The 43,152-nt window shown below is 71.1% G+C and carries 38 protein-coding genes (1 of these 38 running past the window's edge); 17 read left to right on the top strand and 21 right to left on the bottom strand.

Annotation, left to right across the window (positions count from 1 at the left end):
• The 5 genes from polA to AB0L65_RS54350 form a co-directional block, all read left to right on the top strand.
• A protein-coding gene (gene polA / locus AB0L65_RS54330; RefSeq protein WP_364264001.1) for a DNA polymerase I crosses the window boundary here: on the top strand, window positions 1–443 show its 3' end. It extends 2,248 nt beyond the left edge of the window; 443 of the gene's 2,691 nt are visible here — the last part of the coding sequence; its start codon lies off the left edge, out of view; its stop codon occupies window positions 441–443.
• A 56-nt stretch (window positions 444–499) separates the two neighbouring features.
• Window positions 500–1,594, top strand: a complete 1,095-nt coding sequence (locus AB0L65_RS54335; protein ID WP_364264004.1) for a polysaccharide deacetylase family protein — start codon at window positions 500–502, stop codon at window positions 1,592–1,594.
• A 192-nt stretch (window positions 1,595–1,786) separates the two neighbouring features.
• Entirely contained in the window at window positions 1,787–3,277 is a 1,491-nt protein-coding gene (gene rpsA / locus AB0L65_RS54340; RefSeq protein WP_363963826.1) for a 30S ribosomal protein S1, read from the top strand.
• Window positions 3,278–3,824: 547 nt separating this feature from the next.
• Window positions 3,825–5,342, top strand: coding sequence for an alpha/beta fold hydrolase (locus AB0L65_RS54345; protein WP_364264007.1), 1,518 nt, complete (start codon window positions 3,825–3,827; stop codon window positions 5,340–5,342).
• A gap of 27 nt (window positions 5,343–5,369) precedes the next feature.
• Complete coding sequence (locus AB0L65_RS54350) at window positions 5,370–5,840, top strand: GNAT family N-acetyltransferase (protein WP_364264098.1); 471 nt, start codon at window positions 5,370–5,372, stop codon at window positions 5,838–5,840.
• On the opposite strand, the gene AB0L65_RS54355 is transcribed toward AB0L65_RS54350, so the two are convergent.
• The gene (locus AB0L65_RS54355; protein ID WP_364264010.1) at window positions 5,728–6,414 is read right to left on the bottom strand and encodes a Clp protease N-terminal domain-containing protein; all 687 of its coding nucleotides are present in this window, start codon (window positions 6,412–6,414) and stop codon (window positions 5,728–5,730) included. The genes AB0L65_RS54350 and AB0L65_RS54355 overlap by 113 nt on opposite strands.
• A gap of 32 nt (window positions 6,415–6,446) precedes the next feature.
• On the opposite strand from AB0L65_RS54355, the gene coaE reads away from it, so the two are divergent.
• Window positions 6,447–7,049 carry a dephospho-CoA kinase gene (gene coaE, locus AB0L65_RS54360; RefSeq protein WP_364264013.1) on the top strand — a complete coding sequence of 201 codons (603 nt, stop codon included), beginning with the start codon at window positions 6,447–6,449 and terminating at the stop codon, window positions 7,047–7,049.
• Between the two features lie 7 nt (window positions 7,050–7,056).
• Here coaE and AB0L65_RS54365 read toward each other — a convergent pair whose 3' ends face one another.
• Window positions 7,057–12,624, bottom strand: a complete 5,568-nt coding sequence (locus AB0L65_RS54365; RefSeq protein WP_364264016.1) for a TIR domain-containing protein — start codon at window positions 12,622–12,624, stop codon at window positions 7,057–7,059.
• 56 nt (window positions 12,625–12,680) lie between these two features.
• Between AB0L65_RS54365 and AB0L65_RS54370 the strand changes: the two genes are divergently transcribed.
• Window positions 12,681–13,850 carry an SLC13 family permease gene (locus AB0L65_RS54370; RefSeq protein WP_364264019.1) on the top strand — a complete coding sequence of 390 codons (1,170 nt, stop codon included), beginning with the start codon at window positions 12,681–12,683 and terminating at the stop codon, window positions 13,848–13,850.
• On the opposite strand, the gene AB0L65_RS54375 is transcribed toward AB0L65_RS54370, so the two are convergent.
• The 4 genes from AB0L65_RS54375 to AB0L65_RS54390 form a co-directional block, all read right to left on the bottom strand.
• A complete protein-coding gene (locus tag AB0L65_RS54375; RefSeq protein ID WP_350726341.1) occupies window positions 13,851–14,093 on the bottom strand; it encodes a hypothetical protein in 243 nt (80 codons plus the stop codon).
• 96 nt (window positions 14,094–14,189) lie between these two features.
• Window positions 14,190–15,011, bottom strand: a complete 822-nt coding sequence (locus AB0L65_RS54380; protein WP_364264022.1) for an inositol monophosphatase family protein — start codon at window positions 15,009–15,011, stop codon at window positions 14,190–14,192.
• A gap of 10 nt (window positions 15,012–15,021) precedes the next feature.
• Window positions 15,022–15,639, bottom strand: a complete 618-nt coding sequence (locus tag AB0L65_RS54385) for a hypothetical protein (protein WP_364264025.1) — start codon at window positions 15,637–15,639, stop codon at window positions 15,022–15,024.
• Window positions 15,639–16,691, bottom strand: a complete 1,053-nt coding sequence (locus AB0L65_RS54390; protein WP_364264028.1) for a hypothetical protein — start codon at window positions 16,689–16,691, stop codon at window positions 15,639–15,641. Before AB0L65_RS54390 ends, AB0L65_RS54385 begins: the two co-directional genes overlap by 1 nt.
• Window positions 16,692–16,829: 138 nt before the next feature.
• Here AB0L65_RS54390 and AB0L65_RS54395 point away from each other — a divergent pair, with 138 nt between their 5' ends.
• Window positions 16,830–17,615 (top strand): class I SAM-dependent methyltransferase, encoded by a 786-nt coding sequence (locus AB0L65_RS54395; protein ID WP_364264031.1) that lies wholly within the window; start codon window positions 16,830–16,832, stop codon window positions 17,613–17,615.
• Between the two features lie 19 nt (window positions 17,616–17,634).
• On the opposite strand, the gene AB0L65_RS54400 is transcribed toward AB0L65_RS54395, so the two are convergent.
• Genes AB0L65_RS54400 through AB0L65_RS54410 form a run of 3 tightly spaced genes read right to left on the bottom strand, consistent with a single transcriptional unit; the run spans window position 17,635 to window position 19,648 of the window.
• Window positions 17,635–17,868: a helix-turn-helix transcriptional regulator gene (locus tag AB0L65_RS54400; protein ID WP_355191877.1), complete on the bottom strand. Its 234-nt coding sequence runs from the start codon at window positions 17,866–17,868 to the stop codon at window positions 17,635–17,637.
• 14 nt (window positions 17,869–17,882) lie between these two features.
• The gene (locus AB0L65_RS54405; RefSeq protein WP_364264034.1) at window positions 17,883–18,737 is read right to left on the bottom strand and encodes an ABC transporter permease; all 855 of its coding nucleotides are present in this window, start codon (window positions 18,735–18,737) and stop codon (window positions 17,883–17,885) included.
• The gene (locus AB0L65_RS54410) at window positions 18,734–19,648 is read right to left on the bottom strand and encodes an ABC transporter ATP-binding protein (RefSeq protein WP_364264037.1); all 915 of its coding nucleotides are present in this window, start codon (window positions 19,646–19,648) and stop codon (window positions 18,734–18,736) included. The genes AB0L65_RS54405 and AB0L65_RS54410 overlap by 4 nt, the downstream gene beginning before the upstream one ends.
• A 139-nt stretch (window positions 19,649–19,787) precedes the next feature.
• Between AB0L65_RS54410 and AB0L65_RS54415 the strand changes: the two genes are divergently transcribed.
• The 4 genes from AB0L65_RS54415 to uvrB all read left to right on the top strand — a co-directional run bounded on the left by AB0L65_RS54415 (window position 19,788) and on the right by uvrB (window position 25,613).
• Entirely contained in the window at window positions 19,788–21,392 is a 1,605-nt protein-coding gene (locus AB0L65_RS54415; RefSeq protein WP_364264040.1) for an SPFH domain-containing protein, read from the top strand.
• A gap of 1 nt (window position 21,393) precedes the next feature.
• On the top strand, window positions 21,394–22,629 hold the full coding sequence (locus AB0L65_RS54420; RefSeq protein WP_350726356.1) for an SPFH domain-containing protein: 1,236 nt from the start codon (window positions 21,394–21,396) through the stop codon (window positions 22,627–22,629).
• A 9-nt stretch (window positions 22,630–22,638) separates the two neighbouring features.
• Complete coding sequence (locus AB0L65_RS54425; protein WP_364264043.1) at window positions 22,639–23,412, top strand: sporulation protein; 774 nt, start codon at window positions 22,639–22,641, stop codon at window positions 23,410–23,412.
• A gap of 92 nt (window positions 23,413–23,504) precedes the next feature.
• Window positions 23,505–25,613, top strand: a complete 2,109-nt coding sequence (gene uvrB / locus AB0L65_RS54430) for an excinuclease ABC subunit UvrB (protein ID WP_350726360.1) — start codon at window positions 23,505–23,507, stop codon at window positions 25,611–25,613.
• A 131-nt stretch (window positions 25,614–25,744) separates the two neighbouring features.
• Here the strand turns inward: uvrB and AB0L65_RS54435 are convergent, their stop codons facing one another.
• From AB0L65_RS54435 to AB0L65_RS54455, 5 genes are all read right to left on the bottom strand, one after another.
• A complete protein-coding gene (locus tag AB0L65_RS54435) occupies window positions 25,745–26,506 on the bottom strand; it encodes an alpha/beta fold hydrolase (protein ID WP_364264046.1) in 762 nt (253 codons plus the stop codon).
• A 486-nt stretch (window positions 26,507–26,992) separates the two neighbouring features.
• Window positions 26,993–27,868 (bottom strand): RIO1 family regulatory kinase/ATPase, encoded by an 876-nt coding sequence (locus tag AB0L65_RS54440; RefSeq protein ID WP_364264049.1) that lies wholly within the window; start codon window positions 27,866–27,868, stop codon window positions 26,993–26,995.
• A 593-nt stretch (window positions 27,869–28,461) separates the two neighbouring features.
• Window positions 28,462–29,220: an ABC transporter permease gene (locus AB0L65_RS54445; protein WP_364264052.1), complete on the bottom strand. Its 759-nt coding sequence runs from the start codon at window positions 29,218–29,220 to the stop codon at window positions 28,462–28,464.
• Window positions 29,217–30,155 (bottom strand): ATP-binding cassette domain-containing protein, encoded by a 939-nt coding sequence (locus AB0L65_RS54450; protein WP_364264055.1) that lies wholly within the window; start codon window positions 30,153–30,155, stop codon window positions 29,217–29,219. The genes AB0L65_RS54445 and AB0L65_RS54450 overlap by 4 nt, the downstream gene beginning before the upstream one ends.
• A gap of 5 nt (window positions 30,156–30,160) precedes the next feature.
• Window positions 30,161–31,369, bottom strand: coding sequence for a cytochrome P450 (locus AB0L65_RS54455; RefSeq protein ID WP_364264058.1), 1,209 nt, complete (start codon window positions 31,367–31,369; stop codon window positions 30,161–30,163).
• Window positions 31,370–31,514: 145 nt separating this feature from the next.
• Between AB0L65_RS54455 and AB0L65_RS54460 the strand changes: the two genes are divergently transcribed.
• Complete coding sequence (locus tag AB0L65_RS54460) at window positions 31,515–32,189, top strand: helix-turn-helix domain-containing protein (protein ID WP_364264061.1); 675 nt, start codon at window positions 31,515–31,517, stop codon at window positions 32,187–32,189.
• 637 nt (window positions 32,190–32,826) lie between these two features.
• The gene (locus AB0L65_RS54465) at window positions 32,827–33,387 is read left to right on the top strand and encodes a hypothetical protein (RefSeq protein WP_364264064.1); all 561 of its coding nucleotides are present in this window, start codon (window positions 32,827–32,829) and stop codon (window positions 33,385–33,387) included.
• A gap of 159 nt (window positions 33,388–33,546) precedes the next feature.
• Here the strand turns inward: AB0L65_RS54465 and AB0L65_RS54470 are convergent, their stop codons facing one another.
• A complete protein-coding gene (locus tag AB0L65_RS54470) occupies window positions 33,547–34,116 on the bottom strand; it encodes a Uma2 family endonuclease (RefSeq protein ID WP_364264067.1) in 570 nt (189 codons plus the stop codon).
• A gap of 63 nt (window positions 34,117–34,179) precedes the next feature.
• On the bottom strand, window positions 34,180–34,785 hold the full coding sequence (locus AB0L65_RS54475) for a hypothetical protein (protein WP_364264070.1): 606 nt from the start codon (window positions 34,783–34,785) through the stop codon (window positions 34,180–34,182).
• A 134-nt stretch (window positions 34,786–34,919) separates the two neighbouring features.
• Between AB0L65_RS54475 and AB0L65_RS54480 the strand changes: the two genes are divergently transcribed.
• Both AB0L65_RS54480 and AB0L65_RS54485 read left to right on the top strand, forming a co-directional pair.
• Window positions 34,920–35,684 carry a glucose 1-dehydrogenase gene (locus tag AB0L65_RS54480; RefSeq protein ID WP_364264073.1) on the top strand — a complete coding sequence of 255 codons (765 nt, stop codon included), beginning with the start codon at window positions 34,920–34,922 and terminating at the stop codon, window positions 35,682–35,684.
• Window positions 35,685–36,479 (top strand): alpha/beta hydrolase, encoded by a 795-nt coding sequence (locus tag AB0L65_RS54485; RefSeq protein ID WP_364264076.1) that lies wholly within the window; start codon window positions 35,685–35,687, stop codon window positions 36,477–36,479. It abuts the gene before it with no gap.
• Window positions 36,480–36,486: 7 nt separating this feature from the next.
• On the opposite strand, the gene AB0L65_RS54490 is transcribed toward AB0L65_RS54485, so the two are convergent.
• Both AB0L65_RS54490 and AB0L65_RS54495 read right to left on the bottom strand, forming a co-directional pair.
• Entirely contained in the window at window positions 36,487–37,086 is a 600-nt protein-coding gene (locus tag AB0L65_RS54490) for a DUF4126 domain-containing protein (RefSeq protein ID WP_364264079.1), read from the bottom strand.
• A 4-nt stretch (window positions 37,087–37,090) separates the two neighbouring features.
• Window positions 37,091–37,996: a phosphotransferase gene (locus AB0L65_RS54495; protein ID WP_364264082.1), complete on the bottom strand. Its 906-nt coding sequence runs from the start codon at window positions 37,994–37,996 to the stop codon at window positions 37,091–37,093.
• Between the two features lie 70 nt (window positions 37,997–38,066).
• On the opposite strand from AB0L65_RS54495, the gene AB0L65_RS54500 reads away from it, so the two are divergent.
• Window positions 38,067–40,424, top strand: a complete 2,358-nt coding sequence (locus tag AB0L65_RS54500) for an FAD-dependent oxidoreductase (RefSeq protein ID WP_364264085.1) — start codon at window positions 38,067–38,069, stop codon at window positions 40,422–40,424.
• Here the strand turns inward: AB0L65_RS54500 and AB0L65_RS54505 are convergent.
• The 3 genes from AB0L65_RS54505 to AB0L65_RS54515 all read right to left on the bottom strand — a co-directional run bounded on the left by AB0L65_RS54505 (window position 40,402) and on the right by AB0L65_RS54515 (window position 43,015).
• Entirely contained in the window at window positions 40,402–41,160 is a 759-nt protein-coding gene (locus AB0L65_RS54505) for a GntR family transcriptional regulator (RefSeq protein ID WP_364264088.1), read from the bottom strand. The two genes, AB0L65_RS54500 and AB0L65_RS54505, sit on opposite strands and share 23 nt — an antisense overlap.
• 170 nt (window positions 41,161–41,330) lie before the next feature.
• Entirely contained in the window at window positions 41,331–42,095 is a 765-nt protein-coding gene (locus AB0L65_RS54510) for a carbohydrate ABC transporter permease (protein WP_364264101.1), read from the bottom strand.
• Between the two features lie 53 nt (window positions 42,096–42,148).
• A complete protein-coding gene (locus AB0L65_RS54515) occupies window positions 42,149–43,015 on the bottom strand; it encodes a sugar ABC transporter permease (RefSeq protein WP_364264091.1) in 867 nt (288 codons plus the stop codon).
• Between the last annotated feature and the right edge of the window lie 137 nt (window positions 43,016–43,152).

Genomic DNA, 43,152 nt, shown 5'->3' on the forward strand with positions numbered 1-43,152 from the left:
AGGCGCGGGCGCTGAAGGAGGAATACTTCACCGAGTTCGGCGGCGTGCGCGACTTCCTGCAGGCCATCGTCCAGCAGGCGCGCACCGACGGCTACACCGAGACGATCATGGGTCGCCGCCGCTACCTGCCCGACCTCACCAGCGACAACCGCCAGCGCCGCGAGATGGCCGAGCGGATGGCGCTCAACGCCCCCATCCAGGGCTCGGCCGCCGACATCATCAAGGTCGCCATGCTCAACGTCCACCAGGCCGTCCGCGAGGAGAAGCTGGCCTCCAGGATGCTGCTGCAGGTCCACGACGAGCTGGTCTTCGAGGTCGCGCCAGGGGAGCTGGAGCGGCTCGAGCGGCTCGTGCGCGACCAGATGAACGCCGCCTACCACCTGCGCGTCCCGCTGGAGGTCTCCGTGGGCGTCGGGCGTACGTGGGAGGACGCCGGGCACTGACTGATCATCTTTTTCGACTAACCTGGAGGAAATTTCACTAGGCGGCCAGGAGCTCTGTGCGGATTTCAGCGTCCCTCACGCGGGTCATCGGCATCGCCAACGTGGTGGTGGTAACGGTGGCCGTCGTCGGCCTGAGCCTCTTACCGTCCGAGCAGCGCCCGCACGCCGAGCCGAAAGACGTGGCCAAGGTTCAGGGCAGCGTCGCACCGCCGAGCCAGACGCCGGTGGGCGAGCCGCCCGGGGTCGTGGCCACACCCGAGTTCGCCCGGCAGGTGCACGCCAACGAGGCCGGGCTGGTGCCGGTCCTGATGTACCACCGGATCCTCCGCAAGCGGCTGGCCTCGATCGACAGGACGCCCGACCAGCTCAGGAAAGAGCTGGAGAAGCTGGCCAAGCAGGGCTACGTGCCGATCACCGCCAGAGACTTCGTCACCGGCGACATCAAGGTGCCGGCGGGGAAGTTCCCGGTCGTTCTGACGTTCGACGACGGGCACCCGAGCCACTTCGCGCTCGACGCGAACGGCAACCCCAAGGCCGGCACGGCCGTGGCCGTCCTCCAGGAGGTGGCCGGGAAATACCCGGGGTTCCGGCCGGTCGCCACCTTCTGGATCAACAGGGAGCCGTTCGGGCTGACCGACCGGGAGTCCCAGGCGGTCGCCGTCAAGTGGCTGGTCGACCACGGGTACGAGGTGGCCAACCACACCTGGAACCACCCCAACCTGCGCGTGATGCGCAAGAAGAAGGTCCGCGAGCAGATCGTCCGGCTCGAACGCCTGCTCAAGAAGCTCGGCGTGCCGGAGTCGCGGACGATGGCCCTGCCGTTCGGGTCGATGCCCCGGCCGAAGAAGCTCGCCCGTACCGGGTCCTGGGACGGCACCCGGTATGATTTCGCCGGCGTGTTCCTCGCCGGTGCGGAGCCGTCGCTTTCGCCTTACGCGAAAAAATTCGACCGGGGAGCCATCCAGCGCATCCAGAGCAACGGCAAGAAGGGCGAGTGCCGCAAGTGGTGCTCGCAGTACTGGCTGGAATGGCTGAACAAGCACCCCGGCGAGCGCTATGTCTCCGACGGCGACCCGGCCCGCATCTCCATACCGGAGAAACTGCGAGGTAAAATCGACGCCAAGCGCGGACCGCAGGTCAACGCGTATTGATTGCTCCCCGGATTGACCCCGTGGCGATGGTCTCATATGCTGATCGCTGCGCTGTGGGCTCGCGCGCGCCTCAGACGGAGCGGGCTCGCGCTCGGTCACGTCGATGTCGTAATTCCTCGGCTTGATGCGGAAGAGGGCCTGCCGCGCATCCGCCACATCGACATCCTGTCCGCGTTCGGAGCAATTCCACACATGACGTCCAGCACTGAGGCCACCTCGAGCACCCCGCAGGTAGCGGTCAACGACATCGGGTCCGAGGAAGCCTTCCTCGCGGCGATCGACGAGACCATCAAGTACTTCAACGACGGCGACATCGTCGAGGGCACCGTCGTCAAGGTCGATCGAGACGAGGTTCTTCTCGATATCGGCTACAAGACCGAGGGTGTCATCCCCTCGCGCGAGCTTTCCATCAAGCACGATGTCGACCCAGCTGACGTCGTGGAAGTTGGAGAGCACGTCGAAGCCCTGGTCCTCCAGAAGGAGGACAAAGAGGGCCGCCTGATCCTGTCCAAGAAGCGCGCGCAGTACGAGCGCGCCTGGGGCACGATCGAGAAGATCAAGGACGAGGACGGCATCGTCACCGGCACCGTCATCGAGGTCGTCAAGGGTGGTCTCATCCTCGACATCGGCCTGCGGGGCTTCCTGCCGGCGTCCCTCGTGGAGATGCGCCGCGTCCGCGACCTGCAGCCGTACGTCGGCCGCGAGCTCGAGGCCAAGATCATCGAGCTCGACAAGAACCGCAACAACGTGGTTCTGTCGCGCCGCGCCTGGCTCGAGCAGACGCAGTCCGAGGTTCGCCAGACGTTCCTCAACACCCTCCAGAAGGGTCAGGTCCGCAAGGGCGTCGTCTCCTCGATCGTCAACTTCGGCGCCTTCGTCGACCTCGGTGGGGTCGACGGTCTGGTCCACGTGTCCGAGCTGTCCTGGAAGCACATCGACCACCCCTCCGAGGTTGTCGAGGTCGGCCAGGAGGTCACGGTCGAGGTCCTCGACGTCGACATGGAGCGCGAGCGCGTCTCCCTGTCGCTCAAGGCGACCCAGGAAGACCCGTGGCAGCAGTTCGCCCGCACCCACCAGATCGGCCAGGTCGTGCCGGGCCGCGTCACCAAGCTGGTGCCGTTCGGCGCGTTCGTCCGGGTCGAGGAGGGCATCGAGGGCCTGGTCCACATCTCCGAGCTGGCCGAGCGCCACGTGGAGATCCCGGAGCAGGTCGTCCAGGTCGGCGACGAGATCTTTGTCAAGATCATCGACATCGACCTCGACCGTCGTCGCATCAGCCTCTCGCTGAAGCAGGCCAACGAGGGCGTCGGGACCGAGGTCGAGTTCGACCCGACCCTGTACGGCATGGCGGCCACGTACGACGACCAGGGCAACTACATCTACCCCGAGGGCTTCGACCCGGAGACCGGGGAGTGGCTCGAGGGCTTCGACAAGCAGCGTGAGGAGTGGGAGCGGCAGTACGCCGAGGCCCAGACGCGTTTCGAGGCTCACCGGAAGCAGATCGAGGAGGCCCGCAAGGCCGAGGCGGAGGCCGGCGAGGCCGCTCCCTCGTCCTACAGCGGCGAGACGCAGGCTCCGGCCGGCGGCTCCTCCTCCTCGTCGTCGGCTCCGGCCAGCGGCGCGCTCGCCTCGGACGAGGCGCTCGCGGCTCTGCGCGAGAAGCTGGCGGGCGGCCAGAGCTGACCTTCGGGTCCGGCTGAGGCACAGCCTTAACTCCGGAAGGCCCCGTACCGTTCGCGGTGCGGGGCCTTCCGCACGCTCGGCTGCTCTTGCGTCCGCCTTCCGTGTGCCCGGCTGTCCGTGCGCTCGGCCGCCGGGGACCGGGGCGGGAGGCGCTGGGCATCTGGGCACTGGGCGAGAAACGCCGTGGGTGCCACTATGCGCGTCGCGGCACCCGGGGCGGTGGATGACACCGGGGCCACGGCGCTCCGCTCGCACCGTGCCACAGAGGCCCGCACGGAGGCGTCGCAGCCGCGCCGTTGGTGTGCGGCGGCGGAAGGCGGGCGCGTGGTGCGGTGCGGTGCCGTCGGCCCGGCAGCGTCATGGGTGAGGCTCGTGGGGGTGCGGCGGGTGTGGCGTGGGGGGTTCGGGCGAGGCGTTGAGGGGTCGCAGATTTTACCTTGGGTGTTGGCGAGCCCGCCGCCCGCGGCGATCGGCGCTGACAGACTGACCTGCGCTGTTGACACCACGATCGATTCCCAGGGGCGACGCATTGGGCATGGTTCAGCGGGTGATCATCCTTGCCGCAGCCGCGCTGGCGGCCGCGGCCGCCGCTTCGCCGGCGGTGAAGGGCGCGGCCGTTCCCCAGTGGCAGGACTGCGGCGACGGGTTGCAGTGCGCCAAGCTGTCCGTGCCCGTCGACTGGGCCAGGCCGCACGGTCCCCGTACCGAGATCGACCTGGCGAGGATGCCCGCGCAGGACCCGCAGCACAGCCGCGGCTTCCTGGTGGTGAACACCGGATCGGCCTCCACCGTCCAGGCCGTGCGCGCCCGGCCGGAGGGGGTGAGCGAGCTGACCAGGTGGTTCGACGTGGTGCTGGTCGAGCCGCGCGGGCTCGGCGATCGGGGGAGCGCGGCCGCCGTTCAGTGCGCGGTGGCGCAGCCCGACCCGCTGCGCCTCGTCCTCGCCTCGGGACGGGCCGGGTGGCGCGCCTACGCCCGCGACAACGCCGCCTACGACAGGAGCTGCCGCGCCGCCGCCGGACCCGCCTACGACGGGCTCACGTCCTGGCAGGTCGCCCACGACCTCGACGCCCTGCGCGCCGAGCTGGGGGAGCCCCGGCTGCGGTACTTCGGCTCCTCCTACGGGGCCGTGTACGGGCAGGCGTACATGGAGCTGTTCCCGCACCGGACCGGGCGGATGTACCTCGAAGGCGGGCCCGACCACACCGAGCCCGACCTGGCGCAGCGGCTGGCCGACCAGGCACGGGGGGCCGAGCGGCAGCTGTTCTCCTTCCGCGACTGGTGCCGCAGGCACCTGGGGTGCCCGCTCGGCGACGCCGACACCGACGCCGTGGAGGTCTACGACGCCCTGACCCGCCGCACGCCCCTGCACGCGGGCCCCGGGCGTACGGTGAGCTCCCGGCGCCTCGCGGCGGCCGTCCACGCCGGGCTGGCCCCGGGGCGCTGGCCGGAGCTGGCCCGGGCCATGTCCGAGGCCAGGGAGGGCGACGCGACCAGGCTGGCGGCGATGGCCTCCGAGGCGACCAGGCGGGCCTCCGAGGCGACCAAGCAGACCTCTGAGGCGGCCAAGCAGGCGTCCGAGGCGGCCAAGCCGGACAAGGTGAGCGCGCCGGCGGCGCCCGCGACCGTGTCGGGAGCCATGTGGTGCCACGACTTCATGCCCGCCGTGCCCGCCTACCAGCGCTTCCTCGCGATGGAGACGCGCCTGCGCGAGGTGGCGCCGCGCGTGGGATGGGTGAGCGGCCGCTACGAGATCGCGCGATGCCTCGGCATGCCGCGCAAGGGCGCCCCGACCTGGCCCCCGAACGTGCCGGCCCCGCGTCACGGCCCCACGGTCCTGGTCGGGATCGGCCGGCTGGACACCGGCGCCCGGCCCGTGGGGCACATCCCCGGGGCGGTCGTGCTGTCGCACGGCGACGGGCCCGACGCGTACCTGCTCCAGGGGGTCGGCAGGCTCCGCGCCACCTGCCTGCGCACGCACGTGCACGACTACCTCGTCAACGGGACGCTGCCGCAGGAGGACACCGAGTGCCCCGGCGAGCTCACGGCGGGCATGTATCCGTGAGGAGCGGACGGTAGGGTGCTGCGCGTGCTGATCGAACGGGCGACCACGGCGGACGCGGGCGAGATCCTCACCCTGCAGCGGGCGGCCTACGTGAGCGAGGCCCAGCTGTACGGCGACCCGTACATCCCGCCGCTCATCGAGTCGCTGGAGCAGGTCCGCAAGGTCATCGAGGGCGCCGTCGTGCTCAAGGCGCTCGACGCCGGCCGCGTGATCGGGGCGGTGCGCGGGCAGGTGTCCGGCACGACCTGCCTGGTCGGCCGCCTGGTCGTGGCGCCCGACCACCAGGGCCGGGGCATCGGCACGGCGCTGCTGACGGCCCTGCACGAGGCGGTGCCGGAGGCGGAGGCGTTCGACCTGTTCACGGGGCACCTGTCAGGGGCCAACCTCAAGCTCTACCGCCGTCTGGGCTACCGGGAGACAAGCCGGGAGCGGATGGACGATCATCTGACGCTGATCCATCTGCGTATGCGGCCAGATCGATCCCTTCCTCAGCCGTGATCATGACGCGGCCCAGGTCGTCGTCCACCCAGTTCCATCCCCAGCGCCACTCCGAGCCCGCCGGATGGTCGGCGTTGAGCCGGTCGAGCACGCCCTGGAGGGCGGCGGCGGGCACGATGACCTGGTGGCGGCCCCGCCACGGCACGTGCACGGGCGGGTCGACCGGCGGCGTCCCGACCCCGTGCGCGCGCAGCGCCTCGGCCACCGCCGCCGGGTCCACCCCGAACAGGTGCAGCGGCGTCGGCCCCCGGTCCTCCTCGACGTCATAGGCCAGGGCCATGAGCCAGTCCGCCGGCTCCGCCTGCCGGCGGCCCGCGGCCAGCGCCAGGCCGGTCGCGATGCCGTACAGCTTGTAGAAGGCGGGGTTGGCGAAGCCGCCCGCCCCGTGCGCGGGCCTGGCGTGGTGTGGCAGGCATTCGAGCGCGTGCGCGCGGTCCAGCCCCGCCTCGGCCAATACCCGCGCGGCCAGGGACTCGCCGGCCAGCAGGGCGAGCACGACGTGTTGCGGCCCCACCCAGTCGTCCCCGACGGCCGCGGCCTGCTCGTGCGCGGCCCGTACGATCGTCGTCTTCATGTCTACGATGATGACCCCGTAGGCTTTTTCCCGTGTTGAAGACTGGGCTCACAGGCGGTATCGGATCGGGCAAGAGCGAGGTGTCGAAGCGGCTCGCGGCCAAGGGCGCCGTCGTGATCGACGCCGACAGGATCGCCCGCGAGGTGGTCGAGCCGGACACGCCGGGGCTGGCCAGGGTGGTGGCCGCGTTCGGGGAGGGCGTGCTGCGCCCCGACGGCTCGCTCGACAGGGAGAAGCTCGGCTCCATCGTCTTCGCCGACCCCGAGCGGCTCGCCACGCTCAACGCGATCGTCCACCCGCTGGTGGGGGAGCGGGTGGCGGAGCTGCAGAGCCGGGCGGCCGACGACGCGATCACCGTCTACGACGTGCCGCTGCTGGCGGAGAACCACCTGGCTCCCATGTACGACGTGGTCATCGTCGTCGACGCGGCCGACGAGACCCGCATCCGGCGCCTGGCCGAGCATCGGGGCATGCCGGAGGCCGACGCCAAGTCCCGCATCGCCGCCCAGGCCTCCCGCGAGGCCCGGCTGGCGGTGGCCGACATCGTGATCCCCAACGAGGGCTCGCTGGCCGAGCTGGACGCCCGGGTGGACGAGGTCTGGGAGGAGCTGAAGAGGCGCGCCGGCCGCGGCTGACCCGTGCTCAGAAGGGCGAGTCGAGCGGCACCTGCCGCACGCCCGGCAGGTAGGGGTCCAGCTCACCCAGCTCGAACCGGGACATCCCGATCACGTGCCAGAACTGCCCCGCCGGCTCGCCATGGACCTTGTAGCGCCCGTCGGGCGCCAGCGCCGCCCACCCCTCGGCCAGCCCGAGCAGGGTGGCCCGCCGCTCGCCGCCCTCCCAGAGGATCACCACGCCGTCGTCGCCCGCGGTGGCCAGCAGGTCGGCGACCGGGCTGAAGGCCACCGACCACACCCGGCGGGCGTGCCCGGCCAGCGTGTGCCGCGGCCGCCCGGTCGCGGTGTCCCAGACCCGCACCACCAGGTCGTCGCCGCCCGTGGCCAGGCGCTCGCCCGTCGCGTCGAACGCCAGGCTCCACAGCCGCCCCTCGTGCCAGAGCTCGTGCACCAGCCGCGGCTGCCACGGCTGTCCCGGGCGCAGCTCCCACACCATGGCCCGGCCGTCGTTGCCGGCGCTGGCCAGGTGGCGGCCGTCGGGGGAGAAGACCACCGAGTAGACCCGGTCGGTGTGGCCCTTGAGCGTGGCGACCCGGCCGCCGGAGGCCACGTGCCACAGGCGCACGAGCCGGTCGTCGCAGCCCGTGGCCACGTACTCGCCGTCAGGGCTGAACGCGATCGAGCGCACCCGCCCGCGGTGGTCGGCCAGGTGGCCCGCCAGCCGTCCGGTCGGGCGGTACCAGATCTTGACGCTGTCGTCGTCGTTGGCCGTGGCCAGCAGGAGGCCGTCGGGGCTGAACGCCTCGGCCCAGACGTGGTCGGTCTCGGCGCTCAGCTCGCGCTCGTAGTCGCCGGTGACGGCGTTCCAGAAGTGCACGCCGCCGTCGTTGCTGGAGGTGGCCAGCACGGGCCCGGCGGGGGAGAACAGGGCCGAGATGAGCCGGTCGGCCGTGCCGGTGAACTCCCGCAGCCGCCGTCCCGTACGCGGCTCCCACACGCGTACGACGCCGTCGTTGCCGCTGGTCGCCAGCATCGAGCCGTCGGCGCTGAACCTGACGGACGAGATCCGCCGCCCGTGGCCGCGCAGCACCCGCTGGCACTTGCCCGAGCCCGGGTCCCACAGGCGCACGGTGCCGTCGTTGCTGCTGGTGGCGATCTGCTGGCCGTCGGGCCGGAACGCGAACGGCCAGACCGAGCTCCGGTGGCCCGTCAACTCGACCCGCTGGCCGCCGCCGACCGGCTGGAGCCGGAGCACGCCGCCCGAGTCGCCGCTGGCCAGCGCCTGCCCGTCGGGGCTGAAGGTCACCTGGTAGACGGCCGCCGCGTGCGTGGTGTGCACGCCACGGGACTCGCCCGAGGGCTCCCACAGGCGTACGGCGCCGGCCGTGTCGCCGGTGGCCAGCAGCGAGCCGTCCGGCGAGAACGCCACACAGTAGATGCTGCCCGCGTGCCCGCCCAGCACGTGCAGCGGCCGCCACGTGGCGGTGTCCCACAGCCTGACGGTGCCCGCCTCGTCGCCGGTGGCCAGCAGGCGGCGGTCCGGGCTGTGCACGGCGCGGTAGACGCTGCCGCGATGGCCGTCGAGCGTCTCCCTCACCTGCCCGGACGTCAGGTCCCAGACGCGTACGACACCGGCCGCGTCGCCCGTCACCAGCACCGAGTGGCCGAACGACGCCGTGTAGATCGGCGCCTGGTGCCCTTCGAGCGCGTGCGCGAGCCGCCCGGTGGCCGTCTCCCACACGCGTACGATGCCGTCGCCGCCCCCGGCCGCCACCAGGTCGCCGGCCGGGCTGAGGCGTACCGGCCAGACGCCGTCGGCGTGGCCCTTGAGCGCGTGCAGGCACTCGCCGGTGAGGGAGTCCCAGAGCAGGACGGCTCCGTCGCTCGCGCCCGTGGCCAGCAGGTCGCGGGCGCGGGCGAACGTGACCGCGTAGACGCGGCCCCGGTGCCCCTGCAGCGTGCGCACGGGGGCGCCGCCGACGCAGAGCAGCACGCCGCCGTCCTCGTTGCCGATCGCGATCGTGGAGCCGTCGGGGCTGTAGGCGATGGGCTCGGGCAGGCGGCTGGTCTGGAAGTGGTAGCCGTACGGGACGCCGATGCCGGCCGGGGCGAACTCGACCTCCACCGGCTGGCCCGGCACCACCGCCGCGCCGGGCAGGTGGGGCAGCGTGCCGGTCACGTTGATCAGCGAGGCCCGGTGCCAGCGGGCGCCCTCGACCGCCGCGTCGCTCAGGTCCACCCGCGCCAGCCGCGCCCCCGACAGGTCGGCGCCGGTCAGGTCGGCCCCGGTCAGCGTGGCGCCGTCGAGCCGCGCCCCGGTCAGCCTGGCCTCGCGCAGGGTGGCCCGGGACAGGTTGGTGCCCGCCAGGGTGGCCTCGGACAGGTCGGCGCCGGTGAGGTCGACGTCGCTCAGGTCCCTGGCCGACAGGTCCTCGCCCTTGAGGTTCGCGCCGCGCAGGTCGGCCCGGGCCGGGGTGCGCAGCCTGGCCGAGATCTTGACCGCGTTCGCCCGGGACACGTCGTCGCCCGGCGGGTCGGCCGCCCACGCGTGCAGCGCCCGTACGTCGGCCAGGTCGCACAGGAACTCCACGGTCAGCGCCGACAGCGGCCGGCGCGACAGCAGCGCGAAGTTGTCGAGGGCGATGTGGCGGGCGATCAGCCACTCCATCACGGACGCGTGGATGAACCCGAACATCCCGTCCTCGGTCCGCACCAGCAGGCTGCCCGACCCCATCCGGTACGCCGCGTGCGCCGCCGACAGCTGCCCGTCGGACAGATCCGTCAGCGTCTCGCCGATCTCGGTCAGCTCGTCCACGCCCAGCAGCGACTCTCCGGTGTCCCACAGCCGCATCGCCAGCGCCGTCACCGCCTGCCACAGCTCATCGACGGTCAACGCCGTGACCGAGCCGGGGATCCTGGCCCGCCGCTCCTCGAAGGCCAGCCAGGAGCTGAGGATCTCGTCGTACAGCAGCGCGGGGCTGATCGTGTGGCGGGCGCCCGCCACCGTACGCAGCCGGTCGGCGTCGAGGTCGGCGATGAAGGTCAGCATGCGCGGGTTCTGGGCCAGCGCCAGCAGGTCCTTGATCTCGCCCATCAGCGACATGCGCGCGCCGGCCTCGTCGCCGTCGTCGAAGCGGTTGGCCAGGTAGGAGCGGATCTGGTCGTGCGTGAAGTCCTCCACGCTGAGCACTCGCCGCTGCGGCAGCACCCCCACCATCTCGCCGAGCGAGGTCAGCACCTGGCTGTGCGACTTGAAGTGCTGTGTACGGCTGGCGACCACGATCTTGGCCTTGTCCTCGGCCGCCGCCAGCAGCGTGGCCAGGTGATCGGCCGCCCGGTCGAACGTCAGCCGGGTCACCAGCTCGTCGAACCCGTCGAACAGCAGCACGATGCGCCCCTGCCTGAGCAGGTAGCGGAACGCCTTGAGGTCGATGAACTCCTCGCCGTGCCCGGCCAGATGGGCCGCCACCAGCGCGTCCACGGAGTGCGCCTTGTCCAGGGCGCGCAGCTCGATCAGGATCGGCGTCAGGTGCGGCAGCTCGACCGGGATGCGCCGGGCCAGCTCCCGCAGCGCGAACGTCTTGCCGTGGCCGAAGTCGCCGAGCAGCAGCAGGAACCGGCCGTGGTCGGTGGCCAGCAGCCGCATCAGCTCGTCGGTCAGGCCGTGCTTGACCTGGCCGCCCTGGCGGTCGAGCTCGCGGTAGCGCTGCGGCACGTACAGGTCGGGCGGGTAGCGGCGGTCGGCCGTCAGCCTGGCCGTCTGCTCGGCGACGTAGCCGGTCAGGTCGAGCAACCCCTGGAACTCGGTGAAGGTGCGCAGCCGCACCCCCTTGCGCATCAGGTCGTCGCGGACCGCCCGGGAGGCGGGCGGGCCCTGGTAGACCAGTTCGGCGGCCAGACCGGTGGCGTGCGCCTGGCGGACGAAGCCGTCGGCGGTGCTCTCGGTCAGCTCGCCGACGTGCGCGCCGATCATCGTCTGGCGGACGAAACCGTCCTCCGGGTGGGTGACCACGAGGTGCGCGTCGAACCGGCGGATCCTGGCCCGCTCGTGCCTGGCCTCGCAGACCTCGGCGATCCGGTCGAGCAGCAGCTCGACCGGGCTTGGCGCGCGCTCGTCCGGCTTGGGCGCGGGCGGCTCGGGGGCCGGGCTCTCGCCGGTGAAGGTGGCCCGCACGGCCTTCCACCGGTACGGGACCGGCTCCGGCTCGCCCGCGTCGGGCAGCCAGATCCGCAGGCCGTCAGCGGTGATCTCGACCACCTGGTGCCGCCCGGAGCGCGGCGCGGCGATCACTCCCTCGGCCCGGTGGGCGGACCCGCCGTGGAAGAGCAGGTTGAGCCGGTGGGTCAGCAGCCGCTCGAACGTGGGCGCGTCCCGCAGCTCGCCCGGCGGATGCCCGATCGCGCCCAGCCGCAGCCACGCGCCCTCCTCGTACGGCCGCAGCCGCTCGGCGAACCAGGCCGCCTGCGCCTCCCCGAGCTGCGCGTACGCGTCGCGTTCGAGGTGGCTCATCGCCATCGTCGAGTTGAGCCCCGCCACGACCACCTTCAGATCGGGCACCTCGAACAGCGTCCACGGCTGCCCGCCGTCGAACACCCGGTCGTCCAGCCCCTGGTACACCTCGCCGAACAGCCCGGCGAAGTGCCGCCACTTGGGCCAGTAGGGCGGCTGCGGGCTCACGTCGTCGGCCTCGCAGGTCATGAAGTACGCGCTGGCGGCGGCCTTGGTCACGTCACGCGGCCCGGGCAGCAGGATCAGCCGGTGCTGCTCCAGCCCGATCAGCAGCCGCAGGTCGGTCACGAACCGTGTCGCCTGCCCGAACTGCCCCAGGCTGCCCGACTCCGTCAGGTCGCCCGTGACCAGCATGAGGTCGGGACGCGGCATGCCCCGGTCGTACATGGCGGTCAGGTCCGCCCAGATGCGCGCCTGCATGTCCTCGGGAGTGAACGGCTCGCCCGGATCGGGCAATGCCCGGCCGAACCTGGGGCCGCCGATGTGCAGCACGCTGATCGACTCGCGCGCCCGGTCGGCGCTCACCGCCGGGGGGAACTTCGGCGCCGCCACCGGCGTCCGCCGGGCCCTGGCCCGATCGCCCGGCGGCGGCAGCGTCGGGACGGGCACCGGCACCCGGGAGCCGTCGGGGAACGCGGGCGCCGCCGCCGGCTTGGCCCGGCCCGCCATCGCCTCCCGCACCCGGCCCAGCAGCAGCGCCCTGGCCTGCCCGGGGTCGGTGACGCCCAGCAGGTCGACCCAGGTGATCGTGGACAGCAGGCCCTCGAGCTGGACGTCCTCCAGCCTGATCGTGACGAGCTTGTTGGAGGGGTTGTCGGGGTCGGCCCGCAGCGCGGCCTGCCACTCCATCCGGCCGTAGCGGGAGGTCAGGTAGTTGCGCGAGAGCACGGCCACGACCACCTGCGCTTCGCTGACCCCGCGGTCCATGAAGTCGATGAAGTTGGTGCCCGGTACGAAGTCCCACTCCTGGATCATGGTCTTGTAGCCGGCCGCCTCGAGCTCCCAGGCTATCCAGGTGGCCCACGCCGTGTCGGCCGGGGAGTAGCTGACGAAGATCTCGGTCGGCCTGCCGTCACGCGCCATGAGCTCAGTATCCCCTGTGGGGCCGCAGGTTTTCAGCGTGTGGGATCATCTATCGGGTGTGGCGTCTTGGCGTGCTCGACCTGATCAGGATCGGGCTGCTCATACTCGGCGTGGTGTTCGTGGCGACCGGGTTGCTGCCGTGGGAGGACGCGCTCGCCAGCCTGGACGAGATCGGGCCCCTGCTGATCTTCCTGGTCGCGATCATCGTGCTGGCCGAGCTCACCAAGGAAGCCCAGGTCTTCGACGCCATCGCGGCGAGGATGGCGGTGCTCGGACGCGGCAACTACGCCGCCCTTTTCTTTCTTTGCACCGCCTTCGCGTCATTTATCACGATATTTCTGAATCTGGACACGACGGCGGTCCTGCTCACCCCCGTCATGCTCGCCCTCGCCCCCAGGGCCCGCATCGCCGCCCTCCCCCTGGCCATGACCACGATCTGGCTGGCCAACACCGCGAGCCTGCTGCTCCCCGTCTCCAACCTGACCAACCTCCTGGGCATGGAGAAGATCGGCCTGGACGCCCAGGAGTTCGCCGCGCGCATGTGGGCCCCGCAGCTCGCCTCGATCGCGGTGACGATGGCGTTCCTGTGGGTGTTCTACTGGCGCCGCGGCGAGCGGCGCGACCTGCGCTACACCCCGCCGCTGCTGGAGCCGGTGGCCGACCGCGTGCTGTTCGGCGCCGCGTCGGCCGGCTGCCTGCTGTTCATCGCGATGCTGCTGCTCAAGACGCACGTGGCCATCGCCGCCACCGCGGCGGCCGCGATCGTCGTCGTGGCCTTCCTGGTGCGCGCCCGCGACCGCCTGACCTGGAGCCTCGTCCCGTTTCAGCTCGTGATCTTCGTGACGGGGCTGTTCCTGGTGGTGCCCACGCTCAGCAGGCACGGCCTGTCCGACCTGATGACCTGGATGGTCGGAACGGAGGGCGACCCCTACCGCACGGCCGCCGTCGGGGCCGGGCTCTCCAACACCATCAACAACCTGCCCGCCTACAAGGCGGTCGAGACCGTCATCCCGGCCGCCGACCAGGACCAGCTGCTGGCCCTGCTGGCCGGCACCAACGTGGCCCCGGTCATCACGCCGTGGGCGTCGCTGGCCACGCTGCTGTGGTTCGAGTCGTGCCGCCGCCACGAGGTCAAGGTCCCGATGCGCCGCTTCCTGCTGACCGGCACGGGCCTGGCCGTGGCCGGGCTGCTCGCCACCGTGTGGACCCTGGTGCGGTTCAGCTGATCAGGCGGCGGCCAGCGCGTAGGCGCCGGCGACCGCGTCCAGCGCCCAGCGCATCCGCACGACGTACGTCTCGGGGTGGTCGCCGGCCTCCTGCGCCACGTACGCCGCGCACCGGGCCGCGTCGCCGCCGCAGCGGCACAGCCGCTCGTCCACGGCCTCGCGGATCTGGAACGGGGACAGCCGGTCGGACGGCTGCAGAGCGGTCGCGAAGAGCACCTGCGCCAGCTCGGTCGTGGTCATCATGTCGAGCCCCTCTCCCTTGTTCCGTTCTCTCTCAATAGACCTCGAACGGGAGCGGAACTCATCGGCGAAGGACACACATGTTCTGCGGACTTCTCCTCATTCGGGCCGGAGGAGGGCGAGCAGCCCGGGGACGGCCCGGGGATGGGCGGCGACGAAGCTGCGGTCGTCGGCCGTGCCGTCGATGCACTCCTCGAACGGGCCGCCGTCCAGCGCCCTGATCTCGATGCCGGCCTCCCGGGCGAGCAGCGCGCCCGCGGGCAGGTCCACCGCCTCGGCCCGGTAGCCCACGATGCCGTCGATGTCGCCGCGCGCCAGCATCGCCCACGCCAGCAGCGGCGCCCACAGCTGCAGCACCCGCCGCGCGTTGAGCTCCAGCGCCGTGCGCAGCGCGCGTGCGGTCGCGTCGTCCCTGGTCACGCCGTAGCCCTGGGTCCAGGCCAGCAGGGGCCCGTGCGGGCTCGGCGCGTACGGGGGCGCGAGGCGTACCCCGGAGGACGACCCCGCCGGAGCGGACAGCGCCCCCCGCCCGCGGACGGCCGACCACGTCCGGTCGGAGACGGGATCGTGCACCACGCCCAGCACGGGACGCCCGCCCCGGCACAACGCCACGCCCACCACGTAGGCGGGCAGGCCGATCGCCACGTTGTTGGTGCCGTCGAGCGGGTCGACCAGCCACGTCCACTCGCCGCCCGCGGCCCCCACCAGCCCCGACTCCTCGGCGATCACCGTGTGCGACGGGTACGCCGCCAGGATGCGCTCCAGCAGCAGCTTCTCCGAGGCCAGGTCGAGGTCGGTCACCACGTCGCCCGCCTCGCCCTTGGCCCGGACACCGACCACGCCGCTCATGCCTTCCCGGAGCAGCGCCCCCGCGGCCTCGGCGGCTTCGACGGCGACCGTGCGGGCGTGATCCAGGTCCATCGGATGCCTCTCAGGTCAGGTGAGCGGTGATCAGGCGTACGGCCAGCTCGGTCTCGCGGGCGTCCAGCGGCTGCCTGGCCACGTGGTGCGGCCCGCCGCCCAGCGGCCCGAGCGACAGGTCGCGGCTGCCCGGCCGGCCCCGCCCCAGCGCGATCGTGGCCGCCTCGCCGCCCTCCGGCACGACGCTGCTGTGGAAGCGGTCGGCGGCCAGCGTGTACGTGTCGCCGGGGCCGAAGACCTCCACCAGGCCCGTCGCGTGCCGCACGGTGCGACCGGTAGGCGAGATGCGGTCGCCGTCGGCCCCGCTGACCACCTCGAAGACCCGGTGCGTGGCGTCCCGGCCGGCGTCGGTGACCACCGCGTGCACGTTGCGCACCTGGCCGTAGAGGACGTGGCTGACCAGGTCCCAGCTGTGGCAGTGGATCTGCGAGGTGGTGCTCTCGGCGTGCGCGAACGAGTCGGACCACAGGTGGAGGCACACCCCTTCGCCGCCGTCGCGCTCCAGCGGCAGGCACACGAACCCGAGCGGGTGGCGCACCGCCGTCAGGCCGCCGGACGAGAGCGTCTCCAGCGCCCAGGCCCTGGCCTCGCCCCCGATGACCCGCTGGTGGACGCCGTGATGGCTCATCACGCACCAGCTCGATCAAGCGGCTCACCGTAGGGGTCCATCGCCCGCAACGCCTTGCGGGCGATGTCGACGACGTCACGGCCGTTGTACGCCTTGGGCAGCGGGATCCCGACGCGTTCGAACAGCTCCTGAACCTCCTCGATGGTGGGCTCGTCGCTCAACGGGACCTTCTTGTACATCTCCAGCGGCACTCGCCGCGCCTGCTCGAAGCTGAGCCGCAGCTCGGTGTCGCAGTTCTCGTAGTAGAACGTGCCGGCCAGCGCGGTCATCGCCTTGTTGGGGTCCTCGACCGTCATGATCAGGCGGGTGGCCGACACGTCCCAGCGGAACGTGGTCATCGTCGAGGACAGGCCCACCGCGATGTCGAGCAGTCCGTAGCGCTGGCGGTGCCAGAAGGCGGCCAGGATCGTCGCGTACGACTCCTTCCTGGCCCGGTCGGTCGTCCACGTCTCGCCGGTGCCGTCGGGGGCGTCCGACAGCGAGCGGCGGTAGTGGGCGTACGTCTCGCACACCTCCAGGTTGGACGGGTCGATCACCTCGACCCTGACCGTGAGGTGGCGCTTGTCCCTGCGGGCCGCCGCGACGCACTCGGGCAGGGTGACCGCGCGCAGGTAGGTGCCGGTGCCGCCCTTGAAGCTCCACCGGTGGGTGTCCTTGCGCGCCTCCGCGTGCGACTGGGCGATCTCCTGGCTGCTGCCCAGCACCCGTACGAGCTGGAGCGCGTCGAGGGCCTTGCGGGTGCTGCCGACCAGCGACTCGATCTCCTGCAGGCGGGCCAGGCGCGCGGGCAGCTCGGCCAGCGCGCCCGAGGTGATCGTCTCCTCGACCGGGGCCTGGCGCGCGCGGTCGCGCAGCAGCGCGGTGGCCACCAGCGCCATGATGACCAAGGTCGCGGCGTTGACCAGCTGGGACTGCACCTCGTCGGGCACGATCTCGTTGGGCATGACGCCCACGACGCCGATCACGATCGCGAGCACCAGCGCGATGGCCCCGTCGGCGTTCTGCGCAGCCCATGGGGCGACCTGCTTCACCGCCGCCACGAACCGTGTCATCGCTCGCCCCGCCGTTCGACGATCATTCAGTCCCCGAGGTCATGGTAACGACCGCGCCAAGCGACCACCAGTACACCCAGAGCCAGGGAGCTTTATTGCCTCGAACCCGAACGGCTCCCGTGGGTAGCATCGGCTCGCATGATCATGGATCCCGAAGTGCTCGGCTACTACGAGCAGGGCGGCGAGCTGACCAGGCTGCGGCGGGGGCGCGACCGGCTGGAGTACTGGCGCACGCGTGACGTGCTGCGCCGCGTCCTGCCGCCGGCGCCCGCGCGGGTGCTCGACGTGGGAGGGGGCACCGGCGCGCACGCCGAGTGGCTGGCCGCCGACGGTTACGAGGTCGAGCTGATCGACCCGGTGCCGCTGCACGTACGGGAGGCGTCCGCGCTGCCCGGGGTGAGCGCCCGTCTGGGCGACGCCCGCGACCTGCCCGTCCCCTCCGGCCGGGCCGACGCGGCGCTGCTGCTCGGCCCGCTCTACCACCTGCCCGAACGGGCCGACCGCGTCCGCGCCCTGGCCGAGGCCAAGCGCGCCGTGCGCCCGGGCGGGCCGGTCGTGGCGGCCTTCATCAGCCGGTACGCGAGCGTGCACGACGGCGTCTACCGCGGCGGCTTCGTGGACGAGGAGTACCGGACGGCCGACTACCGGGGCCTGGAGACGGGGGTGATGATCTCGCCCAGGCCGGGCGGGTTCCGCGGTTACCTCCACGATCTCGAGGAGATCCTGGACGAGTTCGCCGACGCCGGGCTGCCGCGTCCCGACCGCTACGGCCTGGAGGGCGCCTTCTGGCTCTACGGCGACGTGGACGAGTGGCTGGACGACGACGAGCGGCGCGAGCTGCTGCTCGACGCCGCCCGCAGGCTGGAGTCGGAGCCGTCGCTCCTGGGGGTCAGCGCTCACCTCCTGGCCGTGGCGACTGCCTGACCGCGCGCCCCGGCCGCGGTCAGGCGGTCCGCTCCCCGATCCGGGGGAACGGGCTGGTCGAGAAGACCACCTCCACCGGCACCTCGAAGTATTCGGCGATCCGCAGCGCCAGGAAGAGGCTCGGGCTGTATTCCCCCCGTTCCAGGTAGCCGACGGTCTGGTAGTGGACCCCCAGGGCGTCGGCCAGCTGCCTGCGGGTCACGTTCCGCTCTGCGCGCAGCAGCGCGATGCGGTTGTAGACGGTCTCGCTCATCAGCGCGTATCTTCTCAGGTCAGCCGCTGCATCGCCTGGTGACGGCGGGCCTCCATCAGCGAGCCCGACTCGCGCCTGGCCACCCGGCGCAGGATCGGGGGAGCCGACACCAGCCCCGCCACGGCCCAGGCGAGCAGCACGAGCGTGGTCTCCACCGGCCGCCACGAGCCGCCGATCTCCGCGGCGGCGGCCGAGTCGGGCAGCAGCGCCGAGCGCATGCCCAGGCCGAGCCAGTAGAGCGGGAAGACGTGGGCGAGGCCCTGCAGCCACCCGGCGAGCGCCGTGATGGGGTAGAAGATCCCCGAAATGGCGGTGAGACCGCCGATGGCGATCATGGACAGCGCCCCCGCGCCCTGCGGGCTGCCGACCAGGGAACCGATGATCGCACCGAGCGGGAGCGCGGACAGCAGCCCCAGCAGTGCGAACGAGGCCAGCGCGAGCCATTTGCCCGGCCCGATCCCGAGCAGGCCGGGCACGAAGAACAGCCCGGCGACGAGCATCACCACCAGAGCGGAAAGGGTGGACATGGAGTGCATCGTCACCCGGCCCACGAGGTAGCCCACCATGCCTTGGGGCAGGGCCTTGGCTCTGAGCAGGGTGCCGTCCTCGCGCTCGAGGGCCAGCGAGCCCACCATGCCCAGGAGCCCGTTGAGCGGGACCATCAAGGCCAGCGTGCCCGGCAGGGAGGCCGACGCCAGCGACAGGCCGGTGCCGGGCAACTTCGCGTCGCGCTGGAAGTAGAGCACGACGACGAGGACCGCGGTGCCCGCCAGGATGCCCCCGAGGTTCGGCGGGTTGGTGAGCGAGTGCTTGAACTCGATCCAGCCCCGGGACAGGCCCAGCCGGGCGGCGTGCAGCGTGGGGGTCATGCTTCCTCCTGACGCACGATCGCCATGTAGGTGTCCTCCAGCGTGGCCCGCCGCACCTCCAGGTCGGCGATCTCCGTGCCGTGCTGCGCGAACAGCTCGCGCACGAACCCGGTGGCGTCCTGCGTGGCGTGCACGAACTGCTCGCCGCCCCGGCTCCAGCGCACCTGCGCGTCGCGCGAGACCTCGCGGGACAGACGGTCGGCGCTGCCGTCGGCCACGATCCTGCCGCCGGCCAGGATGAGGATCCGGTCGGCGAGCTTCTCCGCCTCGTCGAGGTCGTGCGTGGTGAGCAGGATGGTGGTCTCGTCGAGGTCCGACAGGCGGTGCGCGAGGTCGTGGAAGTCGCGCCGGGCCTGCGGGTCGAACCCGGCCGTCGGCTCGTCGAGGAAGAGCACCTCGGGCCGCCCGACGATGCCGATGGCGACGTCGAGGCGGCGGCGCTGGCCGCCGGAGAGCCGGTTGATCCGGTGGTCGGCGTGCTCGCCGAGCCCGACGGCCTCGATCAGCTCGCCGATGTCGAACGGCCGCCGGCCCGGGACCGCGTACGGCTCGTAGTAGCGGCTCAGGTGGTGGAGGAGCTGGCGCACCCGCCAGCGGCCGTGGTCGCGCCAGGACTGCAGCACCACGCCCAGCCTGGCCCGCCAGCGCTCGTCGCCGCGGGCCGGCACGGTGCCGAGCACGCGGACGGAGCCGGAGGAGGGCACCCGGAAGCCCTCCAGGATCTCGATCGTCGTCGTCTTGCCCGCGCCGTTCGGCCCGAGCAGGGCGATCACCTCGCCGGGTGCGACCGTGAAGCCGACGCCCCGGAGGACCTCCTTGTGGCCGTACGCCATGTGCAGGCCGTCGACCTCGATGGCGGCGGCGGTCTGGCCCGGGTCGAGACCGCCTGCGAGCTCTCTTACCGCATCCATCAATTCTCCAGATAGTAGGTCTACTACATAGATAGCACACCTACTACGGGACGCAATAGACATATGACATCCATTGCAAGCGAACAGTAAGTCGCACCCGATACGGTCGGATTCGCCTGTAGCGGAAAAGGAAGGTTCGATGTCACGACCCAGAGAGGCACTGATCCAGGCAGGTCAGGGCATAGCCCAAGCGGTTGCCCAAGGGGGTGACATGCGGCAGGCGATGGGGCAGGCCATGGGCCAGGTCGTCGACCAGGCGGGGCAGTTCGCGGGCCAGGCCCGGGGCTTCGCGCTGAACCCCCACGACTTCGCCGCGGCCCGCGACGGCGGCGCGTCGGTCGGCACGGCCATCGAGGCCAGGTCGGCCTCGCTGAACGAGGCCGGCGAGATCGTCAACCGCAGCTTCACCGAGAACGGCATGCACGTCATCTCCCCGGTGGTGATCCCCAAGGGGAGCACCGCGAAGGTGATCGTGCCGCTGGGCATCCTGGTGGTGCTCGGCCTGATCGGCGCGCTCGGCAACGTCATCCCGAACACCGACCTGTTCTTCGGCCCGCACTACTGGGTGGTGCTGGTCCTGGCGGCCGCGTTCCTGTGGTGGCGGCGCAGCGTGGTGATGGTGCCCGAGGGCTGCAAGGCCCTGATCACCCAGTTCGGCAAGCTGGTGCACATCGCGGACCCGGGCCGGGTGACGCTGTTCAACCCGTGGAAGCGGGTCAGCTACATCGTCAACACCACCCGCGAGTACCCGTTCAACGCGCCGATCAGCGAGGCGCCGACGCAGCAGGGCGTCAAGGCCAGCGTGGACCTGTTCCTGCAGTTCAGGATCGAGAACCCGGCGGAGTTCATCTTCGTGCTCGGCTCGGTCAGCGGCTTCCAGTCCAAGCTCCAGAACGCCATCAGCGAGGTCACCCGCTCCCTCATCTACGCCCAGCGGGCCGAGGAGATCTACGACCTGGTGGGCGAGAGCACGCTGGGCATGCTGGAGAGCCTCAACCAGCAGTTCCTGCCCGCCGTACGGCTCACCGACGTGAACATCACGCACGCCGAGCCGTCCAGCCAGGAATACCGGATGGACCTGGCCGCCCCCGAGATGGTCCGGGTCGCCAAGGAGGCCTACACCTACGAGTACGAGCTGCAGCTGCGCAAGGAGCAGAACGAGGGCGACCTCGTCAAGGAGCTGGCCGGGCTGCAGGAGACGCTGAGCGCCATCCAGGCGGAGATCGCCGGCTACCAGGCCCGCATGGACACCGCCCTCGAACGCGCCAGCCACCAGGCCACCGCGCAGGCCAGGCAGCGCCTGGTCGAGGCCGAGTCCACGGCCAACGCCAACGCCGCGCTCCTGGAGGCCCAGGCGCTGGACATCAGGGCGCTGTCGGCCGCGGAGGCGCCCGAGATCCTCGACTACCGCTTCCAGCAGGACCTGCTGAACAAGCTGGAGTCCGTCGCCACCAGGCTGCCGCAGGTCGTGCAGGTGGGCGAGCAGACCGACATCGACTTCCTGGCCCTGGCCCAGCAGTTGGTGGGCGGCAAGGACGCGGCGCTGTTCTCCGCCGAGGACATGGCCGCCATCCGGTCCAGGCTCGACGAGATCGGTTCCCGCGTGCAGGGCCGCGAGGCCGAGATCGCCGCCCTGCTCAAGAAGGCCACCGCCGATGTGACCGAGCCCCAGGCGGCGCCGGAGCCCGACGCGGAACTGGAGCGCACCGTCGAACGCCTGCTGCCCGGGAAGGGGGAGATCTGACATGAGCCGCGAATTCTCGAAGATCAAGGAGTCGCTGGCCTCCTGGGGCGACATCCGCCAGCTCCTGCGGGGCGGCGAGCAGGGCCAGCTCGTCCCCGTCGTGATCCCCAAGGACCGGCGTGGCTTCGCCTGGATGGCGCTGGTGTTCCTGGGGCTGTACTTCGCCGGGATGGCGGCCCTGACCGACCTCACCCTGATCGCCGCGCTGCTGGCGCTGTTCTTCCTGGTCGTGGCCATGGTCACGATGTGGCGCAAGGCGATCATCGAGATCGAGGAGGGCACCACCGGCGTACGCAGCCGCTGGGGCGCCATCACCGGCACCCTCCCGCCGGGCCGCCACTACCTGTGGCTGCCGTGGGACCGGGTGGACGCGGTCGTCGACACCTCCACGGAGATCCCGTACTCGGCGCCGATCGTGGCCTGCCCCACGGCCGAGAACGTGCCGCTGAAGTCGATCGAGTTCTTCCTCAAGTTCCGCATCGTGGACCCCGTCGCGTTCGTCCGCACGATCGGCGCGGGCAACTTCGACCTCGTGCTCTCCAGCGCGGTGCAGGACGCGATCAGGCAGCGCAGCCGCCGCGTCAACACCGAGCGCGCGTACGACCTGCGCGGCTCCGACGTCGGCGACATGCAGGACGCGCTCAACCGCCAGCTCGGCCGGTACGGCGTGCGCATCACGGGCGCCAACATCCCCGACGTCCAGCTGCCCGACCAGTACCAGCAGCACCTGGCCACCCGCGAGAAGGTGGCCAAGGAGCTCTCGGCCTACGAGCGCGAGTGGGAGCTGACCCGCAAGCGCCGCATCGACACCCTGCTGATGGAGATCGAGCGCTCCAAGAAGACCCGTGACGCCCGCGTCGTCGAGGTCAAGGCCGCCCACAACACGGCGCGCAAGGACGTGGCGCGCATGCTGGAGGAGCAGGAGACCGAGGCGCAGCGCGTGACATGGGAGATCGAGGCGCGCGGCCGGGCCGAGCTGACCGCCGCCGAGAACGAGGCCAAGGCGTTGCGCCGGCTGGCCGAGTCGTACCGGGACAACCGGGCCGTGCTGCAGTACGAGCTGGCCCGCAGGCGCCTCGACGTGGGCGCCAAACTCGCGGAGAACGCCCCCCAGCCGCTGGTCGTACGCACCCAGCAGGGCCAGTCGGACTCCGCGCTCTCCACCCTCCTCCTTGCCCAGTTGCTCCCCCGCATCTCGGGCACGGGTCAAGTGAACGGCCAGACACCTTCCGCTTAGGAGAACCCCATGGTGTTCCGCAAATTGATGGCCGCGTTCGGTGCGGGCGTCGAGGTAGACACGGTGTTGACCAACACGGGCGTGCGTCCCGGCGAGATCCTGCGCGGCGTCGTCCACTTCCGTGGCGGCAACTCCGACTACAAGGTCGAGGGCATCCACATCGACCTGACCGCGGTGGTCGAGGTCGAGTCGGGCGACAACGAGTACAAGACGGCCTACAGCTTCCTGCGCCAGCAGGTCGCCGGGACGTTCCAGCTCGCCGCGGGCGCGCAGCACCAGCAGCCCTTCGAGATCCAGGTCCCCTGGGAGACGCCGATCAGCGCCATCGCCGGGCATCCGCTGCACGGCATGAAGCTGGGCGTCCAGACGGAGCTGGCGCTGGCGGGCGCGCTCGACAAGGGCGACCTCGACCCGCTGTACGTGAGCCCGTTGCCCGCGCAGGACCACGTCATCGCCGCGCTCGACCGGCTGGGCTTCCGGTTCAAGAAGGCCGACCTGGAGCGCGGCACGCTGTACGGCTCGACGATGCCGTTCTTCCAGGAGATCGAGTACTACGCGGGCGGGCAGTGGCGGCGCCACTTCAACGAGCTCGAACTGACGTTCATCGCCGGGGCGCGGCAGATGGACGTCATCCTGGAGGCCGACAAGCGGGGCGGCTTCCTGACCTCCAGCCACGACGCGTACAACCGCTTCACCGTGCGTTACGACGACCCGCCGCACTCGGCGGACGGGGCGCTGCAGCGCGGCCTGGAGCAGATGGCCCGCCACCGCGGCTGGTTCTGACCGGTAACCGTCGCCGGGGCGCGGGGACCCCGGCGGCGGAGGTCAGAGGGGGCGCGACCCTTTCTGTCGGTCGGGACGCCTACAGTGGCACCATGCGACCGGTCACAGATTTGCAGCGGAAGGTGGCGCCCTTCGAGGTCGTCACCGAGATGACTCCCTCCGGCGACCAGCCCACGGCCATCGCCGAGCTGGAGCGCCGCGTCAAGGCCGGAGAGAAGGACAACGTGCTGCTGGGTGCCACCGGCACCGGCAAGACCGCCACCATCGCCTGGCTGATCGAGCGGCTGCAGCGGCCCGCGCTGGTCATGCAGCCCAACAAGACCCTCGCCGCGCAGTTCGCCAACGAGCTGCGGGAGATGCTGCCCAACAACGCGGTCGAATATTTCGTTTCTTATTACGATTATTACCAGCCTGAGGCGTACGTCCCGCAGAGCGACACGTACATCGAGAAGGACTCCTCGATCAACGACGAGGTCGAGCGGCTGCGCCACTCGGCGACCAACTCGCTGCTCACCCGCCGCGACACCATCGTGGTCGCCTCCGTGTCGTGCATCTACGGCCTGGGCACGCCGCAGGAATACGTCGACCGCATGGCCAGGCTGCGCGTCGGCATGGACGTCGACCGCGACCAGCTCCTGCGCCGCCTGGTCGACATGCAGTACACGCGCAACGACCTGGCCTTCACCCGGGGCACGTTCCGGGTCCGGGGCGACACGATCGAGATCATCCCGAAGTACGAAGAGCTGGCCGTGCGCATCGAGATGTTCGGCGACGAGATCGAGAAGCTCTCGACCATGCACCCGCTGACCGGCGAGGTGATCACGGAGGACGAGGAGCTCTACATCTTCCCCGCCTCCCACTACGTCGCGGGCGAGCAGCGCATGGCCGCCGCCGTGGGAGGCATCGAGGCGGAGCTGGCCGCGCGGCTGGAGGAGCTGGAGCGCCAGGGCAAGCTGCTGGAGGCGCAGCGGCTGCGGATGCGCACGACGTACGACATCGAGATGATGCGGCAGATCGGCACCTGCTCCGGCATCGAAAACTACTCGCGCCACATGGACGGGCGCGAGGCCGGCAGCGCGCCCAATACGCTGCTCGACTACTTCCCCGAGGACTTCCTGCTGGTCCTCGACGAGTCCCACCAGACCGTGCCGCAGATCGGCGCCATGTACGAAGGCGACGCCTCCCGCAAGCGCACGCTGGTCGAGCACGGCTTCCGGCTGCCGTCGGCGCTCGACAACCGGCCGCTGAAGTGGGAGGAGTTCCTCGAGCGCATCGGCCAGACCGTCTACCTGTCGGCCACGCCGGGGCCTTACGAGCTGGGGCGGGCCAAGGGCGAGGTCGTCGAGCAGGTCATCCGCCCGACCGGCCTGGTCGACCCCGAGATCGTGGTCAAGCCGACCAAGGGCCAGATCGACGACCTGGTCCACGAGATCCGCCAGCGGGCCGAGCGCGACGAGCGCGTGCTGGTCACCACGCTGACGAAGAAGATGTCCGAAGACCTCACCGACTACCTCCTGGAGCTCGGCATCCGGGTGCGCTACCTGCACAGCGAGGTCGACACGCTGCGCCGCATCGAGCTGCTGCGGGAGCTGCGCACGGGCGAGTTCGACGTGCTCGTCGGCATCAACCTGCTGCGCGAGGGCCTCGACCTGCCCGAGGTGTCGCTGGTGGCCATCCTCGACGCCGACAAGGAGGGCTTCCTGCGCTCGGAGACGTCGCTGATCCAGACCATCGGCCGCGCCGCCCGTAACGTGTCCGGCCAGGTCCACATGTACGCCGACAAGATCACGCCGTCCATGGAGCGGGCGATCGACGAGACGAACCGGCGGCGGGCCAAGCAGATGGCCTACAACGAGGCCAACGGCATCGACCCGCAGCCGCTGCGCAAGAAGATCGCCGACATCCTCGACTCCCTGCAGCGCGAGGACGCCGACACCGACCGGCTCTTGGGCGGCGGCCGCCAGCAGTCGCGCGGCAAGGCTCCGGTGCCCGGCTTCGGCGCGCGGCAGGCCGGCCAGCACGCCAAGGCCATCGCCGGCGAGATGCCGCGGGCGCAGATGGAGTCGCTGATCGAGTCGCTGACCGAGCAGATGCACCAGTCGGCGGCCGACCTGCAGTTCGAGGTGGCGGCGCGGCTGCGCGACGAGATCAAGGAGCTCAAGCGCGAGCTCCGCGACATGCGCGAGGCCGGCATCAAGTAACGCCCGCAAGGCGCCTCCTCCTCGTACGGAGGAAGAGGCGCCTTCTGTACGCATGCCATCGGGCGGGCGCCTGCCGGGCGCGCGACTTCGGCCGCCTGCCGGGCGCTGGGCTGGGGCCGCCGGGCGTCGGGCTAGGGGAGGAAATCCGCCAGAGTGCGGGCGAAGGCCTCGGGGTTGTCGAGCATGATGCTGTCCCCCGACTCGGGAACGCCGACCACCCGGACCCCGCTCGCCCGCAGGCTGTCGGCGTCCTCGGGCGGCTCGCCCTCCGGGTGCAGGAAGGCGCGGGGGATCGGGAGGTCCTGCAGGAGCCGGCGCATGGTGGGCGTGGTGCCCGCGCTCAGGCTGACGGCCGTACGGTGGAGCCCGCGCGGGTCCGCCAGCCGCATGGCGGACCACCAGTGCGGCCCCACGCGTTCGCGCACCTCCTTCCACCCGTGCGACACGAACGCCTCCTCCGTGTAGCTCGCGATGCCACTGCCACCCGGCCGGACGGAAGCCGGGGGATTGGGGTCGAGGTCGGCGTCCACGAGCACCAGATTGGCGATCAGCTCCGGATGACGAGAGGCGAGAACGATCGCCACCGCGCCGCCCATGCTGTGGGCGATCACCGACGCCCCGGCGACCCCCGCCTTGCGCAACGCTTCGGCCAGGGCGTCGGCATGGGTCTCGAGCGTGTAGGCGAAGTCTCGGGGGCGGTCGCTGATCCCGAACCCGAGCAGGTCGATCAGCAGGGAACGGTGCTGCGGCAGGAGGGGGTGCGCGGCGACCTCGGCGTAGTAGGGGGCCGAGGTCGCACCGAGACCGTGCACGTAGACCCGCGACGGCTCCGCACCCGGCAGCTCTACCCAGCGGATGCGAGCGCCGCTGGGGTGGACGACGGCATCGTGCATGACGGCCCTCCTCGTCGTATATCGGGGCCAATATACCTACGACCTGTGTAAACAATCGGCAGCCCGACGCCCCCGCACGTCACCCCCACCACCGACAACACACGCAACCCACACGCCCCAGCGCCAGCCACGCGGTATCCCGCGATCCGGCGGTCGGGGATGGTGCGCAGCCCTGTGGTGCAGCGGTCGGCCTGCGGTGTCCCGAGCTCCAGCGACCGACCGGCACGCGGTGTCCCGCGGCCTAGCGGCCGACCTGCGGTGTTCCGCGCCCCAGCGGCCGGCGGCGGCGCGCCACTCCGGCCCCGCGTTTGGCGCCGTAACCCATCCCCCGGGAGCTGCCACCTCCACCCTGGCACCCGAGGGACCGCCACCCCGCGTCCACGGCACCTTCCAGCCGCCCCGCGCCGCCATCCGGCCGTCCTGCGTCGCCATCCGCGCGGCGGCGCGTTGCAGAAGGTCGAGCGGCGGGACGAGAGCCGGGATCGATCACAGGGACAGGCCGGCCTCTTTGCGGAGGAGTGCGGCGAGGGAGTCCGGGTCGGCGGCCGGGACGCCCTTGGCGGCGAACCAGGTGGCGACGTTGTGGGCGTCCCGGTCCAGGAACGAGGGGCCGGTCGGGTGGGCGATCACGTCCACGATCTGCGGCAGGTCGATGATCACCAGCCTGCCGTCATGGACCAGCAGGTTGTACGGCGACAGGTCCCCATGGGCCAGCCCCTCCCTGGCCAGCGTGACCATGGCCGCCACGAGCTGCTCCCACAGCCCGTCCAGGTCGTCGGACACCTGCGCCAGCCGCGGCGCCGCGTAACCGTCCCGGGTCCCGATGAACTCCTGCAGGATCTCCGTCTCCACGATCTGCACCGGGTACGGCACGGGAACCCCGAGCTCCCACAACCGGCACAACGCCCCGAACTCGGCGACCGCCCACTGGGCGGCGATGACCTGCTTGCCGAACGCGGTGCGGTTGGCCATGGCGCGGTTCATGCGGCTCTCGCGGGTCCTGCGGCCCTCCAGGTAGCCGGAATCACGGTGGAACAGCCGGTGATCGGAGGAGCGGTAGCGCTTGGCGGCCAGCAGGCAGACCCGGTCCGTGCCGGGCACCCCCCGCGAGATCAGATGGACGTCGGCTTCCTTGCCGGTCTTGAGCACGCCGTGCTCGGTGTCGACGGCGGCCAGCTCGGTGACGAGCCAGTCGGGGTACGGCTTGGGCCCCTTCTCCGTGGGAGTGCTCTGGTCCCAGGTGGACCAGCGGTCACCCTCGGGCGGTCCGTCGTCGGTCTCGGGAGTGCTCTCCAGCCATTCGAGGTCGTCGGCGTCGAGGGCGTACTTGCCACGGGTGCGGTGCTGCGAGTGCTTGGGCACGGTGGGATTGCTCCAGGTGTGAGGCCCACCGGCTCGTCGATCAGGTCAGCGAGTGCGCGGTGGGAAGGTCTGAGGACGCGGAAAACGGCACGCGAACAGTCGTCATCACGGTCTCACCCTCCCTTCGCGGCACAGCGCGGCGATCATGGTCAAGCCGCTGCCAAGCGATCAACTCGGTCCCGAGTATCCCGGCCCACGTACGGCCCTCGCAACCGATTAAATGACGCCCCGCCGCCACCCTTGTCGTTGTCACCCCGGGGGCGGGGTGGGGCAGGACTATGCGACGGCCGGTTCGGCGTGGGGTGACCCGGTGGCGGTCTCGAGCCACGCCCGTGGTTGCCCTGGCCACCGCTCTGACGGCGGGCAGCCGGATCGTCGGCGGGACGGCGCGCGGGCCGTCGTGGACGGCCGACAAGTCCCGCCACCCGGGTCGGCGGCACCATCGGACGCACCCAGATGCGCACCGCCACACACGCCCAGATGCGGACCACCACCCGTACCCAGATGCGGGACCGTCACCTGGAGCTGAGGAGCCGTCCCCATCGATCAGCCGGAGTGACAGCGAGGTCGGCGTGCACGACTGTGGGCGGAGCTCATCGGTTGTACAGCCTGCGTGCCCACAGATATCCGGCCAGGGCGATGCCCGCGCTCCAGACGGCTGCCTCCAGGAAGCTGGAGGCGGCCGGGCGACCGGCCAGCAGCGCGCGCAGCGTCTCGATGACAGGGGTGAACGGCTGGTGCTCCGCGAACCAGCGCAACCCGCTCGGCATCGACTCGGTCGGTACGAAACCGCTGCCGAGGAACGGCAGCAGCATCAGTGGCATCGGCAGGTTGCTGGCCGTGGTGACGCTCTTGGAGACCAGCGCGAGCGCGACCGACAGCCAGGTGATGGCGAAGGTGAACATGGCCAGCACGCCGACCACACCGAGCCAGTCCAGCGCGGAGGCCGACGGGCGGAAGCCGATCAGCACGGCCACAAGGGTCACCGCCGCGATCGCGATGAACGTCTGCACCATCGCCCCGAGCACGTGCCCGGTGAGCACCGAGACGCGGGCGATGGCCATGGTCTTGAACCTGGCGATGATGCCCTCGGTCATGTCGGTGGCCACCGAGATCGCGGTCCCCTGCGCGGCACCGGCGATGGCCGTGATCATGATGCCGGGGGTGAGGTAGCCGACATAGGCGGCGCGGCCTCCGCCGATGCCCGCGCCCATGGTGCCGCCCAAGACGTACACGAACAGCAGCAGGAACACCACGGGGACGGCGGCGAACGTGAAGATCAGCGAGGGGTAGCGCCAGATGTGTGTGACCTGGCGGCGCAGCATCGTCGCCGAGTCGATGATCGCTCTCATCGGGAGGGCTCCTTGGTCAGGGAGAGGAAGACGTCGTCCAGGTCGGGTGTGCGCACCGACAGCTCGGCGACGTCGATGGCCTGGGTGTCCAGCCACTCCAGGAGCTTCTTCAGCGTCCTGACACCACCGGAGTCGGGGATCTGGACGGTGAGCGCCGCGTCGTTGCGCGAGGTGGCGCCGACGTGCGGGGCGGCCCTGCGGTAGCCGTCGGCGTCGGCGAAGCGCACGACGATGTGGCCGCCGGGGACCAGCCGCTTGAGCTCCTCCGGGGTGCCCTCGGCCACCAGCTCGCCCTGGCTGAGCAGCGCGATGCGGTCGGCGAGCTCGTCGGCCTCCTCCAGGTACTGCGTGGTCAGGAAGACGGTCACGCCGTCCTGCCCGACCAGGTCCCTGACGATCTGCCACATGGTGCGGCGGCTGCGCGGGTCCAGGCCGGTGGTCGGCTCGTCAAGGAAGATCAGCCTGGGTGTGCCGACCATGGTCATGGCGAGGTCGAGCCGGCGCCGCATGCCGCCCGAATAGGACACCGCCGGCTTGCGCGCGGCGTCGGTGAGGTCGAAGCGCTCCAGCAGCTCGCGGGCTCGTTCACGGCCCCTGGAGCGGCCGAGGTGGAGCAGGTCGGCCATGAGCCGCAGGTTCTCCTCGCCGGTGAGGAAGCTGTCGACTGCGGAGAACTGGCCGGTGACGCCGATCGCGGCGCGCACCTTGTCGGGTTCTCGGGCCAGGTCGTGCCCGGCCACCCGGATCTCGCCGGCGTCGCCCCTGATCAGGGTGGACAGGATCTGCACCATGGTGGTCTTGCCCGCGCCGTTGGGGCCGAGCAGGGAGAAGATCGTGCCCTGCGGGATGGTGAGGTCGATGCCGTCCAGTACGCGGTGCGAGCCGTACGACTTGCGCAGTCCCGCCACCGAGATGGCAGGTTCGATGGTCCGCACAGTCGTCACCCTCGGTCCCAGGTGACGGGCAGGTTGCGCACGCCGTAGATCTGCGAGGGGTCGGTGCGCAGCGGCACCTCTTCCGCCGGTACGGCGAGCCGCAGCGTCGGGAACCGGGTGAGCAGCGCGGGGAAGGCGACGCGCATCTCGACGCGGGCGAGCTGCTGGCCGAGGCACTGGTGGACGCCGTGGCCGAAGGCCAGGTGCCCGGTGGCCGAGCGGCGCAGGTCGAGCACGTCGGGGTCGGAGAACTTGGCCGGGTCCCTGTTGGCGGCGTTGAGCGCGATGATGACCGTGTCGCCGGCCTTGAGCTGCCTGTCGCCGAGCTCGACGTCCTCCAGCACGCCGCGCATGCCCATGGCGGCGATGGACAGGTGGCGCAGCAGCTCCTCCACGGCGCCGGCGGCCAGGCCGGGGTCGTCGCGCAGGGCGGCCAGCTGGGCCGGGTCGCGCAGCAGGGCGAAGGTGCCGAGCGCGAGCATGTTGGCGGTGGTGTCGAGGCCGGCGCCGAGCAGGAAGGCGGCCACGCCGCCGAGCTCCTCGTCGGTCAGGTCGCCTGCCGTGGCCAGGTCGCTGAGCAGGTCGTCGGTCGGGTTCGCGCGCTTGGCGAGCGCGAGCGTCCGGAGGTAGTCGCCGAGCTCGATGAACGCGGTGTACTGCGCCTCGGGCTCTACGGCGTCCGAGAGGGTTCGCGTGGCGGTCTGGAACTGTTCGCGGTCCTCGTACGGCACGCCGAGCAGCTCGCAGATCATCAGCGCGGGAATGGGCTGGGCGAAGACCTCGACGAGGTCGGCGGGCGGCCCCTGCCGCTCCATCGCGTCGAGCCGCTCACGGGTGATCTCGGTGACCCGCTCGGTGAGCAGGTTCATCCTGCGGACCGTGAACTTGCCCGCCAGCAGCTTGCGGAAGCGGGTGTGCTGGGGCGCGTCCATGCCGGTCAGGTCGCCGGCGGGGGCGGGCGGCAGGTACCCGCCCATCTGCGGGTAGTAGTGGGTCTCGTAGCGGGAGCTGAAACGCGGGTCGGCGAGGATCTGGCGGACCAGCCCGTAACCGGTGACCAGCCAGACGCCGGGGGAGCCCTCGGGCGCGGCCAGCCGGGCGATCGGCTGCTCGGCACGCAGCGCGGTGACCTCGGGAGCGGGATCGAAGGGGCAGGCGGGTGCGCGGTCGAGGGAAGGGCTGACCGGCTCATCGCGATAGTACGTGTTCGACATGCTCTGAAAGCTACGTTGCATTCAAAAGAGCTGCAATCAATGGAATCCGTATGTGCAGGTGAGAGTAGGCAAATTGATGCAATGACGCTGGACTCGAACGCAATGATTCGTTGCACTGAGTGGCCGCGAACGCAACAATGGCGTCATGTCACAAGGAAGGTTGACCCAGCGGGACCGCCAGCGCATCGCGGCCGGCCTCGCCGAAGGGCGTTCCTACGCCGAGATCGCCAGGCGGCTGGACCGGCCGACCTCGACGATCAGCCGGGAGGTCGGCCGCAACGGCGGCCCCGGCGGTTACCGGCCCGAGCAGGCGCACCGGGCGACGGAGCGGCGGGCGCGGCGCGGCACGCCGGCTCTCCGGTTCGCGGCCGGGCCGCCGGACGGCGAGCTGGGGGACGAGGTCATCGAGATGGCGGTCCGGATGGGGTTGCCGAAGATGATGGCGCGCGTGCTCGTCGCCCTGTGGCTGAGCGAGGACGGCCGACTCGCCGCGGCCGAGCTGACGAGCAGGCTGAAGGTAAGCCCTGCCTCGGTCTCCATGGCGGTGGGTTACCTGATTCAGCAGGGGCTGATCGGGCGCGAGCGCGATCCGCGGCGGCGTCGCGACATCTACACGGTCGACGACAATTCCTGGTACCAGTCGATCGTGACCAGCTCGCGGCAGACCCTGGAGGCGGCGGAGCTGGCGAAGGCGGCGGGGGAGACGTTCGGCCTCGACACGCCCGTGGGGCGCCGGCTGGCCAAGGGCGGAGCATACCTGGAGCGGATCGGCCTGGACACGCTGGAGTCGGGCCGGCGCTGGCGCGACCTCCTGTCGTGATCGTCCCAGCGGACGACCTCCTGACCACGGCCGTCCGGTCTGCCGACGGCGCGATGCCTTCAAGCGTGCCGGGTAGGCTCACCCGACGGGCGCCGAGGCGGCCAACGCCCGTCAGGACGGCGAGGTGGCGGGTGTCCGTCTGGACGGCGAGGTGGCCGGCGTCCGTCAGGGTGGCGACGGCGTCACGGCTGCCTGCCGCGACGCGGGCCGATCGGCCGGTCGGGCCCGGCGGTACCCACGGCACGGTACGCCGCCGCGTCCGGCCGGACGCGCCCAAACCCGTCACCGCCATCCACCCGCGGACATCTTGCCTTCGGGGCGGCTCCAGTGGGACTGCGTGCGCCGTACCGGTCCATGAGAGCGCGTACGGTCGCTGTGGCGGTCCGCTCGCCGACCCAGAGGCGGCGGCCGACGACCGTGTCCGTCGAGCCCTCGGCCGGCAACGCCACCACCTCCCGCTCACGACGGGACAACGCGGGCGGTGGCGCGGCACCGGGCCCGTCCGGTCGTGCACGGATCCGACGTGCTGCGCGCGGTTCGACGCGGGAGGAAAGCCGAGGTCCTGCGGTGCCGAGCTCGTGGGTCGTTCCGCAAAAATGCGGTGCGATGGATCCGGCCGGGCTTGTACGGTGCGGGCATGCGACGCTGCCCGGAATGTGACCATTGGGAGCCCGCCGGAGCCCCCGGCTGCGCCCGGTGTGCCGGGCTGGTCGACGGGATCGTGGAAGAGGGCTGGCGCGCGTTCCTCGAACGGGAGTTCGGCACCACCCGGCCACCGGACGAGCGCCTCATCGCCGAGATGGTCACCGACGAGCCCGACAAGCATCCGTGGCGCGTGGTGGACGCCGCCTACGACCGCCTGACCTGCCCCGAGTGCGGCGATCGGCTCAGCAGGGGCCGGGCCGGATGCGCCTCCTGCGATCTGGCCAACGGCTTCCGCTACTCCGCCATCGAGATCGACCGCCCCGCCGTCCCGCCCGGTAACGAGCACGGGCTGCGGGTGAACGTGGCCGTCACCCGCCGTACGTCCGGGGTCTCGGAGTCCGAGGTGCTGCTGCGGCGGCTGTCGCTGCCCATCCTCATCGAGGGCCGGCTCCCCACCCGAGCCCAGGCCCAGGCCACCAAGGCCCTGGCCAACGGCGGCGCCACGGAGGCGGAGCTCGCGGCGTTCATATACCGGGAGTGGGACGACGCCTGAGTCGCCGCCCCTGCTGGCCTGCGGCAGACGCCGTGGTGCCGGGGATTCGACGCCAGTGCAGCCCCACGGCAGGACGGATCAGCAGGTTGGGGACCACGATCCGCGTGGGAGGGCGGACGGGTTGTTCGCCGCCTTCGGTTGCGGTGAGCGGACTGACCGTTAAACCGGTGGCGATTCCAAGGTGAGATCGATGTCGACGTCGAATCCGATGTGGGTCTGGAGTCGCTTGCGGTGAATGCCGGTGGGGACGTAGGCCTTGACCGTTGGCTCAAGCTCGAAGGTGTAAACGACAGGCAACCCCTCTTCCTGCTCTACTCGCCAGAAGAACTTGATGCCCGCATTCGAGTATTTGATCGGCTTGGTGGTCCGATCCCTTTCCTTGGACTCGTCTGAGACCACTTCGACGACCAGGCGGACGTCTTCGGGCTTGAACGAAGTGCCTTTCGTGCTGAAAGCTGACCTTTTGACCAGGAGGATATCTGGCTCTGGCCGCTGGCGAAGTCCTAGCGTCACCGTCATTTCGCGCACGACCATGAGTTCCTGCGGCGGATGAAGCAATCGCTCGAACAGTCGGAGCGTGAGCATATGGAAGCCGGTCTGCGGTGACATCATGATGAGCGACCCATCGATCAGTTCGACGTGCCGGGGCGCGTCGGGGGGAAGGTGATCGAGCATGTCGGCGGTCCAGCCGCCGGGAGGGCCGGGATAGAACCACTCAGGAAAGGTCATAGTCATCAGTCTGCCTCCTTGGCTCTTCACGCGGCGCGCTTATTTTGCCACGTGGAGTAGTCGTCAGGGGCGGTCTTTGCGTTCCTCCATCGAGCGGCGGTAGAGCTCGTCGATCTGGTCCAGGGGGTCGGGGGCGTGGCGGCGGGCCTCGATCTCGAGGTCGGTGCGGGAGCCGAGGTCGGCGATGCCGGCGGCCGTGTGGTGCACCTGGTCGCCCAGGAGGTCGGCGCGGATGCGGGCGCACATCGCCGTCAGCTTGGCCTGGTGCTCCCTGAGCCGGTCGAGGGTGGCGTGGTCGACGTACGGGGACATGCGGCGCTGCTGGGCGTACAGGCCGAGCTGGCCGTCGTGCACGTCCGCCTGCGCGGTGAGGTCGGCCATGAGCCGGGGGAGGTCGCCGAGGCCCCAGCCGAGGCGCTGGGCGTGGTCGACGGCCTGGCGGGTGAGGGAGACCTCGCGGCGCAGGTCGAGGCGGAGGCGTTCGACCTCGGCGGCGTCGCCCGTGCCCATGGCGTTGACGTGGGTGCTGAGCCGGGTCGTGGCCTGCTTGGCCTTGACCGCGGCCTTCTTGCCCAGCTTGACCAGGAGGAAGACGCCCACACCGCCCAGCAGCAGGAAGAACGCCAGGATCACCAGTAGGACGACAAGCAGCTCGCCGATCTCCGCCACCTCCTGTGGGTCTCTGCATTGAAGGATAGTCGGCCGGGGCGGCATCGGCGCGGCCGAGAAACCAAGCAAGCACTTGATCAGAGCCGTTGGGCTGTGCTTCAGTTCTCGGAGAGCGGCTGGAAGGGCGGGGTGACGTGCTCGACGGCAAGGTTGTGATCATCACCGGTGGCGCCCGGGGGATGGGGGCGGCCACCGCGCGGCGCTGCGTCGCGGCCGGGGCTCAGGTCGTGATCACCGATGTGCTGGTGGAGGAGGGTACGGCCACCGCCAAGGAGCTGGGTGCCCGATTTCTCCCCCACGATGTGACAAGTCAGGACCAGTGGGCCGACGTGGTCGCCGCCACCCTGGAGGTGTACGGCAGGCTCGACGGGCTGGTGAACAACGCGGGCATCGCCCTCACGCAGTCGATCGAGCAGCAGCCGCTGGAGGCCTTCGAGCGCGTGCTCCAGGTGAACCTGGTCGGCGTCTTCCTGGGGCTCAAATCGGTGGTCAAGGCCATGCGCGAGTCCGGCGGCGGCGCCGTCGTGAACCTCTCGTCCGTCGCGGGCCTCACCGCCCTGCCCGGCACGGGCGGTTACGGCGCGTCCAAGTGGGGCGTGCGCGGGCTGACCAAGATCGCCGCCTTGGAGTTCGGCAAGGACCGCATCCGGGTCAACTCCGTACATCCCGGAATGATCGTCACCCCGATGACACAGCCGCTCGGGGCCGTGTCGGGGGACGGGACCTTCCCGCTGGCCGCCGCCGGGCGCTGGGGCGAGCCGGAGGAGGTGGCGGAGGCCATCGCGTTCCTGCTGTCCGACGCCGCCTCGTACGTGACGGGCGCGGAGCTGGCCGTGGACGGCGGGTGGACGGCAGGGGAGAGCGCGCTGCTGTCCCGACTGGAGGGTGGGGGTCAATAGATGCCGTACGCGGATATCGGCGGAAATATCAGGCTCTTCTACACGGAGGACGGCGACGGGCCCCCGCTGCTGCTCGTCCACGGGTGGGGCACCGACTCCCACCAGTGGTCCTGGCACATCGACGCGCTGGCGGCCACCCACCGGGTGATCGCCGTGGACCTGCGCGGCCACGGCTACTCGTCCGTCCCCGAGAGCGGCAACACGCCGCGGGAGATGGCCGGCGACCTGCGCGCCCTCCTCGAAAGCCGGGGCATCCCGCAGGCGGTCGCCGTCGGGCACTCGATGGGCGGCCAGGTGGTCTCCATCCTCGCCGTCGAACACCCCGAGCTGGTACGCGGGCTCGTCGCCGTCGACCCCGGCTACGGCATGACCGACCGGGTCGCCCGGCGCTTCCCCAGGATGATCGACGGCCTGCGCGGTGAGCACCCGCACGCCGCCGCCGAGAAGATCGACGAGTGGTGCACGAACGCCGGCACGCCCGCCGTCATCAGGCGCTGGCACAAGCGCAGGCTGTACGGCATGCCGCCGCACGTGTTGGTCCAGGCGTTCGAGGCCATGTTCACGGCCCAGGACGCCATCGGGGTACGCCCGGCCAGCGACGACTACCTGGCCCGCCGGCGCTGCCCGGTGCTGTCGATCTGGGCGGATCCGGAACGGGCGAGCTGGGAGTCGGGGCTGCTCAAGGACCCCGCGTCCAGGGTCGTGTGCTGGGAGGGCGCCAGTCACCGGCTGCACGAGGAGCGCCCGGCCGAATTCGTGGACCTCGTGGAGGAGTGGCTGCAAGCCCAGGAATAGCCCCGGGTCAGGGCTGGCCGCGGGCCGCTCTCCTGCGGGCGCGCATGCGCCGTACCTTCCTGATCAGCCACCACGCCAGCACGGCCATCACCAGCAGCGCGACGATCACCAGCGCCGGGGCGAAGACGGCCACCAGGCTCATGCCGAGCGAGCCCGCGTCCTCCGCCGTGCTCACCACCGGGGCGCCCACCCCGGCCGTCCCGGCGTTGATCACGGGCCGGGCGGTGGCCTTGACCGCGTGCACGGCCAGCGCCATCACGATGCCCAGCAGCCAGCCGGCCCACGGGTGCTCGGCCATCCAGGTGGAGTGGTCCACCTCGGCCGCCGCCTGCGTGGCCGAGAAGACCACGCCGCCCGACGCCGGGCGCACCACGGTCTGGATGGTGTCGTTGACGCTGTCCACGGCGGGCACCTTGTCCAGGACGAACTCGGCCACCAGCAGGACGGCGATCACCGCGAGCACGCCCCAGTTGGACAGCCAGGAGTAGCCGTCGGGGAGCTTCACGGCGTCCGTGAAGTTGGCCAGGACGCCCACGACGAGGAGCGGGATGTAGGCGTTCAGCCCGGCGGCCGTGGACAGGCCGAGGCCGGTCAGTGCGGCGAACATGCCCCTAGTCTGCCCGCGCGGCGTCGTCCATGAGGTGCGCAAGGTCAGATCCGGTGAATTCGGCCACCGCCCGCTCGTACTTCTCCATGCCCCACGACCAGAAGTCGAAGTCGATGCTCTCGTTCGCGCCGTCCTGGATGGAGGCCCAGAGCGTCCAGCCGTACTTGGACATGAGGCCGAGCAGCCGGGCGCGGGCGATCTTGTGGCGCAGGTGGCGGCCGTAGTACGCGGTGACGAGCTCCTCCAGGTGGCCGAGCGGCAGGTCGGACTCGCTCCAGATGTTGCCGAGCTCGAAGCAGGCGTCGTTGTTGCCGGCGTACTCGTAGTCGATCAGCCAGAGGCGCTGCCCGTCGTCGAGGATGTTGCCGGGCAGGAGGTCGTTGTTGCAGGGGACGGTGCCTTCGGCCCTTATTTGCAGACATTTCCGGATGTCTTCGACGGCGGGCATGAAGCCGAGGTAGTCCGCGGGAAGCCGGTAACCCCGCTCCCGCACGATCCCCAGATAATGACGCTGGATCTCGAACATGTCGAAGTCCCGTACGAACCGCGGCCCCGCGTGCAGGCGGCGGCACGCCTGCGCCACCCGGGGCAGGTTCGCCGGGTCGCGGAGGTCGGCCTCGGTGAACGTCCGCCCCGGCAGGAAGCCCACCACCAGCACCCCCAGCTCGGGCAGGTACGCGTGCACCGGCGCCCCCACCCCGGCCGCGGCGGCGGCCAGCGAGCACGCGTGCTCGGCGTCCCTGTCGATCCCCAGCAGCGAGGAGTCGCTGGCCCACACGCGCGCCACGTACGACCCGCCCGGGGTCGTGACCTTGTAGTTGTGGTTGGTCAGCCCTCCGGGCAGCTCCTCGACGGAGCGCGGCACGCCGGACAGCAGAGGAATGCGATCGAGCACCTCGGGCACGGCCATGCTCGATGCTAGGACGGACGGCGCTAAACGGTCTAGACCTTTTACCGGTCCGAAGGTTAGCCTCGCCAGCATGAGCGACTCGGCCCGCATCGTGATCATCGGTGGCGGGGTGGGCGGCGCGTCCGTCGCCTACCACCTCACCCAACTCGGCGAACGCGACGTCGTCCTGCTGGAGCGGGACGAGCTCACCAGCGGCTCCACCTTCCACTCGGCGGGCCTGGTCGGCCAGTTGCGCGCCGATCCCACCCTGACCCGCATGAACCAGTACTCCGTCGAGCTCTACCGCACCCTCGACGCCGGATGGACGGAGTGCGGCGGCATCAAGCTGGCCTCCACGCCCGAGCGGATGGCGGAGATCCGCCGGCAGATCGGCTGGGCGCGGACGTTCGGGCTGCCGCTGGAGGAGATCTCGGTGGCCGAGGCCGTCGAGCTGTTCCCCCTCATGGACCCCGAGGGCGTCGTGGGCGCCGCGTACCTGCCCACGGACGGGCAGATCGACCCCTCGCAGCTCTGTTACGCCCTGGCCCAGCGGGCCCGCGAGGGCGGGGCGGTCATCCGCACGCACACCAGGGTGCTCGGCATCTCGACGGCGAACGGTCGCGTCACCGGCGTGCGCACCGACCAGGGGGACATCGACTGCGAGATCGTGGTCAACTGCGGCGGCATGTTCGCGGCCGAGATCGGCCGCATGGCCGGGGCGCGGATCCCGATCGTGCCGATGTCGCACCAGTACGTGGTGACCGACGCCTGCCACGACCACACGGGGCTGCCCACGCTGCGCGACCCCGACCTGCTCGTCTACTACCGGCAGGAGGTGCAGGGGCTGGTCATGGGCGGGTACGAGCGCACCTGCGCGCCCTGGACGGCCGGCCCGAACTCCTTCGACGCCGTCCCCGCGGACTTCAACGGCCGCCTCCTGTCCGAAGATTGGCCGAGATTTGAGGAAATTTCGGATAATTCCCGGATTCGTGTGCCTGCGATGGCCGACGTCGGCATCCGCAAGCTGATCAACGGTCCCGAGGCGTTCACCCCCGACAACGAGTTCTGCCTGGGGGAGACGGAGGTCGGCGGGTTCTTCGTGGCGGCCGGGTTCTGCGCGCACGGCATCGCGGGCGCGGGCGGCATCGGCAAGGTGATGGCCGAGTGGATCGTCGAGGGCGAGCCCGGCATGGACCTCTGGCACATGGACATCCGCCGCTTCGGCCGCCAGTACCGCTCGCCGTCCTACACGATCAAGCGGGCCGTCGAGAACTACGAGACGTACTACGACATCCGCTACCCGGGCCACGAGCGCTCGGCGGGGCGGCCCCTGCGGCTCTCGCCCGCGTACGGCTGGCACGCCGCCCACGGCGCCGCCTTCGGCGAGAAGTCCGGCTGGGAACGGGTCAACTACTACGACGCGAACGCGACGGACGAGGGGGAACGGCCCGGCGGGTGGGCCGGGCGGCTCTGGTCGCCCGCGATCGGCGTCGAGCACCGGGCCACGCGCACCACGGCAGGGCTGTTCGACGAGAGCTCGTTCGCGAAGATCGAGGTCTCCGGCCCGGACGCGGCGGACCTGCTGGAATGGGTGTGCGACAACCGGGTCGCCCGCGAGGTCGGCGCCGTCACCTACACCCAGGCGCTCAACCGGCGCGGCGGCATCGAGTGCGACTTCACCGTGACCAGGCGGGGCGAGCAGGAGTTCCTGATCGTCACCGGCACCGCGTTCGGCTCGCACGACCTGGGCTGGCTGCGCAAGCAGGCCGCGCGCACCGGCGCGACGGCCAGGATCGCCGACGTCACCGGCCAGTACGCGTGCTTCGCCCTGTGGGGCCCGCGCGCCCCCGAGATCATCGCCGGGCTCACGCCGGACCCGATGGACTTCCCGTTCATGTCGTCGCGGGAGATCACCGTGGGGGACGTGCCGGTGCTGGCGCTGCGGGTCACGTTCGTGGGGGAGACGGGCTGGGAGCTGTACTGCTCCACCGAGTACGGGCTGGGGCTGTGGCAGGAGCTGTGGCGGGCGGGGGAGCCGTACGGGCTGGTGGCCGGCGGCTACCGGGCCATCGACAGCCTGCGGCTGGAGAAGGGCTACCGGGTGTGGGGCGCGGACATCGGGCCCGAGACGACGCCGTACGAGGCGGGGCTGGGGTTCTGCGTCAAGACGGACAAGGACTTCCTCGGCAAGGACGCCCTGGACCCGGCGCCCGAGCGGCGGCTGCGGTGCGTGACGCTGCGCGACCCGAGAGCCGTCGCGCTCGGCAACGAGCCCGTACGGCTGGACGGCAAGGTCGTGGCCCGGGTCACCTCGGGCGGGTACGGCTACACCGCCAAGGAGTCGATCGCCTACGCCTATCTGCCGGTCGGGCCGGGCGCCGAGGTGGAGATCGAGGTCGAGGGGGCCTGGGTGCCGGGCGTCGTGGTCAGGACCCCCTTGGTTCCGTGACGCCGCTGCGTACCGCGATCCGGACCCGGTCGGGGCGGAACAGGTCCCGGGCGAACTCCACCGGCGTGCCGTCGCCCGCGTAGGCGGTGCGCTCGATGAGCATGAGCGGCGCGCCGGGGGCGATGCCCAGCTCGGCGGCCTCCGCCGGGCGGGCGATCACCGGGGCCAGGTGCTCGACCGCCGTACGCGGCTCCAGGTCGTAGCGGGCGGCCAGCAGGGTGTAGAGGGAGCCGGTGAGGTCCTGGTCGAGGAAGCCCGGCAGAGGCGGGAACCAGGAGCGCTCCAGCGCCACCGGCGACAGCCCGGCCGAGCGCACCCTGGCCACCTCGTGCACCGGTGAGCCCTCCTCCACCTCCAGCGCCGCGGCCACCGACCGTGGCGCGGGCACGGTCACCGCCGCCAGGACCCGCGCCTCGGCCCGCAGGTGGGCCCGCCGCATCTGCTCGGTGAACCCGGCCAGCCCGGTCAGGTCGCACTCGATGCGCGGCTCGGCCACGAACGCGCCGCCCGACCTGCCGGGCACCCTGATCAGCACGCCGTCGCGCTCCAGGGTGGCCAGCGCCTGCCTGAGCGTCATCCTGCTCACGCCCAGCCGCCCGGCCAGCTCCCGCTCGCCGGGCAGCCGGTCGCCCGGCTCCATCTCGCCGCTGGAGATCGACTCGAGCAGCCACCGCTCGATCTGCACGTGCGCGGGGACTCCCGTGCCACGCTCCAGCTCCGGCGGTGTCCCGACCACACGCGCATCTTGACATGGGTTTCGGCGTGAATGCCAAATGTGGGCCACTTGCCCCCCGTCCGGGGCCGGGGTCCCTTGGGGGAGGGAACGGCGTGCGGTGCGGCGGGACGTCCCTGGCGATCGGGGCCGGGGTCCTCAGGGGGAGGGCGGGAGCCGGCGGCCGAAGGGGGTCAGCCCTTGATGGCGCCCTGGGTGATGCCGTTGACGAAGCTGCGCTGGAAGAGGAGGTACACGACGACGATCGGGGCGATGACGATCAGGCAGGCCGCCGCCAGCAACGGGATGTCCGTCGTGTACTGGCCGACGAAGAGCCCCAGCCCGCTCGGCGCGGTGCGCCGGTCCGGGTCCTGCATCATGACCAGCACCAGCATGAACTGGTTCCACGACCACATGAAGTAGAGAACGGACAGCGTGGTGACCGCGGGCCACGAGATGGGCAGCAGCACCCGCGCCAGCACCACGAGGTCCCGGGCGCCGTCGATGCGCGCCGCCTCGACGAGCTCCTCGGGCACGTTCGAGAAGTGCGTCTGCATCCAGTACACCCCGAACGGCATGAACAGCGCCGCCTCGGCCAGGATGACGCCGACGTAGGAGTCGGTGAGGCCGACCTCGCGCAGGTTGAAGTAGAGCGCCACCACGATGACCTCGATCGGCAGCGTGAGCCCCATCACGAACCCGAACGACAACGTCCGGTGCCCCCACACCTTGAGGATCGCCAGCCCGTACCCGGCGAGCGTGGCCATCGCCACCGCGAGCGGCACCACGACGACCGCGATCAGCACGCTCGAACGCATGAGGTTGGTGAAGTTGCCCCGCTCCCAGGCGAGCGCGAAGGTCTCCCACGACCACCTGTCCGGGATGCTCAGCCCGTCGAGCTGCGCGCCCGAGGGGTGCAGGGCGGCCAGGACGATGCCGGCGAAGGGCACCAGCACCATCACCGCCAGCAGGACGAGCACTCCGTACCGGACACTGACTCCGCCGAGCGTTCTCAACTCTGATCATCCCTGGTGAAGTATCGGACGGCGCTGACGACGGCGACCACGATCACGGTCAGCACGACCGCGAGCGCGCTGGCGCCGCCGATGTCGCCCTCGTTGAAGGCCAGCCGGTAGACGAGCAGGCCGGGCACGTTGGTCTGCCCCGCCGGGCCGCCGTTCGTGGTGACGAAGACGAGGTCGAAGCTGGCCAGCGCGGCGATCGTGGTGATGACGCCGGCGACCGTGATCTCCCTGCGCACCCCGGGTACGGTGACGTGCCGGAACTGCCGGAGCGCCCCCGCGCCGTCGAGCTTGGCCGCCTCGTACAGGGACGGGTCGATCTTCTGCGCGCCGGCCAGGAAGAGCATCATGCACAGCCCGCTCATCACCCACGTGCCGATGAGGCCGAGCGCGATGAGTGCCAGGCCGTAGTCGCCCAGCCAGGCGCGGGTGATCGACCCCAGACCCACCAGGTCGAGGAACTGGTTGACCACGCCGGACTCGCCGTAGAGCCAGCGCCAGGTGATGCCGACGGCGACGAGCGGCAGCACCTGGGGGAGGAAGAAGACGATCCGGAAGAACGTCATGCCCCGGCGCACCTTGCCCATCAGGAGCGCCGTCATGAGCAGCCCGACGCCGATGGGGATGACCGAGAAGAAGACGATCAGCGCGAGGCTGTGCAGGATGGCCTCGTACAGCGCTGAATCACGAAAAATCTTGACGTAGTTGGAGAAACCAGCCCAGACCGGCGGCAGGATGCCGTCCCAGGTCAGGAGCGACAGGCGGAGCGTGTTCAGCGCCGGCCAGATGGCGAAGCCCAGGTACACCGCGAGCGCGGGCAGCACGTACAGCCAGCCCCTGGCCCGTCGCCTCCTCAACCGCGGGGGCCCGGCGGCCGCCCGCCCCCCGCCGCGGGCCGGCAGTTGGGAGGACTTCAGCCGGCTCGAAGGGCAGCGACCGCTTCGACGAGGCCCGCCGCCTCCAAAGCGTCGAGCACATCATCAACGGTCTCCGG

Origin of the sequence: Nonomuraea sp. NPDC052116, assembly GCF_040680035.1 — a bacterium.
Taxonomy (GTDB): Bacteria; Actinomycetota; Actinomycetes; order Streptosporangiales; family Streptosporangiaceae; genus Nonomuraea; species Nonomuraea angiospora_A.

Coding starts and splice junctions, on each gene's coding strand:
- rpsA (WP_363963826.1), top strand. CDS start 1,787: ATGACGTCCAGCACTGAGGCCACCTCGAGCACCCCGCAGGTAGCGGTC.
- AB0L65_RS54355 (WP_364264010.1), bottom strand. CDS start 6,414: ATGAAGACGACGATCGTACGGGCCGCGCACGAGCAGGCCGCGGCCGTC.
- AB0L65_RS54365 (WP_364264016.1), bottom strand. CDS start 12,624: ATGGCGCGTGACGGCAGGCCGACCGAGATCTTCGTCAGCTACTCCCCG.
- AB0L65_RS54375 (WP_350726341.1), bottom strand. CDS start 14,093: ATGATGACCACGACCGAGCTGGCGCAGGTGCTCTTCGCGACCGCTCTG.
- AB0L65_RS54380 (WP_364264022.1), bottom strand. CDS start 15,011: ATGGACCTGGATCACGCCCGCACGGTCGCCGTCGAAGCCGCCGAGGCC.
- AB0L65_RS54385 (WP_364264025.1), bottom strand. CDS start 15,639: ATGAGCCATCACGGCGTCCACCAGCGGGTCATCGGGGGCGAGGCCAGG.
- AB0L65_RS54390 (WP_364264028.1), bottom strand. CDS start 16,691: ATGACACGGTTCGTGGCGGCGGTGAAGCAGGTCGCCCCATGGGCTGCG.
- AB0L65_RS54395 (WP_364264031.1), top strand. CDS start 16,830: ATGATCATGGATCCCGAAGTGCTCGGCTACTACGAGCAGGGCGGCGAG.
- AB0L65_RS54400 (WP_355191877.1), bottom strand. CDS start 17,868: ATGAGCGAGACCGTCTACAACCGCATCGCGCTGCTGCGCGCAGAGCGG.
- AB0L65_RS54405 (WP_364264034.1), bottom strand. CDS start 18,737: ATGACCCCCACGCTGCACGCCGCCCGGCTGGGCCTGTCCCGGGGCTGG.
- AB0L65_RS54410 (WP_364264037.1), bottom strand. CDS start 19,648: ATGGATGCGGTAAGAGAGCTCGCAGGCGGTCTCGACCCGGGCCAGACC.
- AB0L65_RS54415 (WP_364264040.1), top strand. CDS start 19,788: ATGTCACGACCCAGAGAGGCACTGATCCAGGCAGGTCAGGGCATAGCC.
- AB0L65_RS54420 (WP_350726356.1), top strand. CDS start 21,394: ATGAGCCGCGAATTCTCGAAGATCAAGGAGTCGCTGGCCTCCTGGGGC.
- AB0L65_RS54425 (WP_364264043.1), top strand. CDS start 22,639: ATGGTGTTCCGCAAATTGATGGCCGCGTTCGGTGCGGGCGTCGAGGTA.
- uvrB (WP_350726360.1), top strand. CDS start 23,505: ATGCGACCGGTCACAGATTTGCAGCGGAAGGTGGCGCCCTTCGAGGTC.
- AB0L65_RS54435 (WP_364264046.1), bottom strand. CDS start 26,506: ATGCACGATGCCGTCGTCCACCCCAGCGGCGCTCGCATCCGCTGGGTA.
- AB0L65_RS54445 (WP_364264052.1), bottom strand. CDS start 29,220: ATGAGAGCGATCATCGACTCGGCGACGATGCTGCGCCGCCAGGTCACA.
- AB0L65_RS54455 (WP_364264058.1), bottom strand. CDS start 31,369: ATGTCGAACACGTACTATCGCGATGAGCCGGTCAGCCCTTCCCTCGAC.
- AB0L65_RS54460 (WP_364264061.1), top strand. CDS start 31,515: ATGTCACAAGGAAGGTTGACCCAGCGGGACCGCCAGCGCATCGCGGCC.
- AB0L65_RS54465 (WP_364264064.1), top strand. CDS start 32,827: ATGCGACGCTGCCCGGAATGTGACCATTGGGAGCCCGCCGGAGCCCCC.
- AB0L65_RS54470 (WP_364264067.1), bottom strand. CDS start 34,116: ATGACCTTTCCTGAGTGGTTCTATCCCGGCCCTCCCGGCGGCTGGACC.
- AB0L65_RS54485 (WP_364264076.1), top strand. CDS start 35,685: ATGCCGTACGCGGATATCGGCGGAAATATCAGGCTCTTCTACACGGAG.
- AB0L65_RS54490 (WP_364264079.1), bottom strand. CDS start 37,086: ATGTTCGCCGCACTGACCGGCCTCGGCCTGTCCACGGCCGCCGGGCTG.
- AB0L65_RS54495 (WP_364264082.1), bottom strand. CDS start 37,996: ATGGCCGTGCCCGAGGTGCTCGATCGCATTCCTCTGCTGTCCGGCGTG.
- AB0L65_RS54500 (WP_364264085.1), top strand. CDS start 38,067: ATGAGCGACTCGGCCCGCATCGTGATCATCGGTGGCGGGGTGGGCGGC.
- AB0L65_RS54510 (WP_364264101.1), bottom strand. CDS start 42,095: ATGGTGCTGGTGCCCTTCGCCGGCATCGTCCTGGCCGCCCTGCACCCC.